General features: G+C 44.4%; 50 protein-coding genes, 3 tRNA genes, 1 other RNA gene, 2 pseudogenes and 1 riboswitch (1 of these 57 cut by a window edge). Of the genes and pseudogenes, 21 read left to right on the forward strand and 35 right to left on the reverse strand.

Annotation, left to right across the window (positions count from 1 at the left end; all coding sequences use genetic code 11):
• Positions 1–707 carry the 3' portion of an SLC13 family permease gene (locus B3157_RS10305; protein ID WP_214060399.1) on the forward strand. 568 nt of this gene lie to the left of the window's left edge, so the window shows 707 of its 1,275 coding nt (coding positions 569–1,275); its start codon lies beyond the left edge, outside the window; the stop codon is at positions 705–707.
• Here the strand turns inward: B3157_RS10305 and B3157_RS10310 are convergent.
• From B3157_RS10310 to B3157_RS10340, 7 genes are all read right to left on the reverse strand, one after another.
• Positions 639–2,381, reverse strand: a complete 1,743-nt coding sequence (locus B3157_RS10310) for a YgiQ family radical SAM protein (protein WP_214060400.1) — start codon at positions 2,379–2,381, stop codon at positions 639–641. The genes B3157_RS10305 and B3157_RS10310 overlap by 69 nt on opposite strands.
• 20 nt (positions 2,382–2,401) lie before the next feature.
• Positions 2,402–2,730: RNase P RNA component class A (gene rnpB / locus B3157_RS10315), an RNA gene on the reverse strand.
• 4 nt (positions 2,731–2,734) lie between these two features.
• Positions 2,735–3,640 carry a TIGR01212 family radical SAM protein gene (locus B3157_RS10320; RefSeq protein WP_292590360.1) on the reverse strand — a complete coding sequence of 302 codons (906 nt, stop codon included), beginning with the start codon at positions 3,638–3,640 and terminating at the stop codon, positions 2,735–2,737.
• The gene (locus B3157_RS10325) at positions 3,630–4,139 is read right to left on the reverse strand and encodes a hypothetical protein (protein ID WP_292590361.1); all 510 of its coding nucleotides are present in this window, start codon (positions 4,137–4,139) and stop codon (positions 3,630–3,632) included. The genes B3157_RS10320 and B3157_RS10325 overlap by 11 nt, the downstream gene beginning before the upstream one ends.
• Entirely contained in the window at positions 4,136–4,666 is a 531-nt protein-coding gene (folK, locus tag B3157_RS10330) for a 2-amino-4-hydroxy-6-hydroxymethyldihydropteridine diphosphokinase (RefSeq protein WP_214060403.1), read from the reverse strand. The genes B3157_RS10325 and folK overlap by 4 nt, the downstream gene beginning before the upstream one ends.
• Complete coding sequence (locus tag B3157_RS10335) at positions 4,656–6,002, reverse strand: B12-binding domain-containing radical SAM protein (protein ID WP_292590362.1); 1,347 nt, start codon at positions 6,000–6,002, stop codon at positions 4,656–4,658. The genes folK and B3157_RS10335 overlap by 11 nt, the downstream gene beginning before the upstream one ends.
• Positions 5,968–6,765, reverse strand: a complete 798-nt coding sequence (locus B3157_RS10340; protein ID WP_214060532.1) for a type III pantothenate kinase — start codon at positions 6,763–6,765, stop codon at positions 5,968–5,970. Before B3157_RS10340 ends, B3157_RS10335 begins: the two co-directional genes overlap by 35 nt.
• A 172-nt stretch (positions 6,766–6,937) precedes the next feature.
• Here B3157_RS10340 and B3157_RS10345 point away from each other — a divergent pair.
• The 3 genes from B3157_RS10345 to B3157_RS10355 all read left to right on the forward strand — a co-directional run bounded on the left by B3157_RS10345 (position 6,938) and on the right by B3157_RS10355 (position 7,191).
• Positions 6,938–7,013: transfer RNA gene (locus B3157_RS10345), tRNA-Lys, on the forward strand.
• Positions 7,014–7,098 (forward strand) — tRNA-Leu (locus B3157_RS10350).
• 18 nt (positions 7,099–7,116) lie between these two features.
• Positions 7,117–7,191, forward strand: a tRNA-Gly gene (locus B3157_RS10355).
• A gap of 193 nt (positions 7,192–7,384) precedes the next feature.
• On the opposite strand, the gene guaA is transcribed toward B3157_RS10355, so the two are convergent.
• From guaA to B3157_RS10425, 14 genes and pseudogenes are all read right to left on the reverse strand, one after another.
• Positions 7,385–8,890, reverse strand: coding sequence for a glutamine-hydrolyzing GMP synthase (gene guaA, locus B3157_RS10360; RefSeq protein ID WP_292590363.1), 1,506 nt, complete (start codon positions 8,888–8,890; stop codon positions 7,385–7,387).
• Positions 8,891–8,921: 31 nt separating this feature from the next.
• Positions 8,922–9,020, reverse strand: a riboswitch (purine riboswitch).
• A 38-nt stretch (positions 9,021–9,058) separates the two neighbouring features.
• A complete protein-coding gene (locus B3157_RS10365; RefSeq protein ID WP_292590364.1) occupies positions 9,059–9,886 on the reverse strand; it encodes a hypothetical protein in 828 nt (275 codons plus the stop codon).
• Between the two features lie 4 nt (positions 9,887–9,890).
• Positions 9,891–11,036: a tRNA guanosine(34) transglycosylase Tgt gene (gene tgt, locus B3157_RS10370; RefSeq protein WP_214079222.1), complete on the reverse strand. Its 1,146-nt coding sequence runs from the start codon at positions 11,034–11,036 to the stop codon at positions 9,891–9,893.
• The gene (locus B3157_RS10375; RefSeq protein WP_214061095.1) at positions 11,029–11,658 is read right to left on the reverse strand and encodes a cyclodeaminase/cyclohydrolase family protein; all 630 of its coding nucleotides are present in this window, start codon (positions 11,656–11,658) and stop codon (positions 11,029–11,031) included. The genes tgt and B3157_RS10375 overlap by 8 nt, the downstream gene beginning before the upstream one ends.
• A 1-nt stretch (position 11,659) precedes the next feature.
• Positions 11,660–12,409, reverse strand: a complete 750-nt coding sequence (gene deoC / locus B3157_RS10380; protein WP_214061096.1) for a deoxyribose-phosphate aldolase — start codon at positions 12,407–12,409, stop codon at positions 11,660–11,662.
• A gap of 36 nt (positions 12,410–12,445) precedes the next feature.
• The gene (locus tag B3157_RS10385; protein WP_214079223.1) at positions 12,446–12,994 is read right to left on the reverse strand and encodes an HDIG domain-containing metalloprotein; all 549 of its coding nucleotides are present in this window, start codon (positions 12,992–12,994) and stop codon (positions 12,446–12,448) included.
• Positions 12,995–13,034: 40 nt separating this feature from the next.
• A pseudogene (gene radC, locus B3157_RS10390) lies at positions 13,035–13,670 on the reverse strand (RadC family protein); the annotation flags it as partial.
• A gap of 1 nt (position 13,671) precedes the next feature.
• The gene (locus tag B3157_RS10395; protein ID WP_292590367.1) at positions 13,672–14,235 is read right to left on the reverse strand and encodes a Maf family protein; all 564 of its coding nucleotides are present in this window, start codon (positions 14,233–14,235) and stop codon (positions 13,672–13,674) included.
• Positions 14,223–14,732, reverse strand: a complete 510-nt coding sequence (locus B3157_RS10400) for a Gx transporter family protein (RefSeq protein ID WP_214061100.1) — start codon at positions 14,730–14,732, stop codon at positions 14,223–14,225. The genes B3157_RS10395 and B3157_RS10400 overlap by 13 nt, the downstream gene beginning before the upstream one ends.
• A gap of 106 nt (positions 14,733–14,838) precedes the next feature.
• Complete coding sequence (locus B3157_RS10405) at positions 14,839–15,189, reverse strand: NusG domain II-containing protein (protein ID WP_214061101.1); 351 nt, start codon at positions 15,187–15,189, stop codon at positions 14,839–14,841.
• Entirely contained in the window at positions 15,186–16,226 is a 1,041-nt protein-coding gene (locus tag B3157_RS10410) for an FAD:protein FMN transferase (RefSeq protein ID WP_214061102.1), read from the reverse strand. Before B3157_RS10410 ends, B3157_RS10405 begins: the two co-directional genes overlap by 4 nt.
• Complete coding sequence (gene amrS, locus B3157_RS10415) at positions 16,196–17,191, reverse strand: AmmeMemoRadiSam system radical SAM enzyme (RefSeq protein WP_214061103.1); 996 nt, start codon at positions 17,189–17,191, stop codon at positions 16,196–16,198. The genes B3157_RS10410 and amrS overlap by 31 nt, the downstream gene beginning before the upstream one ends.
• A 21-nt stretch (positions 17,192–17,212) precedes the next feature.
• The gene (gene amrA / locus B3157_RS10420) at positions 17,213–17,728 is read right to left on the reverse strand and encodes an AmmeMemoRadiSam system protein A (protein ID WP_292590369.1); all 516 of its coding nucleotides are present in this window, start codon (positions 17,726–17,728) and stop codon (positions 17,213–17,215) included.
• 9 nt (positions 17,729–17,737) lie between these two features.
• Positions 17,738–18,760: a 6-phosphofructokinase gene (locus B3157_RS10425; RefSeq protein WP_214061105.1), complete on the reverse strand. Its 1,023-nt coding sequence runs from the start codon at positions 18,758–18,760 to the stop codon at positions 17,738–17,740.
• Between the two features lie 100 nt (positions 18,761–18,860).
• Here B3157_RS10425 and rnr point away from each other — a divergent pair, with 100 nt between their 5' ends.
• Positions 18,861–21,074 carry a ribonuclease R gene (gene rnr / locus B3157_RS10430; RefSeq protein WP_292590371.1) on the forward strand — a complete coding sequence of 738 codons (2,214 nt, stop codon included), beginning with the start codon at positions 18,861–18,863 and terminating at the stop codon, positions 21,072–21,074.
• Here the strand turns inward: rnr and B3157_RS10435 are convergent.
• Positions 21,071–21,568, reverse strand: a complete 498-nt coding sequence (locus B3157_RS10435) for a ferritin-like domain-containing protein (protein WP_099828814.1) — start codon at positions 21,566–21,568, stop codon at positions 21,071–21,073. The genes rnr and B3157_RS10435 overlap by 4 nt on opposite strands.
• A gap of 151 nt (positions 21,569–21,719) precedes the next feature.
• Between B3157_RS10435 and B3157_RS10440 the strand changes: the two genes are divergently transcribed.
• The 4 genes from B3157_RS10440 (at position 21,720) to B3157_RS10455 (ending at position 25,369) form a co-directional block, all read left to right on the forward strand.
• Positions 21,720–22,790: a tetratricopeptide repeat protein gene (locus B3157_RS10440; protein WP_292590372.1), complete on the forward strand. Its 1,071-nt coding sequence runs from the start codon at positions 21,720–21,722 to the stop codon at positions 22,788–22,790.
• Positions 22,775–23,545, forward strand: a complete 771-nt coding sequence (locus B3157_RS10445) for a prepilin peptidase (RefSeq protein ID WP_292590373.1) — start codon at positions 22,775–22,777, stop codon at positions 23,543–23,545. The genes B3157_RS10440 and B3157_RS10445 overlap by 16 nt, the downstream gene beginning before the upstream one ends.
• Positions 23,542–24,228, forward strand: a complete 687-nt coding sequence (locus B3157_RS10450) for an RNase H family protein (RefSeq protein WP_292590374.1) — start codon at positions 23,542–23,544, stop codon at positions 24,226–24,228. The genes B3157_RS10445 and B3157_RS10450 overlap by 4 nt, the downstream gene beginning before the upstream one ends.
• Positions 24,229–24,574: 346 nt before the next feature.
• Complete coding sequence (locus B3157_RS10455) at positions 24,575–25,369, forward strand: M55 family metallopeptidase (RefSeq protein ID WP_292590375.1); 795 nt, start codon at positions 24,575–24,577, stop codon at positions 25,367–25,369.
• Between the two features lie 39 nt (positions 25,370–25,408).
• On the opposite strand, the gene B3157_RS10460 is transcribed toward B3157_RS10455, so the two are convergent.
• Complete coding sequence (locus B3157_RS10460) at positions 25,409–26,002, reverse strand: GNAT family N-acetyltransferase (protein ID WP_292590376.1); 594 nt, start codon at positions 26,000–26,002, stop codon at positions 25,409–25,411.
• A gap of 98 nt (positions 26,003–26,100) precedes the next feature.
• Between B3157_RS10460 and B3157_RS10465 the strand changes: the two genes are divergently transcribed.
• Positions 26,101–27,000 (forward strand): GGDEF domain-containing protein, encoded by a 900-nt coding sequence (locus B3157_RS10465; RefSeq protein WP_292590377.1) that lies wholly within the window; start codon positions 26,101–26,103, stop codon positions 26,998–27,000.
• Here the strand turns inward: B3157_RS10465 and B3157_RS10470 are convergent, their stop codons facing one another.
• The 6 genes and pseudogenes from B3157_RS10470 to B3157_RS12915 all read right to left on the reverse strand — a co-directional run.
• Positions 27,001–29,139 carry a hypothetical protein gene (locus B3157_RS10470; RefSeq protein WP_292590378.1) on the reverse strand — a complete coding sequence of 713 codons (2,139 nt, stop codon included), beginning with the start codon at positions 29,137–29,139 and terminating at the stop codon, positions 27,001–27,003.
• Between the two features lies 1 nt (position 29,140).
• A complete protein-coding gene (locus B3157_RS10475) occupies positions 29,141–31,384 on the reverse strand; it encodes a WD40 repeat domain-containing protein (protein ID WP_292590379.1) in 2,244 nt (747 codons plus the stop codon).
• Positions 31,385–31,450: 66 nt separating this feature from the next.
• The gene (locus B3157_RS10480) at positions 31,451–31,801 is read right to left on the reverse strand and encodes a VOC family protein (RefSeq protein WP_292590399.1); all 351 of its coding nucleotides are present in this window, start codon (positions 31,799–31,801) and stop codon (positions 31,451–31,453) included.
• Positions 31,802–32,294: 493 nt separating this feature from the next.
• Positions 32,295–33,560: an NAD(P)/FAD-dependent oxidoreductase gene (locus B3157_RS10485; protein ID WP_292590380.1), complete on the reverse strand. Its 1,266-nt coding sequence runs from the start codon at positions 33,558–33,560 to the stop codon at positions 32,295–32,297.
• Positions 33,561–33,603: 43 nt separating this feature from the next.
• Complete coding sequence (locus B3157_RS10490) at positions 33,604–34,725, reverse strand: Ldh family oxidoreductase (RefSeq protein ID WP_292590381.1); 1,122 nt, start codon at positions 34,723–34,725, stop codon at positions 33,604–33,606.
• A gap of 151 nt (positions 34,726–34,876) precedes the next feature.
• Positions 34,877–34,993: pseudogene (locus tag B3157_RS12915) on the reverse strand (transposase); the annotation flags it as partial.
• A gap of 252 nt (positions 34,994–35,245) precedes the next feature.
• On the opposite strand from B3157_RS12915, the gene B3157_RS10500 reads away from it, so the two are divergent.
• Entirely contained in the window at positions 35,246–35,827 is a 582-nt protein-coding gene (locus B3157_RS10500; protein ID WP_292590383.1) for a flavin reductase family protein, read from the forward strand.
• Positions 35,828–35,846: 19 nt separating this feature from the next.
• Here B3157_RS10500 and B3157_RS10505 read toward each other — a convergent pair whose 3' ends face one another.
• Positions 35,847–37,556, reverse strand: coding sequence for a dipeptidase (locus tag B3157_RS10505; protein ID WP_349680392.1), 1,710 nt, complete (start codon positions 37,554–37,556; stop codon positions 35,847–35,849).
• 231 nt (positions 37,557–37,787) lie between these two features.
• Between B3157_RS10505 and corA the strand changes: the two genes are divergently transcribed.
• Positions 37,788–38,852 (forward strand): magnesium/cobalt transporter CorA, encoded by a 1,065-nt coding sequence (gene corA / locus B3157_RS10510; RefSeq protein WP_292590385.1) that lies wholly within the window; start codon positions 37,788–37,790, stop codon positions 38,850–38,852.
• Between the two features lie 184 nt (positions 38,853–39,036).
• Here the strand turns inward: corA and B3157_RS10515 are convergent, their stop codons facing one another.
• Positions 39,037–40,710, reverse strand: a complete 1,674-nt coding sequence (locus tag B3157_RS10515) for an HD domain-containing phosphohydrolase (protein WP_292590386.1) — start codon at positions 40,708–40,710, stop codon at positions 39,037–39,039.
• 337 nt (positions 40,711–41,047) lie between these two features.
• Positions 41,048–41,563 carry a cob(I)yrinic acid a,c-diamide adenosyltransferase gene (locus B3157_RS10520; protein ID WP_292590387.1) on the reverse strand — a complete coding sequence of 172 codons (516 nt, stop codon included), beginning with the start codon at positions 41,561–41,563 and terminating at the stop codon, positions 41,048–41,050.
• Positions 41,564–41,812: 249 nt separating this feature from the next.
• On the opposite strand from B3157_RS10520, the gene B3157_RS10525 reads away from it, so the two are divergent.
• From B3157_RS10525 to lpdA, 7 genes are all read left to right on the forward strand, one after another.
• Positions 41,813–42,052, forward strand: a complete 240-nt coding sequence (locus tag B3157_RS10525; protein ID WP_099828829.1) for a sulfurtransferase TusA family protein — start codon at positions 41,813–41,815, stop codon at positions 42,050–42,052.
• A gap of 18 nt (positions 42,053–42,070) precedes the next feature.
• Complete coding sequence (locus B3157_RS10530) at positions 42,071–43,060, forward strand: YeeE/YedE family protein (RefSeq protein WP_214060641.1); 990 nt, start codon at positions 42,071–42,073, stop codon at positions 43,058–43,060.
• Between the two features lie 10 nt (positions 43,061–43,070).
• Complete coding sequence (locus B3157_RS10535; protein WP_099828831.1) at positions 43,071–43,427, forward strand: DsrE/DsrF/TusD sulfur relay family protein; 357 nt, start codon at positions 43,071–43,073, stop codon at positions 43,425–43,427.
• A gap of 9 nt (positions 43,428–43,436) precedes the next feature.
• The gene (locus tag B3157_RS10540; protein ID WP_292590388.1) at positions 43,437–43,793 is read left to right on the forward strand and encodes an intracellular sulfur oxidation protein; all 357 of its coding nucleotides are present in this window, start codon (positions 43,437–43,439) and stop codon (positions 43,791–43,793) included.
• A 10-nt stretch (positions 43,794–43,803) separates the two neighbouring features.
• A complete protein-coding gene (locus tag B3157_RS10545) occupies positions 43,804–44,067 on the forward strand; it encodes a DsrH/TusB family sulfur relay protein (RefSeq protein WP_292590389.1) in 264 nt (87 codons plus the stop codon).
• Between the two features lie 70 nt (positions 44,068–44,137).
• Positions 44,138–44,716: a sulfurtransferase TusA family protein gene (locus tag B3157_RS10550; protein ID WP_292590390.1), complete on the forward strand. Its 579-nt coding sequence runs from the start codon at positions 44,138–44,140 to the stop codon at positions 44,714–44,716.
• Positions 44,709–46,070 (forward strand): dihydrolipoyl dehydrogenase, encoded by a 1,362-nt coding sequence (gene lpdA, locus B3157_RS10555; RefSeq protein WP_292590391.1) that lies wholly within the window; start codon positions 44,709–44,711, stop codon positions 46,068–46,070. The genes B3157_RS10550 and lpdA overlap by 8 nt, the downstream gene beginning before the upstream one ends.
• A gap of 190 nt (positions 46,071–46,260) precedes the next feature.
• Here the strand turns inward: lpdA and B3157_RS10560 are convergent, their stop codons facing one another.
• Positions 46,261–47,931 carry a hypothetical protein gene (locus B3157_RS10560; protein ID WP_292590392.1) on the reverse strand — a complete coding sequence of 557 codons (1,671 nt, stop codon included), beginning with the start codon at positions 47,929–47,931 and terminating at the stop codon, positions 46,261–46,263.
• Between the two features lie 248 nt (positions 47,932–48,179).
• Complete coding sequence (locus B3157_RS10565; RefSeq protein ID WP_214060071.1) at positions 48,180–48,563, reverse strand: hypothetical protein; 384 nt, start codon at positions 48,561–48,563, stop codon at positions 48,180–48,182.
• Positions 48,564–48,634: 71 nt separating this feature from the next.
• Here B3157_RS10565 and B3157_RS10570 point away from each other — a divergent pair, with 71 nt between their 5' ends.
• Complete coding sequence (locus tag B3157_RS10570; protein WP_292590393.1) at positions 48,635–50,284, forward strand: peptidylprolyl isomerase; 1,650 nt, start codon at positions 48,635–48,637, stop codon at positions 50,282–50,284.
• 120 nt (positions 50,285–50,404) lie between these two features.
• On the opposite strand, the gene B3157_RS10575 is transcribed toward B3157_RS10570, so the two are convergent.
• Entirely contained in the window at positions 50,405–51,709 is a 1,305-nt protein-coding gene (locus tag B3157_RS10575) for an MFS transporter (protein ID WP_292590395.1), read from the reverse strand.
• Between the two features lie 400 nt (positions 51,710–52,109).
• Here B3157_RS10575 and B3157_RS12920 point away from each other — a divergent pair.
• On the forward strand, positions 52,110–52,359 hold a 250-nt coding region (locus tag B3157_RS12920), incomplete at its 3' end, for an HD domain-containing protein (RefSeq protein WP_414674293.1).

Genomic DNA, 52,359 nt, shown 5'->3' on the forward strand with positions numbered 1-52,359 from the left:
TCTTTCTTGACAGAAGGGTTTTCAAGAGTTATAGATTGATGGGAGACAGACTTCAGCGGCTTGCAAGTATGGATCCCAACAAGGCCATAGTCTCAAAATCCTCACTGTACAAATCGCTGACCGTGTTTTTTGGAATAATAGCAGGATTCCTTCTGCACGACTTGATAGGAGTTGAGCCATCTTTGATTGCCCTCGGCGGTGCTGCTGCTGCGATGATCCTTAGCGGTAAGAGTTTTTCCAGTCTGTCTGAGGATATCGAATGGGACACGATCTTTTTCTTCATGGGGTTGTTTGTGCTTGCGTCGGCACTCCAACAAGTAGGTATTACGTCATCTATTTCTGATCTACTTGGTTCTCTTTCGGGCAACAGGATCATTCTCTTTCTAACACTTTACTGGTTATCTGCACTCATGAGCGGTTTTATCGGTGCGGTGCCGGCTGTAACATTTATGATTCCCGTTATTGAGGGGATGACTGCAAAATACGGAGTTCCCATGGATGTTTGGTGGGTGATATCGATCTCAGCGTGTTTTGGGGGGAGTTTCTCAATTGCGGGCGCCGCAGCCAATATGGTTGGTGTCGGACTGATAGAAAAGCATTCAAGGGAAAAGCTGAGTTATTCGGATTTCTTGAAGTTTTCAATGCCGTTGACGATCATGACCCTTGCTGCCGGTACTGCGTATATCCTTGTGAGGTTTTCCTTCTAGGGTTCGTCTTTCAGTTAAAACCTCTTTTTGTGCTTTTCTAGAACCTGAGGACTTTTCTACAAAGATTGAGTCGCCATTTTCTGAAGTCATCTCAGTGTAATACATAGCCGTGGAGAGTGTCGAAGGTGAAGGAGTGAAAATCTGGACTTGCTCAGGATTATAGCGCATTTTTTCTCGGATAAATCTCTTTAGTTCTTCCATGTCCCGAATCGTGCACCCTGGGTGGGCCGCGATGAAGTAACCAACAACGAAGTTTCTTCTGTCTGAAAGCCGATCAACTTCTTCAAGAAAGCTAGTCAGCATCTTATTCGAGGGTTTGCACATGTGTTCAAGGACATGATCGACTGTGTGCTCTGGAGCTATCTTCAGCTGCCCCGAGACGTGGTTTTTCATTAGTTCCTTCAGAAATTCCTTCCCGTATCTTTTATCACCTAGAATGAGATCATATCTGATGCCCGAGGAGACGAATACATGTTTTACTCCTGGAATTTCTCTCGCTCTTTTTAGAAGAGACAAATATCTTGAATGATCAGGTTCCAAAGAGCCGCACACTTCCGGGAAGAGGCATCTCTTGGTTCGGCAGGCTCCAGCCTTCAGCTTAACCAAACACTCGTAGCCGTACATGTTCGCTGTTGGTCCACCTATGTCAGTTACGGTTCCTTTGAAATTACCATCTCTTGTGAGAGAAATGACTTCGTCAAGAATAGATGTCTCACTTCTTGAGACTACTGTTCTACCCTGATGAAGGGCAATTGCGCAGAAATTGCACTGACCATAGCAACCTCTATGGCTCGTCACTGAATAGCGTACCGTATCAACAGCTTTAACTCTACCTTTGGAGAGAGATACAGGATGCACGGTACGAGTGAAAGGAAGAGAGTAAAATGAGTCCAGCTCCTCTTGAATAACAACTGGCGGTTTGTTCTGAACAACATATCTGTTATCCTGGAGCTGGTAAAGTCGATTCCCTCTTGCGGCATCGGTCTCTTCGTGGATCATTCTGGTGAGCTTGAAGTAATCCTTCTTGTTGCGGACTACAGACTCATGTGATGGGAGTTCCACTCCATCCGGTTTTTCGCTTGACCAGAAAGCTGTACCCTCTACATTGTGAGACACTCTTCCCTGATTAGCAATCTCTCTGGCAATTTCTACAATCGGTTTTTCTCCCATTCCATAAACAAGCAAATCGGCTTTGGAATCAAGGAGAATCGACTTCTTTATTCTGTCGCTCCACCAATCAAAATGAGAGAATCTTCTCAGACTAGCTTCTATGCCTCCAATAACTACAATTGTGTCTTTAAATGCCTGCCTAATTAGGTTAGCATAGACCGTCACTGCCCTATCGGGTCTCTTTCCCCCGATCCCTCCTGGTGTGTAATCATCGCTCTTTCTCTTCTTCCCGGTTGAAGTATAGTTTGCAACCATCGAATCGACATTCCCAGAGGTCACACCAAAGAAGAGTCTTGGTCTTCCCAGCGCTCTGATCTCTGTGGTTGTTCTCCAGTCGGGTTGTGAGATAACACCAATTCTCCACCCATCAGACTCAAGGACCCTGGCTATCATTGCAGTTCCAAAGGAAGGATGATCAACAAAAGCATCCCCCGTTACAAGGATCACATCGAGAACGTTCCAGTTTCTTTCTACCATCTCTTCGGTCGTCATTGGTATATTCATAAGGCACTCCAAAAAGAAAAACGGGAAGCGAAACCGTAAGCCGGATTCTGTTACTGTGACCATCTATCTGGGAGCCATGTTACCATAGCCCTCTTGCATCCTACCCGAAAGGGATTTGGTGGGCATCCTCAGACCCTTTCTGCTTGGACTTGCTCCAGACGGGGGTTACCAGGCCTGCCGGTCGCCCGACAGCCGGTGAGCTCTTACCTTCACCTTTCCATCCTTGCCCTAAGGCGGTCTTCTTTTCTATGGCCCTTTCCGGAGATCACTCTCCCTGGGTATTACCCAGCGCCCCTGCCCATGGAGTCCGGACTTTCCTCGGAATTTCCGCGGTCACACGTTTCGCTTCCCGATTAGATTGCCAAGGCCTTAATGCCCTGATATCTACCTTCAATTATCATCTTTCTCTCGATCATATTCAAGAGCTTGATCTTCGACATTCCCCAGTTACCGAAGAGAGTACCTTCGATCGGCGGATCGGAGACGAGTCTGTGGATTATTACGTTTTCGTTCAAATGCTCAAGAAAGAGAATGACTCTCTCCACAAATTGCTCTGCAGTACCTAGGTCCACTTTTCCCTTCTTATACATTCTCGCTAGCTCAGTGCCTTCAACAATGTACAGAGAGTGAATTTTAACTCCTTCGATACCAAGTACTGAGATCAACCTTGCCGCTTCGCAGACATCCTCTTCGGTATCCCAAGGCAGATTGGCTATCACGTGAGTGACTACCTCAATACCTCTCTTTCTCGCTCTCAATGAAGAATCAACAAATTGTGCAAGCGTATGTCCTCTATTAATAGCTTTCAGAGTGTTAGGATTAATGCTCTGAAGGCCGAGTTCAAGAATAACGTCAACTTCTTCGGAGAACTCCTCCAAAAGATCCAGTACTTCTTCCGACACAAGATCCGGTCTTGTCGAAATGTCCAGTATTACTACATCTTCAATGATAGCCTCTCTGTAAACTGTTCTCAGTCTTTCAATTGGTGCGTACGTATTCGAGTTGGCCTGAAAGTATGCCATGAACTTTCCAATTCCCTTTTTTCTAAGAAGAGATATTCTTTGAAAGAGCTGTTCCCTCAAAGAAAGACTGGAGTCAACAGAGAACCCGCTTCCCGAAGGATCGCAGTATATGCAGCCTCCAATTCCATTGACTTTATGAGGACATGAAAAACCGGCATCAAGTGGGACTCTATGAACATACTCGCCGTACTTAAGCCTCAGGTGAGTCTTCAGATCTTTGTAGGGCTTATGATTCAACGGATCTCACCAGACTCTTTTCGAACTCTCTGAAGGCATCAACTGCAGAGTTTACCTCCTCTTTGGAACTACCTATGAACAAATACAGCCACTTTCCCGAGAACCACGTCTTCACAAATCCTCCATCGATCTTCCCCGAAAATTCTCCATAGATCCACGGTATCGCACTTACGAGCGCTCTGAATTCATTTGAAATTTCTCTAATCAGCGAATACCAGAGACTCGTGGTCCCTGAAGCGGTCTCGAATTTCACTATATATATGCTGAGCTCCTTCGTTCCTTTTGCGAATTCTTTATGAAGAAGAAGAGAGTCTTCATTAAGAGTAAAGCCTAATAGTCTGCCTCCCACACTTGTAGTCGTTGAAATGTCCATGTAGCCACTCATAGTGAATCCTGCGAACCTACCAGGCACCAGGTCAACTCTGGAGCTTCCACAGGAAGAAACCAGAATTACCAGAAACAATAGCGCTACGATGAAACGGGATTGTTTGCCTCTCATTTCTTCACCTCCCGGTCGATTAATTCTCTGAAGCGTCTGGCTTTCAAGAAGGGCTTAGGCCAGTTCTCCTGTCCCAGCCTCTCTAAATGATCCGAAAAGAGAGTGCCGTCTCTCGGGTCCTTAAGCTCCCTATCAATTTCAAGCAAGGGGACCAGAACGAACTTCCTATTAATTATATCGCTATGAGGAACTGTAAGCTCTACTGTCTGGAGAACCGTTTTTCCGTGAAGCAAGATATCGATATCAATCTCCCTCGGACTCCATCTGAATCTTTGAACTCTGCCAATAGCATTTTCAATGAACTTAATATCTCTTATGAGTAACCTGACATCTCCTGAGTAACGGAACTTGCCGACACAGTTCAGGAAATCATCCTGCTCTGTGTTTCCGTACGGTTGTGTAGTGTATACTGACGAGACCTCTAAAAGAGGCAATCCCAATTCGATGAGCTTTGTGAAAGCTTCCGCGATGTAATTCAGTCTGTTGTCGATATTGCTACCAAATGCGAGAAATAGATCACTCTCCACTCAACTTCCTCCGTAATGACCACGCCGCTTCTTTTAGTCGCTGCACAGTGTCCAACGAGAATCCCTGCTTCCACCAGTGCGGAATGATCGAGTTGTCAAGAAGTAGTGGGTCAATATCTTCAGCAAATGAACCTCTTTCAATTAGTTCTTTCCATTGCAGAGTTCCTGGTATAGGCGTGAATTCGTTAAGACTTGGGGACAGGCCTAACTCTTCACAGATTCTCAGTGAGTCCAGTACATCTTCTTCGCTCTGTCCAGGTAGATTCAGCATGATGTAGGCGCTAATCTCCTTGTAGGCGAATCCGGCCTTTGAGAGGTTATCGACGGCTCTGTAGATATCGTTAAGAAAAACTTTCCCCCCTGTGGAAGTTTGCAAGGCTCGATCTGAAGTCTCCAGTCCGATTTTAATTGTCTTGAAGTTATTAGCGTACATCAAATCTGCGGTTTCCCTGTCTACAAATCGCGCGTGCACTCCATTAGGCAGGTGAAACCTTGTTCTTATGCTACGATGTTCGATTTCTTTCATAAGTGTCTTGAAACCGCCACCAACAAGAATCGCGTCATCAAAAAAGACAATGTCTGAGAGATTCGATGATTTAACCAGGTACTCGATATGCTCTGCAGTCTTTGTCGGATCTCTTCTTAAGAAATGGCGCCATAGATAACTACTTGCGCAGTAAACGCATCTGAAAGGGCACCCTAGACTGGTTATTACAACAGCATAATGCGGAGATTCGTAGGCCGAGTAATCGGGACTAAGCTCATCAAACCAATCAGACTGAACAGATTTGTTTATTCCGAGGAATTGCAGAGCCTTCTCTATAGGCTTCATTCCCGTTCCGGGACAGACCAAATCTGCTCCGGCATTCCTTTTTGCGTGTTCCGGAAGCAGCGTTGCGTAGACCCCGCCAAGCACAATAGGTATTGACGGCAACTCTTGGCGAACAACCCTTATTGTGTCGCTCACTCCATAATGCCAGTACGTCATCATAGAAGTAACGAAGACACCGTCAACGTGGTCTAGTTGTTGCAGTTTGCTCCTGAATACTTCTTCAGGAAAACCGAACCTCTTGAACCTTCTTGGGATGGAAGCTATACAGTCTGGTTTTGGAACAACGGTTTCCACGAACTTCCCGGTTCCGAAGTATTTTTCTCCTGAACCGGAGGAATATGAGAGAAGGTCCGAATCGTATCGATCGAGACAGTCAACTAAGACTGGTTCAACACTAAGGGTTTTCAGAGCAGAAGATATGTACAATAACCCCAAAGGCTTTAGCCAGTAATCGTAGGCCGATACATCTTCAATCCAAGGATTGATCAGTAATATTCTTTTCAAATGACTTCACTCGATTGTAATAGGATCTTATTCCCTTCAAGGTTAGATAAGGGTCGTCCATTTCTATGAACCCATCTTCGGTAATGAAGAGACGTGCTTTTCCACCCGTTCCAACGATTTTCGGCTTGACATCAAACTGCTTCTCGATTTCGCTAATAATCCCCTGCAGAGCGAAATACGTTCCGTTTACTATACCGATTCTAAGGTTGTCCTCAGTATTCGTTCCGAAGTAGTGGTCTTCAAAGAAGAGCTCGACTTCCGGCAGCTTTGCAGTCCTGGAGAAGAGAGCAGACATCGCCGTTTCAGGTCCAGGAAGAATTGCGCCACCTGCAAATGCGCCATCCATAACAATATCTATGGTAATTGCAGTCCCGACATCGACAACGATTACGTTGGCTCCGTAACATTCCTTCGCGCCCATTACGTTTGCCAGTCTATCGGCACCAATTTCCGAAGGGTTGTCTGTTTCCAGATCGACAGAAACAAACCTATCGGCCTTGACAAACATGGCCGGTTCCAACAGGTATTTTCTAGCGAAGTAATCAATTGTTGAGTTTAGTCTTGGAACAACGCTTGCCACACAAAGCCCTTTTATACTCGAAAGTGAAGCTTGTTCGTACCTCAAGAGTCCTTCAAGAATGACGAATAGTTCATCTTCCGTCTCGAGCCTCAAAGAAGGAAGCCTCCATACAGCCTCTATTTTGCTCCCACTGTCGAGACCAAAAACGGTCGTCGTGTTTCCCACGTCAGCAAGTAACAGCATTCTATACCTCCTAGCTAGATAGTAACATCTCATTTGGACTCTTTGTACTAGCATTGGTTCTGGCTAATCCTTGCTGTTTCACATTATCTTAATAATTCTCTCCACTTGATAGGCAGATGATGTGATGATATAATCTTTCTGCCAGCGCAGGCTGGAGACTGAAAGTGGGAGCGACTCGCTAGCTCAGCAGGTAGAGCACCTGACTTTTAATCAGGGGGTCGCGGGTTCGAATCCCGCGCGAGTCACCAGCGAGAGTGGCGAAATTGGCAGACGCGCTGGACTTAGGATCCAGTGGGGAGACCTGTGAGGGTTCAAGTCCCTCCTCTCGCACCAGAGAATGATTTTCTTCATGCGGATGTAGCTCAGTGGTAGAGCACCTGCTTGCCAAGCAGGGGGTCGCGGGTTCGAACCCCGTCTTCCGCTCCAGGAAGACGCCTGAAGGCGTCTTCTTTTTTTTTTTACGATCTTATCTTTCTGTTCCCGGATATCTATTCGGTCATTGAAAGAGCAGAAAGCGCTTTCTCGTAAGAAAAACTGGAAAGCAAACCTGCCTCAATGAGGGTCCTTTGAGCACCTCTGGTTTTCTGAATAGCTATCCGGCTGGGTTACCGTCTTCTTCTCACTCCCATTCGATGGTTGCAGGAGGTTTGTCAGTTATGTCGAAAACGACCCTTCCGACTTCCTTCACCCGAGACGTAATCCTTGAAGAGACTTCTCTAAGAAGGTTATGAGGAAGCGCATGCCAGGAAGCAGTCATGCCTTCATGGCTATCTACGGCTCTAAGTGCAACTACGAAACCATATGATCTCTTGTCACCTTTAACCCCGACGCTTGAAATTGAGAGCAGCACCGCAAAGGACTGCCAGATCCTTTCTATTTCGCCCGATTCCGTAAGCACTTCGAGAAAGATAGAGTCAACTTCCTTTAGTATTCTTGCCCTTTCGGCTGTTACTTCGCCGATTATCCTCACCCCTAGGCCGGGTCCAGGAAAGGGTTGTCTGTTAATCAGGGTTTCATCTATGCCGAGAGATCTACCAAGATTCCTTACTTCATCTTTGAAGAGTTCTCTTATTGGCTCGAGGAGCGTCAGTTTCATATTCTCAGGCAGACCACCAACATTGTGGTGACTCTTGATTTTCTCCGCACTTCTGGAGGATGCGCCGGATTCAATGACATCCGAGTAGATCGTTCCCTGCAGAAGAAAGTCTGCCCTCAGTTTATTTGCTTCTCTTTCGAAGACCTTGACGAATGTCTCTCCTATCGCTCTTCTCTTGTCCTCGGGATCAACAATCCCTTTTAGTGCAAAGAAAAACTCTTGGGACGCATCAACAGTTATAACGTTCATACCGAGACTCTTCAGAGTTCCTGGGACTTCAAGTTCCTCGTTCTTTCTCATCAAGCCATGATTTACGAAGATTCCGATGAAGTCGTCGCCTATTGCTCTGGTTGTCAATGCTGCAGCTACAGTCGAATCAACCCCTCCAGAAAGCCCGCCAACAACCTTTTTCCCTTCAACGGTTCTTCGGATCTCTGCAATCTTCTCATTCGCGAAATCAGAGATCTTCCAGTCCCGAGAAGCTCCGCATATGCCAAGTACAAACCTTTCTATCAACTCCTTTCCATATTGAGTTTGATGAACCTCTGGATGAAATTGAAAGGCCAAGTCTCTACCGTTCGTGAATCCGGCAATCGTTCCATTTCTGCTTCGGGCAATGACTGAACAACTCTCAGGTAGACTTGTTACTTCGTCTCCATGACTCATCCAAACTTCTATCTCACTAGGGATTCCACGAAGATGATTAGTGTCGACAGATATCGCAGTGAGGCCGTACTCGCCACGAATTCCGCGTGAGACAAACCCTCCCATTCGTTTTGCCAGCAGGTGCATTCCGTAGCATATTCCGAGGATAGGCACGGAGAGTTCATGTAGTTGTTCAGGGAAATCAGCAGAGCCTTCTTCATAGACGCTTTGCGGGCCGCCAGAAAGAACAACGCCTCTTATGCTGTTGTCGAATGTGAAGCAGTCCGGAGTTGTTACGGTGCAAAGAACACCGATTTCTCGTATTCGTCGAGCGAGAAGGAGCGTGTATTGAGATCCGTAGTCTAGAACAATAATCCTGTCCATTTTGCCTCCGAAAGAAAAAACCCCCAGGCGGGGTAGTATTAATGCACGCCGTAGAAAGAAGGTTATGGCCTTCTGTAGAAACTCCCGCGCCGATTCGCGGGATTATACGGGTAAATGGATTCTATCACCTCGGAAAACGCTAGGTACTAAGGATTAGTAAATAAAGAATCACCACCGGCCAAGAAGCCCCACACTCCAGGTTCTCTCGAAACTAATAGATTCGATCTTATTAGTGAGGTTAGTACCAATTCCGGATGTAATAAGCATGTCTCCAACCCTAACCTCGATTCCTCCTCCGACAAGAAAATCCATGTTTCCGAGAAGATCCGCGTTCATTGAGACTCCTGCTCGAGCCGAAAAAAGACTGTTGTATGTGTACTGTGTCGAAAGGCCCAAATACTTGATTTCCAATCCCTCTCTTGTTCCCAATTCAAGTCCTATCATGAAAGGGTCAGGAACAAATCGTATTCCTGCCAGAAGATCGATCGAATTTGCGGATGAACCGCTATTCCAAATAGAACTACTGAAGGCTACTACGTAGTCCAGGATCTCGTAAGCCTTTCCAGTAATACCACCCTTGATTGCGACACCGTAGTTTGTTGTTGTTGCGGTGGACATGTTTATTTGTAGATCTACGCCATAGGCAGTTAGGGGCCCAAGTTCGCCAGATATCATGTAGCTGAGCGACCTAATACTTGACGTTTTGCCAATATCCATATAGTACTGAAGCATTCCAGCCATTCCGTCATCGGAGTCCTCAAATAACTGAACATATAGCCCACGCTCATTCGATGAAGGGGAAGCGGTTGTGGTGAGTTCAACAAAGCTCGATGAAAATGCTGAATTGAGTACTCCATAGAGATCTGATGGACTTCCAAATCCCGAACTATACCCTTTTGCCAGTATGCCATTTCCTCCTGTTTGAAGCGAGAATGGATTCAATGCCGCAGTAACCACACCAAGAGATACGACCACTAAAATCAAGAGCTTCTTCATCTTATCACCCCATACGTTCTTCAGAAGTCTTTGGATTAACTGCTTGAATAAGGCCGGTTTCTAGGCAGTAGTTTTTGAATTCAGCCAGTCTATCTTCAAGTATAGCCTCTCGGATCTTCTTCACGAACTGCATAAGAAAGCTGATGTTATGGTAACTCAACAGAGTCTTTCCAAGTATCTCATCCCTCGTAAAAAGGTGATGAATGTACGCCTTACTGTATGTTGAACAGACTTTGCATTGACAAAATGGATCAACAGGAGATCTGTCCAACTTGTTTCTCGCCGATTTCAGGTTAACTCTTCCCCGAGATGTGAGAGCTGCCCCGTGCCTTCCTAGCCTTGTGGGGAGAACACTGTCGAACATGTCAACGCCGTTTTCGACAGCAACCATTATCAGTTCGGGTGTCCCGACTCCCATTAGATATCTAGGCCGATCCTCCGGTAGTAACTCGACAGAGCTTGAAAGCACCCTCTCGGTAGTCTCAAAATCCTCTCCGACGCTCAACCCGCCTAGTGCAAACCCGTCAAAATCCATGGCGGTTATTTGAGAAGCGCTTTCTTCTCTTAAGTCGTTGAAGAACCCTCCCTGAACCACACCGAAAAAGGACTGCTTACTGTTCCTTCTATGTGCGATCAAAAACCTCTTTGCCCAAGCCGTTGTTCTATTCACGGAATTCCTTATGTATTCCTTTGTTGCACTTGGTTCAGTACACTCATCAAAGGCCATTGCAATGTCCGATCCAACAGCTTCTTGTATCTCCATCGAAAGCTCTGGAGTAACGAAAAGACTCCTCCCATCAAGTGGTGAACGAAACTTAACTCCTTCATCGCTCACCATTTTGTCTTTTAGCGAGAAAACCTGGAACCCCCCGCTATCCGTTAGGATTGAATGACCCCAAGACATGAACTTGTGAAGTCCACCGAAATCTCGTAGAATATCGAGCCCCGGGCGCAAGAACAAATGAAAAGCGTTGCCAAGTATTATTCTTGCTTCGAGTTCTTGGAGCTGGTCTTGCCATATTCCCTTAACTGTTCCATTGGTCCCAACCGGCATAAACACTGGCGTATCAAACTCTCCGTGAGGAGTACTAATAATGCCGGTTCTTGCCTTTGATTCGGTGCTAGATGCTCTGATGCTCAGCTCAACCATTTCGCTTCCCGATTATCTCGATGATTTTCTCGTAGGAAGCGTTTATCTGTTTTTCCAACTGCTTCATTTCTTCATTTATCCACGAGCCATAATCAGGGTCTTTAAGAGATTTCATGTTTATCATTACGTTGGCTTTAGCTATTTTGTAAACCGCATGAAGAAGGTGAGCGGCACTCTCTGCGTCCGAAAGCACATTTGAGTTCCCCCACTTGGCAAGTCGTTCGACGTTGAAAATGATATTCTTGCAGCGTCTGGCGAGATCAAAAGGCACTTCTATTGCTGTTTTCAAAGCCTGCTGAACCTTCATTTCCCTGCTATTCTTTTCATCATCTGTGGCCTTTGACATCTTATAGGCTGACATCACCTGGTCGAACGCCTGGATATCGCGGTTCATCAGATCACATAGGTAGTTGCTTTCTGACTCAAAGACTTCTAAAGCGGACTCCATATGACCTTCGACATCTTCGTATCCCTTCTTGCCAATAGTCAAGTTCGCAACCATAGACCCTAATGACGCTGCGAGAGCAGCTACGACCGCACCTACTGCTCCGCCTCCTGGAGTTGCAGATTTCTCAGCAACTTTCTTCAAGAAGTCTTTAACTGGTAGTGTGCAGAAATCCATTTTAATAACCCCCCCGATTATCATTTGATTCTCCAGTCACTATCTTTATACCAGAACTTGTACCTATCCTGTTTGCGCCGGCGACTATCATTTTGAGAGCATCTTCTCTTGACTTGACACCTCCGGAGGCCTTTACTCTGCATTTGTCACCGACCACAAATTTCATAAGCGAAACATCTTCTATGGTTGCTCCACCTGAGGAAAAACCGGTAGAAGTCTTCACGAAAGCGGAACCTGCCTCTCTCGAAATAACGCAGCCAGCGATCTTCTCTTCTACGGTCAACAAACAAGTTTCCAAAATCACCTTAACAGGTTTTCCATGAGCCGATTCTACCACTTTAACTATGTCATCAAAAACGGTTTCGTACTCTCCAGCCTTTAGAAGGCCCACGTTGATCACCATGTCAAACTCGTCTGCCCCATTGTCAGAGGCCCATGAAGCTTCGAAAACTTTTGCTTCACTTGACATCTGTCCCAAAGGAAATCCCACAACAACCGTCTTTTTTACATCACTTTCTGCGAGCAACTTACTTGCCAAAGGAATGTATCCGCTATTCACACAGACACTCCAGAACTCATAACGCATAGCTTCTTCACAAAGCTTTTTTACCATTTCTGGTGTTGCGTCGGCCTTCAGAAGAGTATGGTCGATGAATCTCGAGACATTTAGTTTATCGGGCAGTTCTCTAACAACAGGAGAGTATTCTTCCTTGTATCTCCTTATTTCGTTCCTAACTGATTCTTCAATCATCGCATCACCTTTCCTTCTCTCACTCTTTTTGAAATCTCAAAGCTCCAAATCATTTGAAATTCCCTGCATAGCTCTTAAGGAAAGAGAGAGAAACTCCGAAAGAGAAATTCCAAATTCTGAACAACTTGCCATTTGCTCCCTGCTTGCGCCCTTAGCAAACGACTTCTCCTTGAATCTGTTCAAGAGGAATTCGACATCAATATCGACAAGTTGGGTTCCTTTTCTGATAAGGACGGCAGCTACTATGAACCCTGTCACAGGGTCGGCTGCATAAATGGCTCTCTCAATAAGTGACTCCCTCTCCTTCTTATCACAGTGCGCTAGAATAGCATCTTTCACTTCGTTGGGAAGATCCTTTCCTTCAAGCATCTGCACGGTCTTGTTACCGTGTTCATTGAAATTATCCTTTGTGAATTCGTAGTCAAGATCATGGAGAAGCCCTGCCATGGCCCAAACATCTCTGTCCTGTTCCAGCTTTTCAGCCAGAGCTTTCATTACCGCCTCAGTAGCAAGTACGTGCTTAATTAGATTCTTTGAATGTATGTTGTCTCTTATAAGAAGCATTGCCTCTTCTCTCGAAATCATTATGCGCCACCTCCGCTGTGAAGACCTTTCCTGCTGCAAAACTATAGTATCTGCCGCTTCCTATTATAACGTGATCCAGCATCTTAATTCCGAGAGTTTCTCCAGCGTTTCTAATCCTAGAGGTAATGCCTTCGTCCTCTTTGCTGGGAGATGGATCACCGGAGGGGTGATTATGGACGAGGATTATTGCTGCGGCAGTTCTGCTGATGGCGGGTTTGTAGACCTCTCTGGGATGAAGAAGGGAAGAATCCAGAATTCCTATGCTCACAGTGTTGAGACCTCTGTAGTTCAGTTTGGTATCTAAAGAAATCACTCTTACTGTCTCCCTATCCATGAAGGCCATATCATGGCAAAGACAGTAGACACCCTCCGGTTCGTCAAGACGTACCCTTGTATTTTCTGACATTTCTCTGAAGATTCTCTGCCCTAGTTCAAGAGAGGCTTTCAGACACACGGCTTTTGCTGTGCCGAGCCCTTTGATATTCATGAGTTCAGATACCTCAGCAGAAAGAAGCGCAGTCAACGAACCATAGTAGTTGAGAAGCTCTTCACTCATCTCAAGTACACCTTTGCCTTTGCTCCCTGTTCTCAGCAGAATTGCTATTAGCTCACTATTGGTGAGAGAGCCGGCACCGTATTCTATCAGTTTCTCCCTTGGCATCAGTTGGGTGTCCATTTTATTCTACCCCCCGCGAATGAAGCTCCTGCCATAGCCTTCCAACTGGTAATCCCATCACATTGTAAAAGTCTCCTGTAATGCATTTTACGAAGAGTGCTCCGTAATCCTGTATTCCGTATGCGCCGGCTTTGTCCAGAGCGATGCCGCTTTCCGCATACTCTCGCAAAACTCTCTCAGGTACTTCTCTGAAAGTGACTTCGGTCTCTTCAATAAACTCGAAGGCGATTTTCTCGGAAACTACTGACAGTGATGTGTATACTGAGTGAGTTTTTCCTGTAAGGGACGAAAGCATCCTGAATGCCTCATCAACAGAACTTGGTTTTCCAAGTACAAATCCATCTAACACAACTACTGTATCTGCTCCCACAACTATTGAATTGGGACGTCTGAGATAGACGTTTTGGGCCTTTCTGTGAGATAGCTCCGAAAGCTCAGCTTCGGAGTATCTCTCAGAGAGATTCTCTTCAACTCCTTCGGGAGGGACGATCTCAAAGGGGATTCTTAGTAGCCGAAAGAGCTCCTTTCTTCTGGGAGAAGATGAACCTAATATCAGTCTTGCCAAAGAGTATCACCAATCCTTCGAATGACTTCAAATGCAATATAAGCATTGATTACTGCCGATATCGATCCAAGAAGTAACATATAAGGGTAAAGAAAAACGATCTCAAAGCTTTTCACAACTAACGTTGAAGCAACCAGCAATTGAGTGAAATTGTTGACAGAAGCACCGACAAGGCTGATTCCTATCAAGCCGAATTTCTCTGTTCTGCTAAGTAGCCACATAACTGAGGCCGATGTAGAAGCTCCCGAAATCCCCATCAAGAATCCAGGTGTTGCAAGTCTTCCTGTTAAGAGGCTGCCTATGAAGGTTTTCCCAATAGAAATGGCGAGAACGTCTTTGAATGGCATTCCTGAAAGAGCTAATATCAAGACAAGATTTGAGAAGCCCCATCTTCCGCCTGGAACTGGCAAAGGAAAAGGTATGAGGCTTTCTAGAAGATAAAGTACAGAACCTATCGCTATTAACATCGATAGTGTGGTTACTCTTCTTGCCTCCATTACTACTCCATCTTCGCGCCAGGTTACAAGCCCGCGCCAAAATTTTTCTGCGGACAAATTTGCCGGTTGCACAAGGGATTTCACCTAGACACTTTGAAAAAAAGCCTCACTGCGTTATCACATCGATGTCGCTTATGCCTGAAGGAATTCTTATGATTATCTTGTTTGGAACGCATACAATCGGTATATTCGGCTTGTCTATCGCGCCTTGTGAAACACATAGTTTTTCTGGGCAATCGGAATCCACAACTGAGATCCTTCCGCCTTCCACTTTGACTAGCATTCCAACATCAAGATAAACTCGTTGGTCTTCCTTAAGGTTCACCGTTCTTATCAGATTCCCTTCAAAATAGATCTCAGCTACATGAGCGGAGGTTCCCCTTGGGAACAAAAGAATCACAATCACTGCTAACAGTGACACAACAAGCGCGAAGTCGTATTTTGTGAATAACTTCATCGCTCCTGATATACTTCAAAACCCGGCGACTTAAAAGTACTCATATCTTCCATTACGAGAAGAACGAGTGCTCCAAATCTCGGCAAGAATGTTACTCCCGGCTCCATCCCAATCACAAAGGCGGCAGTTGCATATGCATCTGCAAGCATGGCACTTCTGCCAATAACGGTTGCGCTAATAACTCCGTTGCGGGATGGGTATCCAGTCTCTGGATCGAGAATGTGGTGGTAACGTACGTTGTCTTCCATAAAAAACCTTTCATAGTCCCCAGAAGTAGCAACTGCACCATCATATAGATAGATATACTCGATTACGTCTTGGACACTCTCCCCTCTCGGATCTCTCACACCGATTATCCACGGCCTGCTTCCGTACTTCGGACCAATTACCCCAATATCTCCGCCAGCATCAATGAAGCCAGTCGCTCCCTCGTCGAGCGCTTTGATCTTCGCAATAGCCATATCTACTGCGTATCCCTTTGCAATCGCTCCAAGATCCATCATTGCACCGTCCGACAGCGAGACATATCCTGTCTTCTCATCGAACGTGATCCTGGAGAATCCGGTGGAACGTAGAGCGGCTTCGATTTCATCTTCTGAAGGAATTCTTCTCAACGAAGACTCATCGTCAAAACCCCACAGTCTGGTTAGCGAATAAAGTGTAGGATCGAATGCACCGGATGTGTTTCTCGAGATCTCAAGAGCGGACTTAATAAGGAAACTTGTTTCTTTGTCGATGTCATGAAGCTCTCCACTTCTGTTTAGCTCGGCAATTATGCCGTTGGTTCGGCTACCGAATTTCTCGTCAATTCGCTTGATCTCGCTTAAGGCGGCTTCTGCCAGAGCAACAGGAGACATTTTCGAGGATGAAACTCTAATGGTAACATAAGTCCCAAGAAGGTATTCGGTTCTGTCGTAGTACTCAACAGGTTTCTGTCGAAAGAAAACGAAAATCAGCAGAACCATCGCAGAGATAAAAAGCAACGCATAGGCTACAGTTCGGCTTCTCAGGAGACTACAGGAATCTCTTCCTGGCACTTGTTGCACCTTCCTTTTTCATCTATCCCAACCACTGAGCTCCGCATACCTTTTCTCTCGATTAGCAGGTTCCCGCAGCGAGGACAAATAGTATCGGAGAGACCGGGAAGGTTCACATTTCCAACGTACACGTATCTCAAATATTCCTTCGCTACTTCTGCAAGTACTGTCAAGGATTCAAGCGGAGTAGGAGGTATTTCACTTTTGTAGCTAGGATGATATCTGTTTATATGGAGGGGAATGTCTTTCGAAAGCTCTGAAATCCATTTTGCCTCTTCTCTCATTTCTTCAGTGGAATCATTCTTACCAGGAATTATTAATGTTGTCAATTCCAAATGCGTTCCTACCTTTTTTGCCGTCTCTATTGATCTTAGAACATTTCTCTTCTCTGTGCCAATTTCATTAATGTAGAAGTCATCGTTCCAACCCTTTAAATCGATATTCATTGCTCTAACCGACTGTGAAAGGAGATCCATTGGCTCCTCTTCAATCACACCGTTTGTAACAAGTACACTGTAAATTCCTTCCTTTGCCGCCGCTCTCGAGGTGTCAAGAATGAACTCGAAAGAGACTATTGGTTCATTATACGTGAATGCGATGCCCCTAGACTCCCTTTCCAGGGCTATCTGAATCAGCTGCTGAGGCATCACACGCTTCACTGTTTTCGGTCTCTCTTTGGAGATTTCCCAGTTCTGACAGAAATTGCACTTAAGATTGCACCCCCACGAACCTACCGACAGTATTGTCTCTCCCGGATAGAAATGGTACAGAGGTTTCTTCTCGATTGGATCTATTGCTATCGAAGTAAGCTGACCGTAATTCAGCGAATACAGCATTCCGTCAACGTTCTTCCTTACACCACAGAAGCCAACCTGATTTGGCTTAATTACACAACGCATAGGACAGAGGAGACACTGAAGAGCGTCTTCTTCACCATATTCGTCAAAATACACGGCCGATTTCAAAACAACCACCTCTTATCGTTGTCAGTAATACCTTTCAACCGCGAACCTGAATATCCTGTAGTCCTCGGATTCCCTGATACCTGCTTTACGTAATGCTATTCTCAACTGCTGCTGAACAGTTTCGACGCCTTCCAGATCGGGTAGAAGGACACCCTTTCTGTTTCCGAGGGTGACAATAACCCCAAACTTCTTTGGATTTAGTTCTGCAACAGTTGTCTCCTCAGGTAGTCCCAGAATGTCCACCGATATATCCAGACATGGCAATTCGCCCACGCTAATTGGTGAGAACCGAGGATCTCTAGTCGATGCTGAAATCGCATTGTTTATTATCTCAAGAGCTACGTTTTCTTCGGTGGGATATATCGTTCCTATGCACCCTCTAAGCGAGCCGTCACGAGTATGGATTGATACGAAACATCCGGCCCTTCTGGCAGTCAATTCCTCAGAAACCCATTCGGGCACAGGAATTACCGAACGCTGCTGCAAATATTCCTCCAGCGCATATTTTGCAACTCTTACAGGCTCGGAATTTGGCAACTCTGTCCCTCAGTCGAAGAAGATCTGAGACAACTTGTAGTATTCAAAAGGCACAAGCTTCTTCGTGGCTATTCCATACTCAAGAGGTATAGAGATAATGTCATTGCCCCTAAGTGCAACCATTCTTCCAAAATCACCTTTCATAACAAGCTCCATTGCATGAACTCCATATCTAGTTCCGAGAATTCGGTCGAAAGCAGTTGGAGTACCTCCTCTCAGAAGATGTCCAAGAACTACTGATCTTGTGTCGTAACCGGTCCTCTCAGAAATGATGTTTGCCATATAATGGGCGATTCCTCCCAGTTTGATATGCCCGAAAGCATCGATCTTACTTTCATCGCCCACAACGTTCTCAAGTTCTGTTGGTTTGAACCCTTCGGCAACAGCAACAATCATATAACCATAGCGATCCATCCTGTTCTTCACATAGTCAAGGATTTCATCTATTGTCATCGGGTATTCGGGAATAAGTATAAGATGAGCCCCGGCAGCCATCCCTGCTTCTAGAGTAACCCATCCTGCTTCGCGCCCCATTAGCTCCACGATGATTATCCTTCCGTGAGACTTCGCGGTTGAATGCAGCCTGTCAATAGCATCTGCTCCAACATTAACAGCCGTCTGATACCCGAAAGTATAATCTGTATTTGCAACGTCGTTGTCAATTGTCTTTGGAACCCCAATCGTTTTGTATCCCATAGAGGAAAGCTTTGCGGCGACACTTAACGTATCGTCTCCACCGATGCCGATAATTGCGTCCAGTCCCAACTTCTTAATGTTTTCCTCCATCTTGGTTCTCATATCTTCCGACTTAAAGGGGTTTGTCCTGGATGTTCCGAGAATAGTACCGCCGAGGATGTGAATTCCTTCAACATCGTTATCGGTAAGCTTCATGCTTTCTCCGATGACCAGCCCTTTCCAACCGTGCATCAAGCCGATTATTTCCACGCTTTCTGGAGCAGATTTGACAATTCCTCTAATAACAGCATTCAACCCTGGGCAGTCCCCGCCGCCAGTCAGTATCCCAATTCGCATTACTAACCTCCTGTAAGTTCTAATAATGCTGACGCATAGACTGTATAATTATAACATGAAGTGACGCAATCTTGTCTGACGACAGAGAGGGAAGAGGCTTATGAAGCTAAGTTTGAAAACATTGAGAGAACATGTGACATCTCCGGAATACTCACCAACTACGTTGAGAGGTCTTGCTGCCAAGCTAGAGCTAAGCGATAATGAAAGCAGGGCATTGCTCAAGAAATATCTTCAGCAATTGGTTGATTCATCGGTAATCGTTAAGGATTCCAAGGGAAGATACATCTCTCCTGGTGAGAAAACGGTAGTAGGGACAGTAGAGTTTGCTAGAAGGAACATGGGAGCCTTTATAACTATTGAAGACGGAGAAGATATCTTCATACCGTCGGAGGATACCGGCTTCTCAATTCATGGAGACACTGTCTTCGTAGAGATAACCGGCAGATTCAGAGAGATAAGAAAAGGAAAGATAGTCAAAGTCATAAAACGGAATAAGGAAAAGGTAGTAGGTACCTTCAAGACAAGGGGAATGATGGCCTTCGTAGTACCTGATGACATCCGAATAAAGAGCGACTTCTACATTCCACCAGAAGGATTCAACGGAGCAAAACCAGACGACAAAGTTCTTGTGAGAATTACCAAATATCCGTCACCGGGGAGAAATCCAGAAGGAGTAGTAGAGCGAGTTCTCGGAGATGCGCTAAGTCCAGAGGTAGACCTCTTGACGGTCATATACAAGCAGGGTCTGCCGGAGCCCGGATATTTTCCCGAAGAAGTTAAGACTCAGGCCGCTAAGATGTCAAGGAAGATTAGCTCGAGAGAGATAAAAGAAAGAGAGGATCTCCGGAGTGAACTGGTATTCACAATCGATGGCGATGATGCGATGGACTTCGACGATGCGATTTCTCTCAAAAGGAATTCCGAAGGGAATTATATGTTGGGAATTCACATAGCCGATGTCTCATACTATGTTCGCGAAGGGACGCAGATCGATTCCGAAGCCTATTCAAGAGGAACGTCTGTGTATTTGCTTGATACGGTTATTCCGATGCTCCCATTTGAGTTGTCAAACGATATTTGTTCGCTGAGACCAGAAGAAGACAGGTTGACTCTTTCTCTTTTGATTGAAGTAGATCAGAGAGGACGGGTGGTTGCCTCCGAGATTAGGAATTCCGTGATCAATTCAAGGAGAAGACTTACTTACTCGGAGGTAAATGGATTTCTTAATGGAGAAGCCTCTGCCGAAACGATGGAAAAGCTTAGGCCTGTTGCCGAGTCTTTGAGATTATCACATGAGTTGGCTCAGAAAATCAGAGATCTCAGAAAGAAACGGGGCTCGGTCATGGACATTTCTTCGAGAGAAGTCAAGATCATTTTTGATGAAGAAGGCAGAGTAGCAGATATCCTGCCTCAAACCCGCGGGATTTCTGAGTGGATTATTGAAGAGTTTATGATACTGGCCAATGAGACAGTGGCCGAGATTTTCAACAGTAGAGGATTACCATTTGTTTACAGGATTCATGAAGAGCCTGATCCTGAGTCGATGATGCAATTGAAGAACTATCTCGAAGCTCTTGGCATGAAGGTAAAAATCCCCAGAAATGTTCATCCTAAAGCTCTTCAACAGATACTTGAGAAGACAAAGGATCATCCTCTCCACACTTCGATAGAGAGAGTTCTTGTAAGAGGTATGAAGCGAGCGGTATATTCCAGTAGGAATATCGGGCATTTTGGGCTGGCCTCAGAAGCATACACTCACTTCACTTCGCCTATAAGAAGATATCCAGATTTAATTGTGCACAGGCTCCTGAAGAAACTGGTGAATAACTCCGGGACAGACCTCATTGAGGAATCAAAGGATCTTGAAGAAGTTCTTCCCAAAATTGCTTCTTGGGCTTCTAAGAGAGAGAGAGTTGCGAATGAAGCTGAATGGGATTTGCTAGACATGAAAAAGGTCGAGTATATCGCTAACAGAATCGGTGACACCTTTGACGGCGTTATAACAGGTGTCACGAAGTTTGGGATTTTCGTAGAGCTTACGGAGAAGATGATATCAGGTCTAATCCATATTTCGACTCTAGATGATTATTACGATTTCATAGAAAACCAGAACATTCTAGTTGGAAGGAAGAGTAAGAGGATTTTCAGAATCGGTGATCAGTTGAGAGTTCAAGTTATAAGGGCAGACAAGACTACAATGGAGATAGATTTCAGCATAGCAAGAGAGAAGGAATCAAGAAACAACAAAAAGAAAACCGCATCATCAAACAAGTCCAGAACGAAGGAACACAACGGGAAGAAGAGAAAAAACTAGTACAGAGGCTCAAATCCTTGGGTGTTCCAGTATTCCTTCATAAGAGACTCATAGAGACTGAGAAGAGCCTGCTTGTGATTTTGTTCCCATTTTGAGAGCGTACTGAATAATCTCTTGATTTCGGCTTTCGAAGATTCCTCTGATTTTTGATTATAGAAGTCTTCGAAGTCTTTCTCTATAAGATAAGCTATTCTAAGCGCGGATAAGTCTCCAGCTAGGGAGTCAACAGAAATGCCTTTCAGCTCAAGAGCCTCCCTCGAAGAGAATGTGTCCCTATCTTCGATTTCTGTGAAAGAGATTTCATCTCCTCTAGAGACTCCTTCGAACATTGCGGCGATGAAAGATACGTGATCCATTTCCATTTCCGCCAGTTCAGCGAACAATTCCCTAACTTCCGGAACGTGAATTTCCCTGGCTCTTTCTCTATAGAACTTTGCACCCTCTCTCTCTCGGGCCAAAGCATACTTCAAAATAGCCAACTCTTCATTTCCCATATTGCGCCTCCTTAAGTTCTATTAAGACATTCACAAGTATTATCTCATTACTTTTCACTTCAACCAAGAGATGCTTGATGTTCAGAAAGTCACTCTTATAGTGATCAAACGTGGTATATTTTCTACAAAAGACTCAGAGAAGAGGTGCCACATGGAGATTATTCGCCTCAAGTATGGGGAAAATACTTTTGCAATAACCGAGACATTGCCGTTTTCAATTGCTATTCTTGATCAAATATACGACGGAGACATTTATCTTGCAATTGATGATTTGAAGGGTAGCAAGATAGAAGGAGATCTCATTTGCATAAAGAATCTAGCCAACTTGTTCGATGATATAATCGCACCTGAGAATTACGCGCCAATCGAGTTTGAGGAGTTCAAGGAATACCTCAGGGAGACCGACCTGACAATAAAATCATTTCCCAGGGGTACATTCTCTGGTTTTCAGGACAAGGTGCTAGCAATTGCAGATAGAGGCGATTACGAAAGCGCTCAGCAGTTTCTAGATATGCTTTTGGAAGCAAGTGTGGACAAAGCAACCGTTTGCGAGCTCAAAGGAACGATCTTTCTTGAATCTGGAAACGAAGATGAAGGCATCAACTGGCTGCAGCGAGCCTTGAAGATTGACCCCTCATTAGTTACAGCGTACTCTTTTCTAGGTCAAACCTTTTATAACAGAGGGGAGTTCAATGAGGCTGCGGCGTACTGGGAGAAGGAAATCGCTTCGTCGCCAGATCACCTCGTCACATATTTCATGCTCACCGATGCTTACATAAATGCGGGTCGCATGGAGGAAGCCTTGAACGTTCTCAAGAGCCTTTCTGAAAGAGATCCTGACAGCATTCTTACAAAAGTAGAAATGGCAGAGCTTTACGGTAAAATGGGCAATAGCGAAATGAGGAAGAAGATGGAAGAAGAAGTACTTAGCGCAAGACCAGTCTACATAAATGATATGGAGCCTTGGGCAAAGGTACAGTTCAAACACTCGAATTTCGACATAGTCGAAGAATCTGCGAAGAAGTTTCTGAATGATGACCCCGACAGGCCGGAACTTAAGATGCTTCTTGTGGTTACTTTCATGAAGAAAGGGAAGTGTTCTGAAGCAAAGCGCCTTCTTGAGGGCTTTGAAAGTGAACAGGTATGGTATTACTACGGAAAGAAGGAGCTTTTTGACGAATATCTTACTGAGGAAGAGAGAAGACGGTGTGGAATAATCTAGTTCTGAGAGTTCCTGCATTTTTCGTGTTTGGGCTCATATTTGGGAGCTTCTCCAATGCTCTGATATTCAGGATTCCTTCCAAAGAATACTCTATAGTAAGACCAAGAAGAAGTATCTGCCCTGGCTGCAAACATGAGCTCTCATGGAAAGACAATATTCCTTTGATCAGCTATATTCTATTGGGGGGAAGATGTAGGTACTGCGGTAAACCTATTTCTATAAGATACCCCATTGTTGAGCTTCTTACAGCATCCCTCTATGCGATAAATGCTTTGGTTTTCTCTCTTACGATGGCAACGGCCTTGTCTGTTTTGACCACGGGGCTGATTGTCTCTTCTTTCATTGATCTAGATCATTATATGATTCCTGATTTGGGAGTAATCATGGTAGGAATCGGTGCCTTCGCTTGGTCAACAATAGAAGGAAGGTTCCCTGAGAACATATTGCACGCTCTTCTTGTCACAGGTGCAATGGTTGCATTCTTTCTTATTGCAAATCACGTCAGGAAGGACAGTTTTGGCTTCGGAGATGTTGAGTTACTTGCTGCACTTTCGTTGGGAACGGGTATAATTGGATCTCTCTACACGATTATGATAGCTTCTTTCTCTGCTCTCATAGTCTATGCAGTTACAGCTGCAGCAAAAGGAAGGCGCTTTGATAGAAAGGCTCAACTTCCGTTTGGCCCATTTATTGCAATCGGAGGCTACTCTACGCTACTCTTTCTGGATTTTATCGAGGCGCTGTACAGAGTATGAGAATTGGGAAGTGGACTGCCAATTTGAAAGTTGCTGCTTCTGGATTTGCAGAGTTTCTGAAGAATGAGGGACTGAACTATTCCACGGGTACTCTTGGAGAGTACTTTGTGGAATTGAAGAATGGCAAGGGTTTCAAGCTTTACACTAACCGGTCAGGTAACATCCGTCTGATTATGCCCTCAAGTTTTCCGGAAGAACTAGCGGAGCGACTGCTGTTTCTTTGGGAAGAATACAATGGCAGAGTCTATGAAGGAACTCATGTCTTTGTTGACGGGAGCTTCAAGGATAACATTGCGGGATACGGAGTGGTAGTAGTTACTGAAGGTCGAATTGAAAAGAAGATGAAGGGGTGTGCCAAGAAGAACCCGGAAATGAGGAATGTAGTGGGAGAGATCGAAGCAGTAATAGAAGGATTGTCCTACTGCCTGAAAAGGAGCTACAAGAAGGCGACTATTCATTACGATTATGAAGGATTGAGAAGCTGGCTAACAGGAGAATGGGAAGCGAAAAACGATCTTACGAGAAGGTATTCAGAACTTGCCCGCGATATGTCGAATAGAATACTAATCGAATGGGAGAAGGTAAAGGCGCATACCGGAAACACATTCAACGAGATTGCGGATAAGCTTGCCAAGGAAGCAGTTGATGAGTGTGAATATGATCATCTCACTCGAAGGAAGTGAGTGGCATCTGCAAAGCTATTGAAAACTTCGTTCCAGAGAAGGTTTTTTCGATCTGCTAATACGAGTAGACCTTGAAGACTTGTATGACCTCTCTAGGAATGCGATGATTAGGTGAGCGTTTTTTCACTTGCGCTGATACCGATGACTGCGAATCGGGCTCGGTTATTCATATTTTTGTTGCTTTAAGTCTCCTCTCAACCCGTTGAGGCAAATGCAGACTCTTACTTTTGTTTCTATATGGAAGAGCAAAGAAACTATGAGAGGTCTGCGTTATGAAGAGCGCTTTTGATAACATTGAAGGTCAACTGAAGAGAATATTATACAAGTCAATCGAGGAGGAACGACTGTGAAAGTGTACATAAGTGCCGATATTGAAGGAACAGCTGGAATTGTTGACTGGGATGAAGCAAAAAAGGGTCACAAAGACTACGAATACTTCAGCAAGCAGATGACTGCTGAAGTGAGGGCGGCGGTACAAGGGGCGTTGAAGGCAGGAGCTTCGGAAATTGTTGTGAGAGATGCCCACGGAAGTGCGAGAAACATCGATCCTTCTGCTCTGCCTTCAGAGGTTCGGATTATTAGAGGATGGGCGAGAGATCCTTTGATGATGATGCAGGGCATAAACGAGGGTTTTGGAGCTGCTGTGTTTACTGGATATCATTCGCCTTCCGGGAGGGGTATGAACCCTCTTTCTCATACCATGTCTGGAGAAATATACTATCTGAAGATCAACGGTGAGTTGATGAGTGAATTCTTGATTAACGCAATGTCGGCTTCCTACTATGAAGTACCTGTAGTCTTCGTAAGTGGCGACGAAGGAGTCTCAAAGATTGCTGAAGAATCAGTGAAGGGTATAATTACGGTCCCGACAAACAGAGGAAGCGGTTCTTCGGTCGACTCCATTCATCCAGAAAAGGCACTAAAGCTGATTGAGGAAGGTGTATACAATGCAGTTAGGAAACAAGAAGCCGTTCCTCTGGAATTGCCGGCAGAATTTAACGTGGAGATAGCTTATATTGACCATAGAGTGGCTCACAAACTCTCTTTCTTCCCTGGGGTCAGCAAAAGAGATGACAGAACTCTAGCCTTCGAAGAAAAGAACTATTATGAGGTGCTTAGAAAGTTGCTGTTTTTACTGTAAGTGTTCTCTCTAGTACTACACAGGTTATGACGCGCTAGATTAGCGAATCGATAGACTAGGTCTTTTAAGCCGAACACTGTTCTCTAGTGGATAATCAGGAGGCAATTCGGTTTCCGGCCTGAAACCACATTTAGCGTATATAGACAATGCCTTTCTGTTTCTTCGAGACACATCAAGGACAACCTCAAACCCTGTTTTGTCAAGAGAATCAAGAATCACACGCCCATAACCCATACTTCGGAATTCTCTTTTGACGGAGATCATACCCAGATATTTCTGACAAGCACGAATGCTCATGCTCATAGCTTTCTGTAAGACTCGATACTCTTTGAATAGTCTTAATCCGAAAGGACCAAAAGGAAAATTCCTAAGCTCAGGTTTTTCAGAAACCAATTCATTCATTGTTTCTGGAGAGTAAAGAGCAAATATTGCAACTGGTTCCTCATTAATTGCACAAAGTGTTATGTGGCTGTGGTTTATCGGGCTATTCATTGAAGCAAGACACACAATCCCATCTATAGCTCTTTTCCCAAAAGCCTTTTCGAAGTGAGAGGGATCTGTGTCGTAAATGAGCGGAGCAATGAAATCCGCATCGCTCAGTTCACCCAATCTGAAATGCATCATCGTCTTCATAAGTGAATTCTATACTTCTAAAAGAAGTTCTTCAACTGTATGCTGGCATGGGATTGCATCCGATAAAATTGGTTTGAGCTGGGCGCTTAAGGAGGCTTATGAATAATAAAGAGAGGAAAGCAGATGAGAGTTTGATGATCGCAGAACGTCTGCTTGGCGGAGTCCCTGAACCTTCGGCAATTCTTTCCATCAAGGGTAAGATTGTCGTTAAAAACACAAGGTGGGAAGGGCTAGTTGCCGCTTACTACTGTGAAATGAGTTTCATAAGAAATGATGAATTCGATTTTCAAAGCTTTCTTTCTCTGCTGGATGGCCCGGCAACCAGCAGATTCAGAGCAGTTATGGACGGTCATGAAGCCTATGAGTACTTCTCGCTAGAAGATAAAGGCCATCGTGGAGGTTTTTCATTGACAATTAGCATCTCTTCTTTGGGTATATCGGAAGAGCTGTCTTACTTGATTTCCATTAGGGATGACAACGAATCCAGTTGTCTTATGAATGCGCTGAAAGATATGGCCTTTTCCGATCCACTCTCGGGATTTGGAAACGAGAGCTCCATGCATTCCTTCCTGACCGAAAGGATTTTTCTTTCGAAACAAGAAGGCTTCTCATTCCATGTGATCTGTATCTTCCTCTCTGGGATAAAAGAAATCACTGCGATGTTTGGAAAGAAGACGTCGGATGGGTTTTTGCACAGATTCAGCCGGAGGCTCGCCAAAGAATCATCTGAAGAAAGGCTCTTCAGAATTATGGAGGATGTTTTCATAATCGCAATGGATTCCAGTGAAAGGTACACTGTTTCTTCGATGGTGTCTTCACTTGTTTCAAGTCTTGAGAGACCTGTTTTCATAGGCGATACAGAGATATTGCCCTCGGTGTTGATAGGAGTCTGTCAGTTCCCAGCAGATGGAGAAAGCTCGGATTCCCTCTTGAGCAATTGCTTTTCAGCCGCGTTTATCGCAAAGAGGAAAAATCTGAAGTGGAGCTTCTATTGTTGATCAGTGGAGATAGAAAACAACCGCATCAAACTCTCCTTTATTGGAACCCACATCGCCATCATTGGAAGCCGAATAACCCGCTACAGCGAATCCATCGCCGCAACTCGCGATCGAAAGACCCACATCTTCCATGTCTCCGCCCAGGAAGCTTTGCCAAAGCAGTCTTCCATTGTTATCAAGCTGCAGAATCCAGAAATCGCTGTGGGTTAACCCGGTCTTTCTCAACGATGAACTCTCATGACTATTCGAACTGACATTCGACTCAGAGAAACCCACCGCCTGAACTCCTCCGGAAGGTGTCAAATAGAAATCCCTTATTACATCGTTGCCGTCACCACCGAATGTTTTTGCCCACAGGACTTCTCCTTCGGTTGAGAGCCTAACAACATAACCATCATAATCTGGACTCTGCCTGTGAGAGAAGGTCCCATTAGTGGAGTTAGTAGAGCCACTGATAAAGATGTCGCCAGAAAGGTCTACCTTCACAGAAGAAGGAGAAACCTCGGTTTCTTCTGCCAGCACGCGTGACCAAATCAGGTTTCCTTCTCTTGAAACCTTCAGGACAAGAGTTGATGAGAATTCTATAGTGATTCCATTAACTGTCAGTTTACTCCCTGAATTTCCCTCTGCGTCTCCGTCATCTGATGTGGTCTCTGCAACAATAACAATGTCACCGTTAGGATCAAGATCAAAAGCTACTGCCCTATCGAAAGAGCTGCCACCAAACGATTTCCGCCAAACCTCTTTTCCAAAGTTATCTAGCTTCAAGAGCACCACATCGCTTTTGATACCATCAAGTGAAGACTTAGTTCCCAAAAGAAAGTATCCATCTTCAGACTCTATCACCGAAGCAGCTTCACATAATGGTCCGTGGATCTGGAACCTCCAACTCTCATTGGCAAATCTGTCAAGTTTGATCGCAATTAGAGTAGATGATTCTCCGATTTTCATTCCCGATGATCCATGCACTCTACCTGAAACAAGAAACCCGCCGTCAGAAGTAGCGATTACATCACTGAACTCAGTCCAACCCAGATCGAATCTCTTCTGCCAGGCAAGGTACCCATTTCCATCTAGTCGCACAATCCACCCATCTCTTGAAGGGCTGCCGGGTGTTGCATTAGTTAGTGTGAAACTTTCCGATGATCCTGCTAGAATCAAACTTCCATCGGATAATGACCTCACCCTTGTGAAGATATCCCTTGATTCGCTACCCATAATCCTTTTCCACAATAAGCGTGGTATTGTCTTTGTTGAGAATGACCAGATAGGACTCTTTACTGAACCGCCCTTACCGTCATCTGCGATAACCTGCCAGAAATACCTCACCCCGTCTTCAAGAGGGGGTAGCGAATAGTGGTTCTCCGTTACGTTCTCGACCAGTTTTTCCAGCTCCGCACTCCCAAAAAACAGATCGTACGACAGAGGGTCGCCGTCCGGGTCAGCACATTTCCACGAAAGAACGAGATCACTGAAAAAGTCTTCGATTCCATCTTCAGGAAAAGGGGAAAAAGGCTCTAAAGGCCATTGATTTTTGTCCAAAATGATTATGCTGAAGGTTTCACAATGCCACTGTTTCAACTCATCTATCGCTTTAATGGTTACTCTATGCGCTGAAGGGGCTTCGGTAAATGTAGCAGTGAAACTGTATTTGTAATCCTTTATGAAACCTACTCCACTCACCAACTCGTATTTCACATTGCCGGACTCTGAAATAGTGACCTCTCTCAAGTCGATTTCGAGGGTTTCGCCTTCAAGAAGCTTCTTGTTATCTATTCTTAGTAATGGTGGTTGAAGCGAGTTCTCTATTAAGACTTCAATCGGAATGACTGCCGTTAAGGTATCCGATTGAACAACGATTTCAACATTATCTTTGGGGAGGTTGAGTTGCCTTGAATCAATCAAAAGCAAATCGTCAACTATTTTACCGTTTCCGCCAACCACCGAAAAAGAGAGGCTTTTTCCGTTACTTTTCACGAGATCTGTAAGTGAAAGCGAAAGCTGTTCTCCGAACTTGATCCTGATTGCTTCAGTCTGAAGCAACTCGAAATCTTGTGTCTGTCGTCTCAGCAGCCCGAGACCAAGAACGGCTGCCAGGGCAGCAGAGCTTACCAAAATTATGAAAAGCATCCTTTTCATGTCAAAGTCTTACCTTACGTCTCTTCTTCTTTGAGGAGTGTGTAATCTTGAGAAGGAAACCCATGGTTATTGCCAAAATTGGGATTAACCAAGCCCAGGATGTAATCGAAGCTTTCTTATCCTTAGGAGGAGCCATAAGCGTGAAAATCTCTTGAGTAGAGTTCCCTTCAACGTCATTAACAGTAACAATGTATTCTCCGTATCCATTTACAATAATATGCATTTCCCTTTCTCTTTCGTTTACCGGGTAAGCCTTTCCAGAAACGACAACCTCTTTCACATTTACGTCATCTCTGACCGTGAAAGTCAGTATTCTTTCATTGTCGGAAGCGGCAAACTGGACTGGATCGCCGTAAATATCAGGATACCCTGTTGAAACTGGATTCACAGAGAGGTACATCTTCTCTAGCCATCCGAAACCTGTAACAAAGTAGCAACTCTCGCCTTCTTCAGTTGCCTGCACCTCTTGGCCCTGTCTGAGGCTCTCATGATCCTCGGAAACCCAGAATCTTCTCGCTTCTGCTTCAATAGCAAAGATTGCGGCACTCTTGTTCCCTTCACAGTCAAAAGCATAAACAGTATAAACACCCGTTCCTTGAACTTCAGTCTTTATTTCTTCTGAAGCAGAATTGACTTCGAGTGTTGAGACTGTGAGATCTGGTGAGACGATTTCGACGGTAGTTACGGTAGCGTTATCCGAAACGGAAAACTCAAGATACTTGGTTTCCCCTAGCGAGACTCTCTGCACTCCTTCACCTTCTATTAGGGGAGGTTCAACGTCCGGAGCAGATCTGGAGAATGAGTCCTTGTCTAGCCACTCGCCGTTCACTAGGAAGGCTGTCTCTCTTGAATCATCTATGATAACCCTGTCACCCCTTTGATAAACTCCGATATCTTTGACAACGTACATTACTACCTCTTCAAAGCGCACCGTAAGAGTTCTTTCGTCATAGAGCCCCGAACTATCGTAAGCTCTTATAATATAGTCACCGGCGCCATCTGGCTCAAAGACAACTTCCCTGTCCGCTCCAATTACGACTTGTTCTCCATTTACTGTCACTTGCGTCACGGATTGAGAGACAGAAAAACCGACAAAGGCTTCCTCTATGGTGATGTTCTGAATCGAAGGGCCGTAAATCTTTGGCAATTTGTCAAGTTGGAGAAGAAGCGAGTTGATCTCCTTTGCTACTTCCGATGGTTTTGCTCCTTCATTTGTGCTTACTCGATCAAGTGCCTTTGAAGAAGAAACCCAATTTCCAAGAGCATTGTAAGAGAAATACTCTCCGTCTCCAAAGCCTATAAGAGTCCCTATTGCTGAGCCTTTTTCGATATCCCATATCTTAATAGTCCCGTCTGTGGAAGAAGAATATAGGGCATATCCATCACTCGACAGAACAATCTCCGTTACGTCCCAGTTATGACCCGTAATCATATTTACCAGGCTGAGTGACGGAAGAGAAAGAAGTTTTATCGTTCTGTCACAAGAAGCCGTGTAGACCACAGCATCTTCGACTAGTATCTTGGTGACTCGCGCGTTGTGGGCTCTTGAAGTCTTAAGTGGAGACCACGTTTTTACATCGTAGGATTTCAAGTGACCGGCTTCGGAGCCCAGAATTAGAATCGTCCTCTCCCGATCCATGGAGACAGCAGTGAGAGATCCAACCTCGGCTCTGATAACCTTTACTTGTTGACCTGTTGAAGTATCCCAGATTCTTAGGGTCCCATCCTCTGAAGCGGAGTAAAGACGATTCTGTTCGGGCCAATCGACTATCGAGTGCACCGGTCCAGAGTGGCCCCTTAGAGTCCTTATGAAAGAGAGAGAAGAAAGCGACCAAACTTTCACCGTTGCATCAGAACTGCATGAATATAGTGTTTTACTATCATCTGTTACTATCAAGTCATTCACAGCACTTGTATGACTGCTAAGGACTTTGATCTTATTCCCAGTCTTGAGATCCCATACGATGATCATCCCATCATCATAACCGGCAATTCCCATCTTTCCGTCAGGCGAAACGGCTACTGAAGTAACCCAAGCGCTGTTCAGTAAGAGGTTGTTTAAGAGCCTTCCATCTAGAAGACTCCAAACTTTGACCGTATTATCGATATAACCCGAAACCAACTTCTCTCCGTCGGAACTGACAGCAACTGAAGTAACGCTGAATGCCTTGCCATCAGGCAAGTACTCTATACCAATCGAAATGAGAGAACAAAGCAAAATAACAAAGAGTGTAACTTTTCTCAAATCTATCACCCTGTCTGGAGTTCTCAAACAATTCTACCATTCATGACCGATAAGAAACAGCTTGGACTATTCTTCAAGAAATCTCTGAATCTCTAATCGATGGCCGTCCGGATCGCTTGTGAAGAAGTGATAGATATTGAACTCCTCATTAACTATCGGGTCGGTGCAAACTACTCCAGCACTGATCAATTTCCTGTGAAATTCATCAACATTGTCGGTCAATAACGTTATTATCGGATCGTCTTCTCTGGAACGATCATGAAGATGATTGCAGAACCCGAGCATGCCGCCTCCCGGGGTCGAAAAGATCAAGCATTTCCCCTGATCTTTAAACAAGTCCAGACCGATTAGGTCTTTATAGAATGTTCTCGCAGAGCCGAGATTACTTGTTCCAAAGAAGACTATGGAGTTTATCACCTTCAAGAGCTATCCCTCCCTTTTAAAGTAAAGGCCCGATCTTTGATCGGACCCTTCCGGTTGATCTTACATACATTATCGGGTGCTATGAGGAGAAGTCGCACTTAAAAGGGTGTTGGTGTGCTTTGCTCTGGCGTTGCCGTCTTTCACGTAACAGAACAATCTTTCATCTCGGCTTTTCAACTTTGAGACCTTTCGATGAGACAAGTAGTTCAGGAAATATGTATATTTTCAGTTGCGGAATAGTTGCAAATGCTTTACCGGCATCGATTTCTCAGTCAAGCGGTTAGCCTTTCAAGAGTCGCAATCACTTTCAAAAAGCAAATAACAATAGAGAAAGAAGCGATCTTTGGTACAACGAAAGAAGGCTCATTCTTTGCTTCTGACTCAACTACACTAAATTTGGTGCTGAAACAAATCGCAAGCACAGTCGAGTTGATCGTCTTCGGAAGTAACTTACTGTGGTGGAAGCAAACCGCGCCTCAAAACCTCCTTATTTGAGGGAAGAACCCAGTAGTCTCCCGTGACCTGTGGCATAGGTTATCGATCTAGTGTGTCCGCTGCAGTCACCGATGAACTTCAAATTGCTGTATCTGCCGTTGTCTATCTTATTTGAGTAGAACTTGACCTCAACAGCATACATCAGATTGTCAGGATAAGAGATACCGGGAATAACCTCGCTCAGTTTCTCAATAAACTCAGTGATGGAAACGGAAATTCTCCTTGGCAAGACTAGGTTGATGTCGCCAAGAATGAAATCTCTTTCGGGCAATGTAGGCTTGACTCTTCCCAGCCTCTTGGTTCTCTTGCTTTGGATGAAGTCTTCATAAGTCTGCGAAATGACTTTCCTACCTCCGGCAAGAATGTTGCTTAGCCTACTTATATATGAGCCATAACCAATCGGATCGTGAAAAGGTTCCGTGAACCGTGTTGTACATAGAATGGCGAAGTTCGTGTTTTCGGAGCTTCCATCAGAATTTGAATGACCGTTAACCGTTACGAAGTCCTCGTAATTCTCTAGCACAACCTTTCCCGAGGGGTTGTTACAGAAGGTTCTTACAGTGTAGCCTGTTTTGGTCTTCAATCTGACTTTGAACTCGTACATTTCGTTGTTGATCTCTTCCACTACATGATCAGGCAGCTCGAATCTCACTCCAATATCCACAGTATTACTGGACGCAACGATCTCAGGATATCGAGCGGTAACTTTTTTTATCAGAGCATGACCACTCCTTCCTACTGCAATAACCACGTAATCAAACTCGGCCTCAAATCTCTCTCCTTGAAGAACTATCTTGGAGTCTTCGATATTTATTCCGTCGACTCTGGAGTCAAAATGGAAGTGAATGTTCTTTCTATTCGAAAACTCATCGAAGATCCTTGTCAATACTGAACCGAGTTTATCCGTACCTATGTGCCAGAATTTCGAGTTAACGGGCTCAAAACCTTTCTCATAGAAGAGATTAAAGAAACGCGACTTTCTATCAAAAGAGATACCGGTCTTGACTTGGAGGCTGTCGTCTGAGTCCAATTTCCCCAAATAGTAATCAACTACTTCTTTTTGAACAGAAACAGGTATTTCCATGTCGCCGCCCATGGTATCGGAAACGAAAATCTTACCGTCGGACCTGATACCACTTATGCTTGAACCGAAAATGTCTTTGGAACGTTCCAGGATATGAATCTCATGGTTTTCACCCAGTATCTCGCTTATGAACCCTATTGATGCCGCACCAAATCCAACTACTCCGATTTTCATGAAATGAGTCCCAGAAAGGACATTTCACCTCCCGGTAATTGTATTATTCCCAGCTAAACTTATACTCATATAGCCCCAATTCATCACGAAGCTGTACTAGCTGCTTTCTTAGAACCGCATTCAAAGGGGCCCCTTTATCTTTTCTCGATTGCCATGCAATGTATTCCTTTTCTCCGGCAGTATAGATTCGTTCTTGATTGGGAGCCTTCCTTGATGCCCTTAGCTCTCTAAGAATATCGCCTGCCGTCTTCTTGAACTCTGCTATTGGACTGAATGGTTCGATGTTGATCGCAATGAAGAAGTGACCGATTGGGATGGGTTGCTTTTCCTGAGCTGGTCCAAATCCTGATAACATCTTCAAGAAACTGCCCGCTTGCAGTGCCGCAGATAAAATCTCAACGACAGTTGCGTAGCCATATCCCTTGTATCCTCCTGTCTCCTCACCTATTCCTCCTAGAGGGGTTAAGGCTGCCTTTCCCTTTGTCAGGTCAATAAGGATTTCCTGAGTGTCCGTCCTCGGTTTACCGTCGAAACCAATAACCCACCCTTCAGGAATCTCCTTTCCTGCACGCGCATAGACCTCTATCTTTCCCCTTTGAGCCACAGACGTTGCACAATCAAGGACGAAAGGAAACTCTTCGTCTGTGGGTATTCCGAAGGTCAGCGGATTTGTTCCTAGCATGTTTTCTACCCCGAAGGTTGGAGCAATTGACGGACGAGCATTTGTGCCGGTTATTCCAATCATGCCCTCATTGATTGCCATCATTGAATAATAGCCGGCTATCCCGTAGTGCGTTGAATTGCGCGCTGCAACCATGCCCATTCCATAAGCTTTTGCCTTTTCGATAGCAAGCTTCATGGATCGATAAGCAATCACATGCCCCATTCCATTGTGCCCATCTACTACAGCCGTAGTGGGACTTTCTCTAACGATCTCGAAGTCTGTTACTGGATTCTGAACTCCATCCCTGATTCGATCGACATATATAGGCTTCAATCTACCTACGCCGTGTGAATCGATACCTCTCTTGTCCGATGCAATAAGAACATTAGCACAGATTCCGGCATCTTCTTCCGGAACTCCAACGCCAACAAAGACATCTTTCATAAAAGTTTCAAGAGTATCAAAGTCGACCCAGATAACATCATCATATATGTTTCCCACACAATCGCCTCCTTGTCTTTCTCCTCAGTTAATTATACATTCTGGCAAAACTATGTACAGTTTCGGTTTAAGAGATTCATCACATCATCTGAAGGTCTTGTTCTATTTCAATTTTCTTCTCATGCAAAGCCGGCTTTTGATACATATCGAGTGATGCATAGCTCCGGTTGTACTCAGTTAATTCAATAAATTCGTCAAGGATTCTACTCTTCTCCTTCTTTCCAGCCTTCCTGTACTTCTCTGAGTATTTCTCAATCAATCCAGTCATGTCTATTCTCTTCATCTTCGCCCCTACCTCTTTCAACTTGGCATTCGCGAAGATTATCCCCTTCATCCTTACCTTTCGAATAGTTTCATTTTTGATGCAACGTTACCCTTTTCAAGTAGATTATTTGTGATGCATATCGGCTACTTGCTTTTCGGAGGTGCAATCGAGTAGAATGGATTGATAGCAGATTTCCCGCATTTGGTGATAGGTTGTTTGCAGTGTTATCTTCTGACGAAGGAACGGTGAGTGTAGTTGAAGGACAGAATTGGACCGGGAATATACCTGTACCCAATGCCTCTTGTAGTGATAGGTACGATGAATGAAGAAAGACCTAATTATACGACTGTCGCGTTTTGTGGGGTAGTGGAAGTTCAGCCGCCGATGCTTCAGATTTCTTTGGCGAAGACTAGATTGAGTTGCAATAATATTGAAGAATCTGGATACTTTAGTGTAAATGTGCCCTCTCTTGATATGCTTAGAGGGGTGGATTATATGGGGATCTACTCCGGAAAGACAACCGACAAGTCGGAGCTATTCAATACTTTCATGGGGGAAACCGTGGGAGTTCCGATGATCAGTGAAGCACCACTCAATATGGAATGCAAACTTATCGAGAGTTTCGAGTTCGGTGGAATGCATGTAACTTTTGTAGGTGAAGTTGTTCAGACATACTGCGCCGAGTCATGTATGGTTGATGGACTCCCGGATATCAAGAAGATCAGTCCGGTTGTCTTTTCAGTATATGACAATTCATATTGGTCCATAGGTATGCATCTCGGTAAGGCATGGAACATAGGTGTGAAATACACCCCTCCAAGAGAGGGAACAGAATAGTTCGGAGGGGTGGTAAGTTTCATTTCCTGTCGTAGGAAGTTGGCCCTTCAGGCCAATTGGTCTGATCCAGCCATTCTTGTGGATACCCAACAGGTTGAGCCATGTTCCGTTTTTCGCTTATGAACCCATCGTTGTATCTTACTATCAAGTATTCCGAAAAATCCCACCATGCCCTGATGATCTCTTCGGAGTTTCTTGCGCAGAACTTCGTCAAATACTCTGAAACCTCTTGCGGACCGTTGGAAGTCATAGCGGCAACATATGCCTCAACTTCTTGAAGACGACAAAGAGAAAGAGTCTCGTATTTTTCTTGCATTAATCTGATATCCTCGTGCATGTAACTGTATTTCATAGAAGCCCAGTTCGAAACGAAGTTGAATGCCCACCACGCACTGTTCCTACTGAACTCCGAAGTGTCGCACACTTCCAAAGAATCAGGAAGAGCATTCACCCCTGCGTAGAATGGAATGAAACAAGTGTCTGCGGGCTTGTCGAGCCCTATCCACATCAACCCTCCTATTGGATCGGGAAGCCAGTCCCTTCCCTGGCAAACGAAAGTATAACCGCAATACGTAACCGATACGGGTCTTTCCCAAGCTCCGTCAAGTTCACGGGAGGGATCCCCTACATCTCCCTGGCCATCATATGGACCATAGAATCTGTCAGGATTACCAAATGGGCCGGCGGCAATTCCTTTTGTGAGGTCGAACTCCGTTCCTTCATAGTGATCTCTGTAAAGGTTCATTACATCTCTTGCAGAAAGCTTCTTGTCGGGTTTCACAGAGAAGGGATACTCTCTTGTGAATCCATCCTCAACCCACGGGGAGAAGTTCATGCTGGGAGCAATCAGAGAGAACAAGCGCCACACTCTTCTCAAAGAGTAATAGGGATGGTTGTACTCGCCTAGACTAACAGTCCTCAGCCAATCAAGAAGCCCCTCTTCTGGGTTCCACCAGCCGTGTTTCTCAGCAATCTTGTGAAGAGTTTTCCCGAAGAGGATATCGGGATCTTCAGGATCGATTTCCCTTATTCGAAACTGATTAGCGGCTACAAAAACCTCTCCGTCGGGAACTCTCTTTGCTACCCATAATCCTCCAGTGCCCTCAGGCGAAGGAGCCATCTCGATAATCCAAGCTTCGTTTGGGTCAGCAACCGGAAGGGTCTCTCCTGTGCCGTAGTAGCCATATTCTTCAATGAGGAAACCAATCAGGTCAACTGCTTCACGTGCAGTTTTGCAACGCTCGAGAGCAACGCGAGAAAGCTCAGAGGAATAGAATATCCTTCTGCCTGGCTCAGGTCCGATCTGTATCTTTGCTCCATCAGTGCATTCTCCGAACATCAACTGATGTTCGTTCATGATTCCGTATGATCCGTCAAAGTAAGCATAAGTATGTAATACTTGGGGAATCATTCCGATAGGAATCGACGGAGGATATTGCGGTGTATCATAGGCCGATGCTCTTGCAGATACAATTCGCGGATAGATGAAGCTGTTGTACTGAGGAAACTCCCCAATTGCGACTGCAGTGCAGTATACAGGTCTGAACGAGCCTGGTTCATGGTCTCTAGCAGGCACGTAGACGATTCTTTGATCGGCAAGGTCGTTGTCGTCTGAATGAGCAACAATCATAGATCCATCGACACTCGCACCCTTTGTCACAATAAGAGTAGTACAGGCAAAGGAAGCTGATGCCAAAGTCAGAACTAGAATTGCACCAAAGACACTCAAGACTTTCAAAGCAATTCACCTCACTTGGTTTGAAAGGCAAGTACTGAATCTTGGTTTCTGCCTACCATCAAATATACTCCTACAGCAGAAGATAAAGGAACTTCTTTTCTTGTCTCTTTTTTGGTAGACTTAGACGGCTTGTAAGAAATTAATTCAGACAGTCAGTGCTAGAATCAAAGGGTAATAACTCTTTGCAATGAGTGGATATTTCTGTCATCAAGGAGGTATGCAATGAATCAGAAAGGTCTCTTCAGTAAGAGGAAACCCCCATTGGGTTCAGTTCCGGGAACTCTAAGTATAGATGAAGAATCGCCTTTCCCAAGAATAAGACTTATCGAATTTGATTCGAATTCATTGAGAGAAGAGATTGTTGATGATTTGACCGGGCTTCAGTCCGTTGTCTTAGAGAAAGAGAAGATTCACTGGATCGATGTACAGGGATTGGGAGATGAGTCTACTATTCGAAAGCTTGGTGACATTTTTTCTCTTCATCCGCTTGCACTTGAAGATATAACGAACGTCCCGCAGATCCCCAAAGTTGAAGAGTATGATAACTGTGTCTTTCTATGCCTTCCCATGCTGAGGATGGAAGATAACAATCTGATTTCGGAGCAGGTGAGTCTCTTCCTAGGCGAAACTTTCGTACTTACATTCCAAGAAAGATACGGAGACGTTCTTGATCCTGTTAGGAATAGGATTCGAAGGAAGGCCCAGATAAGACAAATGAACAACGATTACACAGCTTACGCAATAGTCGATACAATCGTCGATAATTACTTTCCGGTGTTGCAGAATCTCGGAAATGAACTCGAAAACCTTGAAGATCAGTTGGTGGAAACGATGGCAAAAGAGAGTCTTAAAGAGCTTTACTTCATCAAGCACAGACTGGCTCACTTGAAAAGGTTGTTATGGCCTACTAGAGAAGCAATTGGGCGCATTGCTAGAGATGGAAGTCTGTACTTCGGAAGTCGGACTATGCTTTACTTCCGAGATGTCTACGACCATGTGATGCAGTCAATTGATATGCTAGATCTGAGTCGAGACCTCGCGTCAGAGCTTATGAGCCTTTATCTTTCTTCTACAAGCAACAGGTTGAACGAAATCATGAAAGTGTTGACTATCATATCGACGATTTTCATCCCTCTCTCTTTTATTGCGAGTCTATACGGAATGAATTTCCATTTCATGCCAGAACTGGCTCTCAAGTGGGCATATCCTGTAGTTCTCGTCATAATGGGAGTTGTGGCATCGATCATGTTGTTTCTGGTGCACAAGAAAGGTTGGTTCAGGAAATGACTTCTGCATTAAATGTTTTGAGCTTCAGTTAAGGTCTGTCGTAAATATCGCAAGAAGAGTGTTGGAAAAACCACAGAAACGAAGAAATCGGTATGATGTCTCTTTCGGCTGAATCTGAATTCATTTGAGGTTTACCGGAGCTTCTGGTTGAATAAAGCAAAGCTCATCGCTCACTTCTGAAAAATCAGTCAAGGGAAAAGCCTTTGTTGACTAGAGAAAGGCAACAATCCACTACATCTGCGTCATAAATCCTGCCCGCTCCCTGCGTCAACTCAGTGATTGCGGCAAGTCTTTCATGAGCTGGCCTGTAGGGTCTGTGAGAGACGATCGCTTCAAATACGTCCGCGACCGAAACTATTCTGGTCTCAAATGGGATCTCTCTTCCTTTCAATCCCTGGGGATATCCTGAGCCGTCCAGTCTTTCGTGATGTTGACGTACGATGCTTGATATTGGCCACGGTAACTCAATTCTCTCAAGCATCCTGAAACCGGCTTCACTGTGGTTCTGAATAAGGGACCATTCATTCTCCGTCAATCTGCCCGGCTTGCTCAGAATTTCTGTTGGCACGGAGATCTTCCCGATGTCGTGCAGAAGAGCACCTTCTCTGACCGAGTCCAGTCGATCTGGGCTGAGCCCCATTTCAATGGCAATTGCAGTAGCAAGTTTGCTGACCCGCCTCTGATGACCGGCCGTGTAGGGATCCCTTACCTCTACCACTGTTGAAAGTGTCTCAATTAAGCTCTTGATAGTTCTTTCCGCAGACTCCGGAATCAAATTCTGATCTTCGTGATCAGCAAATGAATAGATGACGAGCGCTGTGTCTGCCCCTTCGCGGGAATCTCTTATCGTTCTCACGAGAGCCGAGACTTGCAAGGTAGAGCCATCTTCTTTATGAATACTTAGAAGCCGTTTTTCGCCAATACTTGATTTGAGAAAGGGAATCTCTCTGATTTGATCTCCTGAGTCCCTTATGAATCTGAACGCTTTTTCACCGAGTAATTGCTCTCTCCTTCTTCCAAAAAGCTTCTCGGCAGATTTACTAATGAAGATTATCCTGCCCTGTTCGTCAGTCGAGAGTACGGCCTCACTAGATGAATCTAGGATGCACTTTGCAGTGTGAAGCTCCGCTATTGCTCTAGCTTCCGTCGTCTTCTCTCTGTGGATACTGACCAGCTGCCGGTCTGAAAGAAGCCTAATCAGAACTTCTTCGAAGTATTTCCCTTCCGAAAGCGATATAGTCTCTTCTCTTCCCGTTTTTGCAACCCTTCTCAACGCCCCAAGGAAAAGGTAATCGGCTTTGCTAATGGGTCTGCCAAGCGGAATGCCTTCCAGTACCAGAAGGCGTGCAAGACGGTCTGTTTCGAAAGCAAGGTTCTTCAAAACCGGGACTATTGTCTCACAAGTTCTGTCAAAAGAGAAGATTGCAATACCTGAAGTCTGTTCTTCAAAAATCTTTTTGCAAACTGTGCTTCGATAATTCTCACCGTCCTGAGAATAATTCCTACTTGAGAACTGCGAAAAACCTTTTCTTGGGATTGCTTTGCTGTATGAGGGAATTGTATTTGTCCTTACTTCTGTGACCGTTGGATCAAGATATACCTTCTTTGCTTTTTTCAGAATCTTCACTTCGCCTTGTTCGTTATTGTCGTGGTGAGAGAGAACGCTCCAGATTCCTCCATTATCATCTACGCAGATATCGTTAGAACCAAAAAGAGTTCCATAAATCCTTCCAACTACATCTCCAAAGTGCCGTTGCGAAGCAGAGTTTTGAAAGGTGATCTTCCCAAATTCATCAACGAATATGACCGCTTCATCAATAAGGTCAAGGTAAGACCTTTTTAAATCATATGCAGACAAGGTATTCATCCCTCATTCTCACAATAATAAGTTCGAGCGTTGGTTTGAACATCAAGCGCGTTTCGTGGTGCTTCTCTATCACTAAAGATTCTAACACCATTTGCGTCACTTTTGAAATCTCTTTCCAGTGTAATCCTTAATCTTTATCCTTCGAGAAATGCAGCGCACGTTTGATGAGTAATTTCGTAAAAGAAAAACTTGATAGGATCACAGAAGGGTCTTCTGAATAATGGCAGCGCGGTATCAGAGATCCTTTTGAGTCTCCAAGCAGATTGCGTTCAAATCAAGAATTATTGCCTGAACCGGCCATAATTGACTTCTTGTCCAGTTGCCTTGCTCAATACTCTATCCCCTTTCTAGCTTCAACTCCCCTATGGTAATAATGCTTAATCTCTCTCATTTCAGTGACGAGGTCTGCCTTCTCAAAAATCTCGGCCGGAGCATTTCTGCCAGTCAGAACAAGTTCGACGTTTGCGGGTTTCATCTCAAAAAGCTTCGTAATATCCTCTACTGTTACCAATCTGTAATGGCAAGCAATGAATATCTCGTCAAGAATAACGACACCGAACCGTTCACTGCGCAAAACATCTCGGGATCTTGCAAGACCAGTGCGAGCAGCTTCAAGATCCTCTACTTCAGGATTTTCTCTAATGAAGCATTTCCTTCCAAACTGTTCAATGGTTATTCCGTCGATATAATTCGATAGCGCTTGTTCACTGTATTTCATACCCTTTATGAACTGACCGATGAAGACCCTCTCGCCCGCCATACATGCTCTTATCGCAAGACCAATAGCTGCAGTGGTCTTTCCTTTACCATTTCCCGTATAGATATGAATGTAACCCTTTTCCATAGTGACCCCCCCGATCGTGAGTTAGTGGAATTCTACTTCGAAAGCAATGAGAGTTTGTGAATGTTTTGCGAACGAGTGGGTAACCAAGTTGGAATTGAATGGTAAAGTAATCGACATTAGTAGAATTTATGATTCTAGTGAAGTTCCGCTTTTCTAATAGTAGATTTGGCTTGAAATTCATGATGAGCAGCTGATGAGTTACTAAGTTGACCAATATGTGAAATAAATCACATTACAGGAGGTATGAAAATGGCAAAGTATGAAGTAACTAAGTCTGTTGACGTAAGAGGAGAAGTCTGTCCAGTACCGGATGTTGAAACCAAGAGGGCTCTGAAGAAGATGAAAGCCGGAGAGATACTTGAGGTTTGGATTGACTATGCCATGTCGAAAGAGAGAATTCCCGAGGCAGTCAAGGGAATGGGACACGAAGTTCTCGAAATCGAGGAAGTCGGGAACAGCGAGTGGAAGATCTACATCAAAGTAAAGTGAAAAAAGGGGTGAGATGACATGGCCTGGACGGGTCTGTTAGTTGGTCTCGTTTTTGGAATCATTCTTCAAAGAGGCAGAGTGTGTTTCAACTCGGCTTTTAGGGATGTTTTGTTATTTAAGGATAATTACCTTTGGAAACTGGGTTTTCTTGCAGTCGGGCTACAGATGATCACCGTTCTCTTTGTGGCTCAGATGGGCTGGATAAGGATTGCTCCTCCGACGCTTAATCTGTTTGGGAATATTGTTGGTGCCTATGTATTTGGGCTGGGAATGGTTCTCGCCGGTGGATGTGCCTCAGGTGTTACTTATAGGTCCGGAGAGGGAATGACAACCGCAATGATAGCCGCGGTTTTTTACGGTATAGGAGCTATGGCAATGAGAGGAGGAGTGTTTTCACCCATAAGGACGTGGGCGGCCCAATTTAACATAACAGTTGATGGGAATTCTTCCGTATATTTTGACAAGGTAGGGCCCACACTCGCGACAGTCCTGAATGTTAATCCCTGGATCCCTGCAGTAATACTAGCAGCCGTCTTACTTTGGTACACGCTTGGCACGAAGACCACGGAGAGAAAGACTAAGTTCAACTGGAAAGTTGCTGCGGTATCTCTCGCTGTTCTTTCTCCCATTGCATGGATAACAAGCGAGGCTGCTGGTCGAAATTATGGACTTGGTATCACCGGTGGTTGGGTCTCGGTATTTGACTCCTACATCAGTAATCAGCCACTGAGATGGGATGGGTACGAAATAATCGGAATAATCCTGGGAGCACTCATTGCGTCAGTAATAGCGAAAGAATTCAAGTTGAGGATGCCGAAGAATCCGAAGACTTATCTCGTGGTTATGATAGGTGGAACAATGATGGGAGCAGGAGCTAACCTTGCCGGTGGATGTAATATCGGGCATTTCCTTTCCGGACTTCCAACTCTTGCCATTTCGTCAATAATCGCAAGTGTCTTCCTTATTCTCGGCAACTGGACAATGGCTTACATACTTTACAGAAAGTGAGGCGTCTGATTTGAAGATTACAATCCAGGTTTTTGCACCACCGTATTCATATGAGGATCTTGACACAGCAATTAAGATCGCGGAAGCAGGACTTGATAAAGGCCACGAAGTGACGGTTTTCCTCTTTGCCGATTCAATACTATCCGTTAACAGCAAAGTCAAACCGATAAGGATAGATAGAGACATTCCACGAAAACTCGAATCGCTAATACAAGAGAAGGGTTTGAAAGTGGAGATTTGCGGAATCTGTATGGACTACAGAGGTGTAACCAAGGATATGATTATCGAAGGTTCAAATCCAAGTGGTCTTCCCGAACTGGCTTCATTGATTTACAACAGCGACAGGTTTGTTAACCTGATGGCGTGAGGTGCTGCTATGGATAAGAAGATCCTGTTTGTTGTTTATCAGGCGCCAGCAGGCTCTATTTGGGTCAATGAAGCCTTTAGGACTGCATTTGGAATGTATGGCGAAGATATTGAGCCATCCGTTCTTTTGATGGAAGAGGCAACTGTTGCTCTTTCAAAGAAGACTAAGCCTGAATGTCTTGGCCTGCTCTCGATCTCCATGTGTTTTAGGTTTATCAAGAGGTACGAGACAGCAGTTTATGGTGTCAAAGAACATGTGGAAAAACTGAAAGTAAATGAAATTGGAGAGAGTTTCAATGCACAATTAATAGCTGAAGCCGATATCGGAGAGTTCTTCCACAAGTTTGACAATGTAATCTTCATGTGAGGTGTCTGGTATGTATTCAATAGTAGTGAAAAACGGGCCCAATAATTCTGCCGATAGAATCAAGATCAGTGCGGCGAAAGATGGGGACAAGGTTGTCCTAATTCAGGACGGTGTTTTTTGGGGACTAAACGAATTGACCACAGAGGCGGAGGTCTTTGCTATTAAGGACGATGTTGAGGCCAGGGGATACTCAGTTGATGACGTTACCGTGCCTCTGATAACTTATGAAGGCTTCATTGACATAGTTGAGGAATGTGAGAAGTCAATAGGTTAGGCTATTATAGTGTGATTTGGGAGGTGCACTTCGTTCAGACGTGCACCTCTTTCTACGGGAGGGATTTGGGATGCCATTAAAGCTTCCGGATTTGTTTCGCACTTTCTCAAATCAGACAAGAATTGAAATAGTTACGATGCTGATGGACAACTTCCTAACTGCTTCAGAAATTGCGTCGCTACTTCAAATAGATTTGTCAACTGTATACAGACATCTGCAGCAAATGAAGAAGCTTGGGATACTTACTTCAGGACATTTGCATGGCGTTGAGAGATTCGACTTCAGTTCTCCACACATTTTCAGAATGCTTGATGAGGCGATCTCCTTCATAACGGAACTTAAGGGATTCAAGCCAATTTCCTGCTCTGAGGGAATATGCAGTTATTATCTGGGGGGCGAGCTTGATGTCATCGAGCCTGACCAGCTTCTCGATATGAGAGGCGAATCTTGTCCAATTCCGGATATTCAAGCAAGAAAGACTCTGGAAAACATGAACCCTGGAGAGGTATTGCTTGTTATTGTAGACTATCCGCTCTCGGGGGAGAGAATTCCTGTGTCTATTCAGAAAGAAGGCCATGAGATAATCAAAAAGATATCTGATAAATACGGTGATATAAAGATATATATGAGGAGGAGAGAAAATGCTTGATGCGGTTGTAATTGGTGGTGGGCCTGGCGGTTATGTTTGTGCAATAAGAATTGCTCAACTGGGTAAGAGAGTTGCGCTCGTTGAAAAGGAATATCTCGGTGGGACGTGCACAAACTGGGGCTGCATTCCAACAAAAGCGATGCTGACTTCGGCCCATTTGTATACCGAGATAGCTGACAAGTCAAAGAGACTTGGAATCGAAATATCCGATCTTGATTATGATCTGAAGAAGATCATGGCTCACATGAATAGAACGATCACGATGTCTAGAAAAGGGATTGAACACCTCTTGAAGAAAAACGAAGTTGATTTCTTCAATGACACAGCTGTGATTAAGGATGCAAAACACGTCCTCCTGGAGCAGAGAGGGGAGATTCTGGATACGAATAATATTGTTATCGCAAGTGGATCCGAACCCTCCATGTTTAGGCCATTCAGTGAAGTCGAAGGAATCTGGACAAGCAACGACGTTTTTCGAATGGAAGAAATGCCAGAAAGTCTAGTAATTGTTGGCGGTGGTGTTATAGGAGTTGAGTTTGCAACATTCTTCAGTTCATTCGGAGTGAAGACTACTATCGTCGAACTTGCAGACCATATCCTTCCATACGAGGATAAAGATGTTGCCGACGATATTCGAAAGTCATTGACAAGGCAAGGAGTAGAGATAATAGAGAGAACAAAGGTGACAGAGGTGGAGAAGGAGGAATGTACCTTCATTCTGAATGCCGAAGGTGAACAGGAGCTCTCACTCCAGGCTGAGAAAGTTCTTGTCGCAGTCGGTAGGAGACCGACCATTAGCGAAGACGTAAGAAATCTTGGCCTCGAAATTGAAAGAGGAGTCATTACGAACAGCCGAATGCAGACAAACATTAAGGGCATTTATGCTATTGGCGACATAAGAGCCGGAATAATGCTTGCTCACGTGGCCAGCTACGAGGGGATAGTAGCGGCTCACAACATTGCTGGAGAAGAAATGGAAATGGATTACTCGGCAGTTCCCTCGATTATTTTCTCCAGCCCAGAGGTAGGATCAACCGGGATAAGGGAAGACGACATCGAAGACATGGAGAAAGTAAGTATCGCAAAATTCCCTTTGAGCGCAAATGGGAGAGCAAGGACTGTACTAGAAAACACTGGGTTTGTGAAGGTAATCGCAGATAAGGAAAGTGGAAAGGTTCTTGGTATGAGTATAGTTTCTCCTTCAGCTACAGAGCTAATAATGGAAGGGGTAATTGCGATCAAGAACGGTCTAACGGTAGAAGAACTTGAGAACTCAATACATCCTCATCCTACGCTATCAGAGACAGTACTTGGTTCACTGGAAGGTATAGATGGAATGAGCATCCATATATAAAGTAGTTCCTTAGTTAAGGGCATCCCTTTACAGTCAGTGCTTTGGGATGCCCACATTTACTTTTCTGATGCTGGAATTCTATTGTATTCTGTACAACTTTGATTATCGGCTTTTCAGTCTTTTCGCAAAGTTTCTTTCTTTAAATCTTCTAGCTGTAACTAAATACTTATCAAGAGGATTCTGAACAGTCTTAGAACTCTTTCGAATAAATATTCTTCGTCTGGCTGAAGACCTTTGTTTTGGCAAAAGTATGTTTGTAAAACCTCAGATCCAGCTTAATCATTATATGGCCCTCAGTCTCAAAATCGAGTTCAGCCTTAGTTTCGTTTACTCTTGCAGAAAAACCGACTGGCATCTCCATCTCCGGACGAAGGACACAAGCAATAGTTATTCCCGGATAAAACTTGAAGCCAAACTTTCCGTCTATCTCAGGGGATCCGTCAAATTCGATCTTATCAACAAAGGTTGCATTGTGATCTATAGAACCCGTTGAATAGCTATTTCCATGAGCACCGTGGAAGTCGAACTTTGCCTCGACTTCATAATGAAACTTCGGAGAAATCCGAATCTCGGGACCGAATTGAAGATCAATGCTTGCGACTTTTGCTTCCATTTCATAGAACAGCTCAATCGGTACGCTGATTTTTACGGGGATTCCGCATACGCTAATGCTTACCTGTGGTTCAGCAATTTTCTTCGTTTGTCCAGTCTCAAACCCTTCCTCTCCAACTATCTCGAGTATCGAAGAGAGTGTTGTTGGAAAGCGAAACGTTCCATTAGAGCTGAATTTGTTCAAAGAAAGATGAAAATCAAGGCTGATATTTGCGTCAAGGATCAGTTTGTTCTTGATTGCAGCCTTCATCTCATCCTTGTCAATGATTGATACATCCCATTCCTTTGTGATCAGGTTTGTTGTTACACTCTCTGCAAAGGCACGATCTCCTTCAGTTCCAAATTTCTGTACGATTTCTGATACATCACCCTCAATGTTCAGTATCAAAGTGCCCAGCGCCTCTTCTACAAAAGCTTCTTCAGTTCCTAGTGTTACTTTTGAAGGGTCGGTATCATTCACGGAAATAACTCTTCTGAAAGAGTCGGTCATTGTGTCAAAAATGTAATCACCGAGAGAGAAGTGAGGGATAGAAGACGTCTTCGAAAACACTATTTGGTTTTCCGATTCACAGGGCTCTTGTACAAGAAGAGAAGAGTTGATCACAAGCGATCTGGGCACAGAATTGCTAATTGCAATGACGCCTCTTGGAAATCTGGTTGTAGAAACCACTGGCGGTTGCTGGACTCTGAAAAGAACTTTTCTGAAGGAATGAGGGCCGGAGTTCTCTTCATCTGGTATATCGTGTCTAAAGGTTAGAAGATATCCATCGCTAATATTTGGATTGTGCACGCCGGCACCAGACTGATATAAGGCACCGGAGAACAAATCAGTATCAGATAAACTCGAGAAATCCTGAGATCCTTCAGAAACCGGGTGAAAAACAGAGTCAACGCGCTTGATGATTGTACCTTCCGAATCGTAAATCAGATACTCATATTCAATGCCTGTCACATCTATGGATTTGATATAGAGGTAACCAAAGTTTCTCTCTGCAATGGAAGAACCTTCTTCAGGTGTCCACACCATTCTAAGATCCTGAAACGCAATCAGAGTTCCTTTTCCCAAATGCGAGATCGACATGTCTGAAGGCGAAAAGAGGAGACCACCTCCATAATAAGCACCGTCGTTAAGTTCTTCAAAGGGGATCCTAACGACAACCGGATTATCCACAACAATGCACGAAGAAATGGAAAAGACAACGAAAAATGCTGCTACAAACATCAAAATCGTTTTTGTTAAGTTCTTCACCGTCCGCCTCCAGGAAAAAATAAGTCAAGGATAAGCTTAAATTCTGCAAGATTAAAGATAAAAATAGTGAAAAAACTATACTATTTAATCAAAAGTATCTCGGTACGAACCAAGAACATTTATTCACAAAATCACACTATATATTTTAACACATTTTTTATCTTCTTCCAAGGGCCCACCGAAGTTTGCTGCAGAATATAAGTACCGATGAGAATAAAGATAGTCCGAATACTAAAATTAGAAAGCTTTTATTGCCAGCTCTTGCTCTCGAAGTCGCTTACTCCCTTTTCCGCAAGATCCTTGTCAGGAAATTCCTCGATTGCCTTCGCTTCATCGCGTGTATCGATTGTGAAATATTGTTCCGCAGGTGCAAATACACAGATCTGGGCGGCTCTATATGTTCTAAACCTCATTCCACACTTATCGCAAAGCCCTATGTCCTCAACGTCTCTCCTGAAATTCACTTCCCTATTGTACCTTCTGCAGAAGGATTTGTTCCTTTCGTCGGCAAAGAAATACAAGGCTTGAGGTTGCCTCGAATTCTCCCCTCCGGACAATTCCGCTTCTTCTGAATTCAACCATTTCCAGGACGTTGCGTGAAGCCTTTCAAGATCAAGATCACTCTTTCTCAAAATATTCACCTCTCGTGGCACACCATTTCCTATGAAATGTTATCATGAATGTACCTAATACACGAGGGGGAATGATTTTGAAGAAGTTACTACTAGTTTTCCTGATGGCGATTTTCTCACTGACCCTGCTCGGAACAGAGTACGCCGTTAGGATTACCAAAGATGGGGAAGACGTTCCAGAAGAGTTTTGGATAACCAGAGAAGAAATCGAACAGGCATTTGGCGCGACCGTTGCGAACGCAAGTAGCCAGGGGATAACTCTTGATCCGTATTTCGATAGCTATTACATCCCTAGCGAGATCGGTCTAAAAACGATGATAATACCATACATAGTTGACCAGAAGCTCATCGATTTCTATGCAGAGGAAAACAATCTTCTTCCTTCTGATGAAGAAGTTGAGGCCGAAACGGATACAATGATGGAGATGTACACATCGAATCCTGGGCTGATCGAGCAAATTGAGACTATCTACGGCTCGCTTGAGACCTTCAAAGATGAAATGAGGAGTTACGTATATGCTGCCCTCAAGGCCGAACTCGTTCAGAATTCGGTTGCTCCGCTTACTGAAGAAGCTCTAGCGGTTTACTTCGAGGAGTTCAGGACCGAAATCAAGAACCAGTATGAAACGATTAGGGCACGACACATTCTTGTGACCGATGAATCCACTGCTACTGAGCTCATGAGTAGAATCGAAAGTGGAGAAATCACTTTTGGCGAAGCTGCCCTTCATTACTCCATTGATTCAGGAACGGCTGCCAATGGTGGGGAGCTTGGATCGCTGCAAAGAGGGCAAACTGTGCCGGAGTTTGAAGAAGCTATCCTTACCGCACCAATAGGTAAGCTTTACGGTCCTGTAAAAAGCGAGTTTGGTTTTCACTTAATAATCGTTGAAGAGAGAACAGAGATTAACAGTCTGGCCGATATGGTGAGCTCTCCCAGATATAATGATTTCGTTTCAGGTTATCAGAACGATTCTTACAATCGTTGGTTAGAGAGGTACATAAGCGAAAACAACTTTGACTATGTGATTCTTGATGGTGAACTGCTGTTCTACAAGGAATACGCGGAAGCTATAGGGACAGAAGAGACGGCTAATGAATTCTTCGTCGAAGTTGCCGCGAAAGTCTTCGGTGAAGGAGACTCATCTTCGCAGGTCTCACCCGTGGAGTACGCTGTCTACATCGAGTTGTCTCAAATGTTGGGATACACCGAGAGTATTGACTACGAAGTGGCCGTAAGGTCCTTGTTTGAGATAGGAGAGAAGCGGGGCATGATTGTCCAGATGATGTATGAGCTTGATAGCAACGTTCCTGAAGTTGCGGCTGCTTATTACAACTCCTGGCTAGAGGAACTAGAAATGACGTTCATGAATCAACAGCTTCTTCAGCAGCAGCTGAGCAACTACGGGCAAAGTTTCGTAGATTATGTCTTCAGTACAATTGATGAAATCGAATCGGGACTGGAAGCCACGTTAGAAAGGGAAATGTCTCAGGAAGTCAGAGCAGATATTCTTTACATTTTGATAAGGAACAACTCTCTATCTCTAGATCTTGACTACAGCCCAGACTGGATTGAAGAGAAGCTCAGTAAAAGGCTCACTTACATGGAAGCGCTAATGGAAGTCGATCCTTCTGAAGAAGCTCAGTTAGAGATCGATTCAATAATCTCAGAACTGGAATACCTTGCTGCAGAAAGGGACAGCCAGAGCGCAACAGACTAAGTTTTCATCAATATGAGTGAAGAACCGGAGAATCAAGCTCCGGTTCTTCTTTTACCGATTTTGCTTCAGCCTGTCAAGCGCAGAGGAATCTGGGGATGGCTACGATGATACTTAAAGAACCTACGCACCAATTCCTTCTCTCACAGGCTCGACTGCGTTTCCCTTTGAGCCGTTGCTGTTATCTGTTTCCTTTTCTTCGAAGAGTCTCGACATGCCCTTCATCAGAAATACGATAGTTAGAATAGCGTTGCCAATGCATGACAAGAGCACAAGATAATGGACAGGGAATCGATCAACAGCAAAACCAAAGATCGCAGAACCTAAAGGAGTTGCAATCTGAGCGAGAATTGAGATCACGGAGAACACCCTGGATCTGTAGCTAGTAGGAACAATCCGGTGAAACAGAGTTTGAAGCGGGGTGTTAACAAATGCATTAAATACTCCCATCACGAGAATCGGCACTCCAAGTGCTGCAAAATATAACCATGAAGCGCCGCCAAAAAGATTCATGAAGTAAGGAAAGAAGAAAGCTGCAATAACGAAATTGATGACTGTTTCCGTTGCTAGACCTCCTGCAAAGAGACTTCCCTGTCTTCTCTTAGAAAGAACAGTACCCAGGAGAATGTTTCCTATAAGAACTCCGACCACCCATCCGGACTGAAGGAACCCATATTGTTGACTGGAAAAACCGACCACAGTTCGCGCGAAAAACGGGAACACAACCGTAAACACCGGTGCCAAAAGGAAATTCGATACCATAGCAAATATCAGAACCATCATCAGTCCCTTTATTCTTCTGAGATAGCTGATTCCCTCAACAATATCGACAAAGACACTCTTTACGGAGACTCTAGATTTCTCAGTTGTTCGTTCGTAAACTATGAAGATCTCACTGATTGCGGATGCGACGAAAGACACTCCGTTCAGAATGAACACTACTTCGATTCCGAAAAGTCCGTAGAGCACTCCTCCCAGCGCCGGTCCCACAATATAAGAGATGGAATTCACTGCTCCAAGGATAGAATTTCCTCTCAAGAGCTTGTCTTCTTCGATAATATCCGGAAGCATTGCCGCGGTTGCGGGATCGAAAGAAATATCAAGTATCGAAATCAACAGCTGAAATATGAAAAGGATAGATATTGTAAGGGCTTCTGCATTTGCCATATAGGCCATGGCGAGAATAGCTGCCCCTCTGGCAAAATCCATGTAGATCATTATCAGTTTCCTGTTGAACCTGTCACCAAGTACGCCTGCAATTGGTCCGAAGATAATCCTGGGTATCATAGTAATCACTGCGAACGTGCCCATGATTGCTCCGGAACCAGTTAGGTCAAGGATGTATAGGGGAATTGCCAAAGCCTGAACGCCGCTTCCTATGAGAGAAACTAACCTTCCAACTGAAAAGAGCCAGAAATTCCTTCCCATATCTTTCGCCGCACCACCTTGAATTTATTAAATCATGAATACATATTATCACATACAATGCAAAAACATCAAGCTGTGATTTAATAAATATCATTACAAGTAAAAACAATGCTAATTATAGTTCAAATTCAGTAATGATTATCAAATGAGTATGAAGATGTCTGCTTTCGAACAGTGCTAGAGTCTGGATGGTCTAAGAGGCCGGTGTGGCAGTCGTCACAACACATTAGCCAAATGACTTCACACATTGTATATGTGTTCTGCATCGAAGAGGTTATACCAATATGTCCGCGATTCTGTCGTGTTCTTGTATAATAAAGGCGTTCGAGTAATTTCAGGGTTTGCCTGGAAGATCAATTGAGTTTAAAGGACCTGTGAAGTGCGCTTCAACACGAAAGAGATGTATCTGATACTTTTTAGACTTCTCAAAAGGGTTTCTAAGACTGACATTCATTCATTGCAGGTTGCGTATGTTTCAAAGATAGTTGGAAGGGAAATCGGGTTCTCCAAGCATAGACTGAATGTTGTTGGGTTTCTGCATGATATTGGTTTCCTTAATCCCGTACAGGTGAACCAGGTTCAAAGAACCCTCGGTGTTGAAAATGCGTCTATCAGCAATTGGTTGGCTCTTGACAGTGGACTTCAGGAGA

It is taken from the genome of Mesotoga sp. UBA5557, assembly GCF_002425715.1.
Taxonomy (GTDB): Bacteria; Thermotogota; Thermotogae; order Petrotogales; family Kosmotogaceae; genus Mesotoga.

Bases quoted from the DNA above. Each gene is read 5' to 3' on its own strand.
- B3157_RS10310 (WP_214060400.1), bottom strand. From the start codon at position 2,381: ATGAATATACCAATGACGACCGAAGAGATGGTAGAAAGAAACTGGAAC.
- B3157_RS10325 (WP_292590361.1), bottom strand. From the start codon at position 4,139: ATGAGAGGCAAACAATCCCGTTTCATCGTAGCGCTATTGTTTCTGGTA.
- B3157_RS10340 (WP_214060532.1), bottom strand. From the start codon at position 6,765: ATGCTGTTACTTGCTGACGTGGGAAACACGACGACCGTTTTTGGTCTC.
- guaA (WP_292590363.1), bottom strand. From the start codon at position 8,890: ATGGACAGGATTATTGTTCTAGACTACGGATCTCAATACACGCTCCTT.
- B3157_RS10365 (WP_292590364.1), bottom strand. From the start codon at position 9,886: ATGAAGAAGCTCTTGATTTTAGTGGTCGTATCTCTTGGTGTGGTTACT.
- tgt (WP_214079222.1), bottom strand. From the start codon at position 11,036: ATGGTTGAGCTGAGCATCAGAGCATCTAGCACCGAATCAAAGGCAAGA.
- B3157_RS10375 (WP_214061095.1), bottom strand. From the start codon at position 11,658: ATGGATTTCTGCACACTACCAGTTAAAGACTTCTTGAAGAAAGTTGCT.
- deoC (WP_214061096.1), bottom strand. From the start codon at position 12,409: ATGATTGAAGAATCAGTTAGGAACGAAATAAGGAGATACAAGGAAGAA.
- B3157_RS10385 (WP_214079223.1), bottom strand. From the start codon at position 12,994: ATGATTTCGAGAGAAGAGGCAATGCTTCTTATAAGAGACAACATACAT.
- B3157_RS10400 (WP_214061100.1), bottom strand. From the start codon at position 14,732: ATGGAGGCAAGAAGAGTAACCACACTATCGATGTTAATAGCGATAGGT.
- B3157_RS10405 (WP_214061101.1), bottom strand. From the start codon at position 15,189: ATGAAGTTATTCACAAAATACGACTTCGCGCTTGTTGTGTCACTGTTA.
- B3157_RS10425 (WP_214061105.1), bottom strand. From the start codon at position 18,760: ATGCGAATTGGGATACTGACTGGCGGCGGGGACTGCCCAGGGTTGAAT.
- rnr (WP_292590371.1), top strand. From the start codon at position 18,861: ATGAAGCTAAGTTTGAAAACATTGAGAGAACATGTGACATCTCCGGAA.
- B3157_RS10435 (WP_099828814.1), bottom strand. From the start codon at position 21,568: ATGGGAAATGAAGAGTTGGCTATTTTGAAGTATGCTTTGGCCCGAGAG.
- B3157_RS10440 (WP_292590372.1), top strand. From the start codon at position 21,720: ATGGAGATTATTCGCCTCAAGTATGGGGAAAATACTTTTGCAATAACC.
- B3157_RS10450 (WP_292590374.1), top strand. From the start codon at position 23,542: ATGAGAATTGGGAAGTGGACTGCCAATTTGAAAGTTGCTGCTTCTGGA.
- B3157_RS10460 (WP_292590376.1), bottom strand. From the start codon at position 26,002: ATGAAGACGATGATGCATTTCAGATTGGGTGAACTGAGCGATGCGGAT.
- B3157_RS10465 (WP_292590377.1), top strand. From the start codon at position 26,101: ATGAATAATAAAGAGAGGAAAGCAGATGAGAGTTTGATGATCGCAGAA.
- B3157_RS10470 (WP_292590378.1), bottom strand. From the start codon at position 29,139: ATGAAAAGGATGCTTTTCATAATTTTGGTAAGCTCTGCTGCCCTGGCA.
- B3157_RS10485 (WP_292590380.1), bottom strand. From the start codon at position 33,560: ATGAAAATCGGAGTAGTTGGATTTGGTGCGGCATCAATAGGGTTCATA.
- corA (WP_292590385.1), top strand. From the start codon at position 37,788: ATGAATCAGAAAGGTCTCTTCAGTAAGAGGAAACCCCCATTGGGTTCA.
- B3157_RS10520 (WP_292590387.1), bottom strand. From the start codon at position 41,563: ATGGAAAAGGGTTACATTCATATCTATACGGGAAATGGTAAAGGAAAG.
- B3157_RS10525 (WP_099828829.1), top strand. From the start codon at position 41,813: ATGGCAAAGTATGAAGTAACTAAGTCTGTTGACGTAAGAGGAGAAGTC.
- B3157_RS10530 (WP_214060641.1), top strand. From the start codon at position 42,071: ATGGCCTGGACGGGTCTGTTAGTTGGTCTCGTTTTTGGAATCATTCTT.
- B3157_RS10540 (WP_292590388.1), top strand. From the start codon at position 43,437: ATGGATAAGAAGATCCTGTTTGTTGTTTATCAGGCGCCAGCAGGCTCT.
- B3157_RS10545 (WP_292590389.1), top strand. From the start codon at position 43,804: ATGTATTCAATAGTAGTGAAAAACGGGCCCAATAATTCTGCCGATAGA.
- B3157_RS10550 (WP_292590390.1), top strand. From the start codon at position 44,138: ATGCCATTAAAGCTTCCGGATTTGTTTCGCACTTTCTCAAATCAGACA.
- lpdA (WP_292590391.1), top strand. From the start codon at position 44,709: ATGCTTGATGCGGTTGTAATTGGTGGTGGGCCTGGCGGTTATGTTTGT.
- B3157_RS10570 (WP_292590393.1), top strand. From the start codon at position 48,635: ATGATTTTGAAGAAGTTACTACTAGTTTTCCTGATGGCGATTTTCTCA.
- B3157_RS10575 (WP_292590395.1), bottom strand. From the start codon at position 51,709: ATGGGAAGGAATTTCTGGCTCTTTTCAGTTGGAAGGTTAGTTTCTCTC.